Here is a 57,671-nt window from a genome sequence, read left to right as displayed (position 1 = left end):
CAGCGCGAGATCGATCCGACGCTGACCATGTTGCGGGATAGCCTGACCAGTCCGGAAATGGCGCAAGAGGGGCACGACACGGAACAACGCATTCGCGACACGTTGAAGTTTCTCGAAACGCTCACGACCTGGTCTGATGAGATGCTGCGTATGAAGCCCGAAACGCTGATGAAGACACTTGGCATAGGTGCGAAGATCAGTCGTACGGTACGGCGCACGAAGAGCTAGCTAACGGGATGGCATGGACGAGAGGATCGTCCATTTTTTTGACCTGTTGTTTCTGTCTATACAGAAACAACAGTAACTAAGAGAATTTAAATGAGTCTGTGTTCAATGAGCGTGCTCTGTACTGCGTCTATCGTGGAGTCCACGGTATGAACATCCTGGTCTGCGGTGCGGAAGGTTTTATCGGCCGGGCGCTGTGCGACGCACTCGCACGGGACGGGCATCGGGTATGCAGAGGCGTGAGACATGCCACGCGCGAAGATGAAGTCGGAATCGACTACACAAGCGATGTTGTACCGGCCGATTGGTTGTCGCGGTTGCGCGGTATCGACGTCGTGATCAACGCGGTCGGCATCCTGATCGAGCGAGGCGATCAGACGTTCGACCTCGTCCACCGCCGCGCGCCGATCGCGCTGTTCGAGGCGGCATCTTGCGCGGGCGTCCGGCGCATCGTCCAGATATCTGCGCTTGGCGCCCAGACCGGCGACACGGACTACTTCGCTAGCAAGCGTGCCGCCGACGAGTATCTTCAATCCTTGCCCGTCACGCACTACATCCTGCGGCCCGCACTGGTCTATGGGACGACAGGTTCTTCGTCGCGTTTCTTTCGCGCCATAGCGAGTCTGCCGGTTCATCCGTTGCCTGCCGGCGGTCATCAACTGGTACGGCCGATTCACATCGATGAACTCGCCGAAATCGTCGCGCGACTGGTGAACACCGACGCTGCGGATCAGGCGGTTCTCGATCTGGTGGGTGGCACGCAACTCGAGTATGGGCAAATGCTGGCGACCTATCGCGCGTCGATGGCGCTGCCTCCTGCATGGCGCATTAGCATTCCGGCTTTCCTGGTCGATGCAGGTGCAGCGCTTTTCGACCGCGTGCCCCATTCAATGCTGACACGAGACACTTGGCGAATGCTCCAGATGGGAAGCACCGGGCACGTTGCGCCGACAACGAAGGTGTTGGGGCGTCCGCCAGCAGGCCTCGAAACATTTATCGCCCCAGTCGACGCGATTCCGTTGCGCCATGCCGCGTTGGCAGCGTGGCGACCCGCCCTGCTGCGTGGCGCACTGGCGATCATGTGGATCTGGACGGCGGTCTGCAGCGCCTTCATCTATCCGCAGGCGGCGAGTTTGACACTGCTCGCGCACGTGCATTTGCAGGGCGATGCGGCGCTCGCCGCGCTCTATCTGGCAGCGGCCTTGGATTTTGCTTTTGGCATTGCCACGCTTGTTCGTCCGGGGTGGCGTCTTTGGGCGATGCAGATAGGGCTCATCAGCGCGTATTCGCTCGTAATAGCCGTGGCGTTGCCCGAATTTCTGTGGCATCCGTTCGGCCCGATCCTGAAGAACGTGCCGATCCTGGCGTTGCTAGTTGTTCTCTTTAGTGAAGAAACACGGTCATGAATCTCTATCTTGCGATCAAGACTCTGCACATCATCTCGTCGATGCTGCTGGTGGGAACCGGCTTTGGCACGGCGTTCTATCTCTACTTTGCAAACCGCACGCGTTGCGTGCCCGCGATTGCAACCGTTTCGCAACTGGTGGTGCGGGCTGACCTCTGGTTCACTACGCCGGCAGTCATTTTTCAACCGCTGTCCGGTTTGTGGCTCGCGCACGCTGCGGGCTGGTCGTGGAGCACGCCGTGGATTGTTGCGGCGATCGGACTCTATCTGGTCGCGGGCGCTTGCTGGTTGCCGGTCGTCTGGCTCCAGTTGGGCATGGCGAGAATGGCCGCGACGGCAGATGCAAGCGGTATGGCTGCACTACCACCGCAGTATTGGCGGTATGCCATGCACTGGGAATGGTTGGGGTATCCGGCGTTCGCGGCGATGCTGGCGGTGTATTACCTGATGGTGTTCAAGCCGGCTTTGTAGCGGACTGTAGATGCACTTGTGTTTGCGCCGTGTCCGTCTCTTCTCCTGCGGGAAGGCCGCAAGTTGCATTACTTCGCGACGCGACGCTGCTGTTTTTCCAGGTCCAACCTGACTATGCGCACCGCTGACGCCAGGTAAAGCGGTGATGGATTACGACGGTCCTCGCAAAGACACGTGTACGCCAACTTGATCGCATGATCGTCGTTTGACGCCACGGCCATCCGGCACACGTCGTCCCAGTCAACGACGGCGTCAGGCGACTCTGTTTCAACGTTCGCAGGCTTGCGGACCGTTGCATACGCCGCGCACAGCGCAATCCACAAACCGGGCATCAATTGTTTCGCTAACGCGTCAGGCAATTGCGCGAGGAGGATTCGTGCCGCGTGTGTCGCCGTAACCGTGTGAAGCACCGTGAAGTCCGGCGAGCGCCAGTAGGCGTTAATCGTCGCCCGCGCCAGATCATCGAGTAAGGACACAGTGACCGGAGGCGCAAGGACGGCTTGCCTGAACCGCACATCGCCCGCGACGGCGCGCAAGCGTGACGTGATCGAGTTGCCCTGTACGACACTGTCGTCTATTGCACGTACGACGTTGTCAAACCCGGCTTCGACGTTTTCCGCCGTGCGGGCCTCATCGAAACGGGCGTCAATCGGCAGATGCGACGAGATTAATGCGGCGAGGCCGGAGGCGATTTCGCCGGGATGTGCCGCCTCGATGCCGTATGCCAAGCGGATAAGCGCGTGAAATGCCTGCGTTGCAGGTGCGAACGGCACCTCTTCCAGCACTGCCGCGATGACCGGGACGGAGCCGGCTTCGGCGATCCAGTCCAGAAAACACAAGCGCAAGGCGCCGAATGCGGCGGCATTGCCGAGCTGCCGCGACCATTCGTGACGGCTGACGATTGTGTCGACAGGCGGCGCGCTTAATGCATATTCGCGTTCCCACATATCGAAGAATTCCTGCAGTCGAGCAGGCGACGCTCCCATCCCGGCCAACGCGACAAGCGCCATCGGACAATGGTTGGTCGTACCTCTGGCCATCAGGTCGAAGCGAGCGTTTGCATCCAGAAGCTCATTCAACTTTTCGTGAGCGGGGTCCTTGCGCATATTGCCGTCTCTCGATCAAAGGAACGAATCCATTCTGAAAGTTCAAGTAGACTTGAAGTCAAGAGAGAATTCGTGGAAACGTGATGAACGAGACGACGATTACAATTGGCGACCTGGCTAGACGCTCGGGCGTAGCGGCGAGTGCGATTCGTTTCTATGAGGAGCAGGGGCTGATCAGCAGTACCCGAACAGAAGGTGGCCATCGGCAGTATCGAAGGGAGGTCCTTCGCCGCGTAGGTTTCATTCGCGCCGCGCAGGCTGTCGGACTGAACCTTTCGGAGATTCGTTCTGCCCTTGAGACGTTGCCCGGGCAACGCACACCGACCAAGCAGGATTGGCAGCGTCTCTCTCGCGCCTGGCAGCCTCTGCTTCAGGAACGCATCGATGGTCTTATTGCATTGCGCGATCAGCTAGCGTCCTGTGTCGGCTGCGGCTGCCTTTCGCTGAAGTCCTGTTCTCTCTACAATCCCGGCGATATTGCCCGACGACGGGGAAGCGGTGCACGATATCTGTCGGGCGACACCGCGCACGCCGTGTTGGCGGACGATATCGCGGATAAGCAGAAAACGTGAGACGACGGAACTGATAACTCATTTGTGAAACGCTCGCACCGGCCTCCTTCGCTGGAGACGCCGCTGAACCCAAAAGGAAGCATGAGACGACTATTCCTCGCTGCGCTCGCAGCCACCTCTTTCGCGACTTGCGTTTACGCGCAAAGCAACGACCCCGGCCCGCTCGTCACGCCTGCGGGCAAACTGCAATTCGAGCGCGTCGACCGTGATTTCGTGGGGACGCTCGACAAGGAAATGTTCGACCGCTTCGGTGCGAACACGCTCTCGCACTTCGACGATGTCGGCAACTCAAATGACACCGTCACCCGCATGCTCGTGCAAACGGATTCCGGCCCGGTGCTGTACGACTTTCGCCACCGTCCGCCGCTTGTGCAGCGTCTGGGAGAGCGCATGACGGTCAAACGCGTGTTCTGGCAAAGCGATGAAGTCGTGATGCAAAGCTCGCAAGGCTGGTTCCGATTCAAACGCGGCGTGCTGACGAAGCTGCAGTCGTCTACGACGACGTACCATTGATTGCGCGCGCACTTCTATCACCCTGACGGGTTTGTCATCGCCTTGTCCAGTTTCTCCAAAAGAAATTCAGCGAAGACCGCCACCGCAGGCGGCACCGGTGGGCGGCTCGTGTAGACGAGCTGCAAGCCGAGGCCGGTACCGGCGCGCCGATAGGTCGGCAGCACGCGCACCAGTTTCCCCTGCGCGATGATTGGTTCAACTATTAACTGCGGCAGCAGCGCAATGCCCAGTCCCGCAATGCAAGCCTGCGCCAGCACGCGCATGTCGTTGACCGCGAACCGGCTGTTGATCGTCACTTCCTGACTACCGCGTGGCCCCTGCAGACGCCACGTGCTGCGACTCTGGCGATTGGAAATCGTCAGACAGTCGTGTTCGGCCAGTTCACGCAGCGTGCGTGGCGCAGCGCGCCGTTCCAGATAGGCCGGACTCGCCGCGAGGATCATTGCGCTCGGCGCCAGCCGACGTACTTTAAGGCCGCTACGGCTCTCAATACCCATGCGCAACGCCAGATCGACGCGCTCGGCGATCAGATCGGTAGGCGTATCGTCGAGCAGAAAGTCGACGCTGATGTTTGGATAGCGCGCGTAGAACTCGACCAGCCATTCCATGCGGAAGAATTCGAACAGGCCGGCCATCGCGGTGACGCGGACCGAGCCGGACGGTGTCTGCTCGTCTGCATGGAGCCGGCCGATCTCGAGGATCTGATCAAGCGCCGGCGCATAGCGCTCGAACAGCGCCTGACCTTCCGTGCTCGGTGCGAGCTTGCGAGTCGAGCGATGCAGCAGACGTGTGCCGAGTTGCCCTTCGAGTTGATCGATGCGCCGGCTCAGCGTATTTGCCGGCATCCGCAGACGGCGCGCCGCCTCGGAGAAGCTGCCGGCGCGGACGACCTGAACGAACATCGCCAGATCATTCAGATCGAGCATGACATCTCTCCATAAATGGATGAATCAAATCCGATTTTACCATCTAGTGTGAAGCGTCTTTAATCCCCATACTTGGTGTGTCACGCAGGAAGCGGCCGTAAAAAGCCGTTCTCCAGCTCCACTCTACGGTGGCATTGCATATCCCCGATACCGCGCACGGGCGCGGCAACTTAATGATTCAAGGACATTGATTTGAAGAAGCATCTGATGATTGCGACTGGTGCACTCGCCGCCTCACTGTCGGTTTCGGCCTTCGCGGACGTATCGACATACCAGCTTGATCCGGAACACACGTACCCGAGTTTCGAGGCCGACCACATCGGCGGCCTGTCGGTCTGGCGTGGCAAGTTCGACAAGTCGCAAGGCACGGTGACGCTCGACCGCGCTGCAGAGACCGGCACAGTTGAAGTGACGACCGGCATTGCGTCGATTCACACGGGTAGCACGAAGCTCGACCAGAACCTGCAGTCGGATCAGTTCTTCGACGCATCGAAGTTCCCGGAAGCGACCTACAAAGGCACGATCAAGTTCAAGGGCGACAAGCCGGCCTCTGTCGTCGGCAATCTGACGATGCACGGCGTGACCAAACCGCTGACGCTGAAAATCGACTCGTTCAAGTGCATGCCACATCCAATGCTCAAGCGCGAAGTGTGCGGCGTCGACGCAGTGGGCGAATTCGATCGCAGCGACTTCGGCGTCGACTTTGGCAAGGCATACGGTTTCAGTATGAAGACCAGGCTGCTCATCTCGGCCGAAGCACTGAAGCAGTAATTCCATCGGACCGCTGCGCTCGCCGCGTGAGCTAGCACCGTCCCAACAAAATACCCCATGGAGAACAACCATGTCGAACACCCAGAAGCTTATCGCTGTCGTTGGCGCAACCGGCCAGCAAGGCGGCGCCGTTGTGCGCGCGCTGCAGGCAAGCGGTCAATTCAAAGTGCGCGCGTTGACGCGCAATCCGGGCAAGCATCCGAACCTGGGCGACGAAGTCGTTCTGGCGGATTTCAATCGCCCGGAAACGCTTGAAGCTGCATTTGCCGGCGTACACGGCGTTTTCCTGGTGACCAATTCCTGGGAAGCACAAGATGACGAGCCCAAGCAGGCGCTCGCGGCAGTCAACGCGGCGAAAGACGCCGGCGTACAGCACTTCATCTGGTCGACGCTTCCCAATGTGGAGACGATCAGCGGTGGCACGATCAATGTCCCGCACTTTACGGCCAAGGCGAAAATCGAACCCATCGTGAGTGAAGCCGGATTTCCGTACCACACGTTCGTGATCGCGCCGTTCTATTACCAGAACCTGATAGGCCTGATGGCTCCGCAGAAACAACCGGACGGCGCCTTGGGTTGGGCGCTGCCGCTTGATCCGGAGCGGCGCGTCATCCATATGGGCGACATCACGGAACTCGGTCGCCTCGTAGCCGGCGCGTTCGCGCAGCCTGAACTCGTGGGACACGGCGAACATCTGGCAATGGTCGGCGACTTCCTGAGCTTCAACGAGATCGTCTCCGCCCTGAATCAACAGGGAAACACGCTCTCGTTCAAGCAGGTCCCGCGCGAGGTTTTCGCCAGCTGGTTTCCGCACGCCGACGGTATCGCGGCGATGCTCGCCTACTTCGAAGCGCACACCTATCTTGGCTCGGATTCGCGCGACGCGATCGCGCTTGCCAACAAAGTTGCCGGAAAGCCGCCGACCAGATTTGCCGAATGGGCCAAGGCGAACTTCGCCATGCCGGCAGCCACCTGAACGAAGTGCACTGATCAAACTACGAACGAGCAAGTACCTATGAGCCGAATTCCTACCCACACAATCGAAAGCGCGCCCGATGCGTCGCGTCCGCTTCTGCAGAAAATTGCCCAGTCTGCGCCGACGGGACGTCCCCTGAACCTGCATGCCCAGATGGCGCATTCTCCGGCGGTGCTGGCGGCGTACGCATCGCTGCGCGCCGCAACAGCCGAGCACGGCACTCTGGATCCGAAGGTGAGCTGGGCACTCAATCTCGCCACTGCGGCCACGATTGGAAACGACTACATGATTGGCATCGCCAGTCGATTCGCCGGCATGAACGGTTGGACCGAAGCACAGATCGCCGCGCTGCGGACAGGCACAACGACGGGCGACACCAAGGTCGACGCGCTGACCCGGGTGGTCAGGGAAGCAACTGCCAGTTCGGGCAACGTCACCGACGCGACGTGGAAGGCCGCTCAACACGCGGGATGGAGCGATGAAGACCTGACCGAGGCATTCGCGTTCCTGGGGCTGACGTTGTTCACAGGATACTTCCTCAACTACGCGCAAACTGATTCGGATATCTGATCAGGCACGTCATCGACGGCAAGCAAAATACCTGCAGAGCGCGCAATGAATGCCGTCATGCAAACTCCGCTCAGCAGCCGCACGACCTCCATCTCGGCTACTACTCGGTGCGTACCCGCCCCGAAGCACTGATCGAGGGCGAGCACGAAATCGCGTGCCTCGGTCGCTCGCGTCCGACCGTCGCCTCAGCCTTGCGCGGGTTGCTCCGCGCAAGGCTGAGGGACAAGCCATTGCACACTAGATCACTGCGTTGCGCACGTGAAACTCGACGCAGCGTTTACATCGCCGGAACCGTTATACCTTGGGAAGCCCGGATACTCGCAAAGCGGCCGGGTACGGCCCGGCACACCCGCAGTATCCGCGACGGTCTGCGCAGGCGGCGTCACGCCATTTTCAACCCAGTTTTCCAGTGTCGTGAGTGAGTCCCATGACGCGTTGTACACCGTGCTAACCGCATGCCCATATCCGGGAATCTCATAGAAGCGCACGAAATTGGCCACGGCTGAGGCGCCCATCGTCGCTTGCAAGCGCTGATAGTACTGCTCACTTGAGCGCGTGCTAACGAGCGCGTCCGCCATGCCGTGCGCCATCAGGATCTTGCCGCCTCTCGCGTTGAACGCAGACAGATCGGTCTTGTTGACATCCTGCAGGCCCGTCAGTTGACTGATACGCGCTTGCAGACTGCCGGGATTCTGTGGATCGACGGTAAGCGAGTTGTAGTTGGAGTCACGCGTTACGAAGTAGCGGATCCACTGGTCCCAGAACACGCTGAGATACGGGGCGGTAGTGGGCATCGGCGAGGCCGGTTGCGATGTGCCCAGCGCGAGCGTCGTGACTGTGGGTTGCAACGCAGATGCATTCGCGACACCAAGGTCCGCGCCGTAAACGTTGAAGCCGGGATACTGCGTCTCACCGCTGGCAAGTGAATAACCGAAGGTGATCGGGGTGTTGTACACGTTGAGCGCGGAAATCTGTGCGTCCGACAGACAGGTGTCGCCGGTGTCCGCGCCGCCGGCGCAACGTAACGCTGCACCGTTGACCGTCGCCGTGGCCGGATTGAACGTGGTGTTGCAGGCTGCGACGTTGCTGATCAGCCCGTCGGCGACACCATCAAGCGTATCGCAGGCAGCCAGCACGGCGTTGAGCAGGACTTTGCGCTTGGCTTGATCCAGATAGGCGCCAGGCGCCGCGAGCGCGCGCGTGATGCGGCCGAACTGGAGATCGAGACTGGCGGCAGCCCAAGCCGGATAGAGGACGATCGAGCCATCCCAGTCTTGCGGCCAGCGTTGCACGACAGCAAGCGCCTCGCGGCCGCCGGACGAGCCGCCCGCGAAGTAGGCGCGTTTCGGCGCCTTGACCGCATAGCGGGCGTCGATCAGATACACGGCTGCGTCGCGGGTCTTCTTCAGCGCGTCGCCGGAGAAGTTCTGGACTGCTTCGTCGTTGACGCCGAACGAGCCGTCCTCGCTGCCCAACGCGTTGGCCTGATGCCCGGAGTCGCTCGCGAATGTCGCGTAGCCGCGTCCGAGCGGGGTGGGTTGCGCCGTGGGGCCTGCCGGCACGTTACCGGTCGGCGCCGGAATCGTTCCGTCATAGCCGCCACCGCCGAACATCATGATTTTATTGTTCCAGACGGTAGGCATCGCAATCTGGAATTTGATTTGGGGCGCAGCCGGATCGACAGGATTGATCGCGCCGCTCACGAGGCAATACTCTCCGGTCGCCTGCGCGCCGGTGCCCGAAGCGGGCATCGTGGTGGCTGCGGTCACGGTCGCGCCGGTGGTGGGCAGGCCAATGGAAGACGCCGGCACGGTCTTGCCGGCAAGCTGTGCACAACTGAGCGGCGTCGCCGCGGGTGGGGCAATGCTGTTGTTACCGCAACCGTTTAGCGACAGCACGGTAAGCACCGATACCACCACTAACGAGGAACCGATGCCGCCGAGTTTTCGGACGGTATGCTTCATTTGCATGGCCTGTCTCCGTTATGAGGGGGCGCGCCCGTCTACGGTTCGTCTGCTTCGCGGATGCAGGTGAGGACGCCACGCAAACTTGAGGCTGCTCAGCCGTCCTGTCAATCCCCCCGCACGGCTCAGCCAGGATTGTCCGCAACCGAGATCAGCGCAAGCGCCGCCGGCACGAGCGGCTGCGCTGCTTCCTTGTTTGCCAACTGCCCATAGACGTAGGCACCGTCGATAAGAAGCGCGATCTGGTTGGCCAGATTATCCGGCCGGGCAACGCCGATTTGCTTCGCAAGCGCACCGAGACGGCGGCGCAGCTCCACCTTGTGCCTGAGGGCCACCACCCGCGCGGGATGATCCGGCGCCGGAAACTCCGTTGCCACATTGAGAAAAGGGCAGCCACGGTATTTCGGCGCGGCGATGTCGCGAGCGATCCACTTGAGGTGAGCCGTGAGCTCATCTTTCGGGGCGTTCCGGTGGCGCGTCGCGGTCTTGTCCCAGTCGGCCCAATAATTCGCGTCGTCCCGCTCGAGCACCGCAGCGACAAGATCGTCCTTGGTCGTGAAGTGCCGATAGAGACTGGTCTTCGCAACCCCTGAGCGTTCGACGACGAGGTCGACACCGACGGCCCTGACGCCCTCCTGATAGAACAACTCCGCGGCCGTATCGAGTATGCGTTCCCGGACGCTGCTGGAACTGGCGCTTGCGGCTTCTTTTGCTGCGGTAGATGTACCTCTGCTCATGGCAAGTCCTCTTGAGAGACGGAAACTTTCTGCTTGCCGGTTACTGTACCAACATATCCCTTGACACGCTACAGATCTGTACTCTACTCTTTAAAAAACGATACAGATCTGTAGCGTCGTTGTATTGCCAAACTGCTGTCTCCCCATGCGAAGCAACACAATAACAACTGGAGGTCTGCAATGCCGTCGAATCAAACCGTGGCCGTCTTCGGCGCCTATGGCCATACCGGCCGCTTCGTGGTGTCTGAACTGCTCAGGCGTGGCTGGAGACCTATCATTTCCGGACGCGATGCCAGCAAGCTGAACGCTCTCGGCGCCGCTTACCCTGGGCTGGACATTCGGCCCGCGTCGGTAGATGACCCGGATTCTCTCGACCGGGCGCTTGCAGGTGCGGCTGCTGTGATCAATTGCGCCGGCCCCTTCGCCAGTACGTCCGCGCCGGTGATCGAAGCCGCGTTGCGTGCACGGATTCCGTATCTGGATGTCGCGGCGGAGTTAGAGGCCAATCTGGATACGTTCAAGCACTACGCTGAACGGGCGCGCGAGGCGGGCGTCGTGATCGTGCCGGGGATGGCATTCTTCGGCGGCTTGGGCGATCTGCTCGCCACAGCGGCAATGGGCGATTGGACGGCAGCGGACGAAATCTGCATCGCCTATGGGCTCAGCAGCTGGAAGCCGACGCTCGGCACAAGAGCGGCAGGCCAGGTCTCGCGGCAGCGTAGAGAGGGGCGGCGCCTTGTCTTTACGAAAGGACAGATGGTGTTCCGCACGGACGCAGCGCCGGTTGGCGAATGGCAGTTCCCTGCACCGCTCGGCAAGCAGCCGGTCATTGGCGAATTCACGATGGCGGATACGGTGACGATCGCGCGCCATCTGAAGACACCCGAGATTCGCTCGTACATGACGGCTGTGGCGGTTAAAGACCTGCTGGAGCCGGATGCGTCGCCGCCTGTCGCGGTCGACGAAAACGGACGCTCCGCACAAACCTTCCTCGTCGACGTTGTGGTGCGGTCGGGAGGCAATGAACGTCGCATATCGGCAAGCGGTCAGGATATCTACGCAATTAGCGCGCCTCTGGTGGTTGAAGCGGTCAGGCGCGTCGTCAATGGGATGGTCCACGGAGCAGGCGTCTTCACCGCCGGCGAAGCCTTCGACGCGCGTGATTTTCTGGAGTCGCTGCGTCGTCAGGAGCACTTGGCATTGGCGATGCCATAAACGGTGTTCCTGCTCTCAGGCGCTCACTGCGACGCTGCCCGACTGTCCGGATGCCGCGGATCATGCAACTGGTCCGCCGACCAGCCGCCGCCCAGATCGCCGAATAGCGACGCGGCATCCAGCAAGCGCGTCTCCTGAACATTCAGCGCGGTCTGCTGAGTGGCCAACTGTGTGGCCTGTGCGGTCGCCACGGTCGTGTAGTCCACCGTACCGGCCTCGTATTCGTTGAGCGCGATCTCCGCGCCGCGGGCTGCATCTTGCACAGCCGTATCCAGAACGACCGACTGCTCGGCCAGGATTCGCAACCCGCTCAAATCGTCTTCAACGTTCTGGAACGCCGTCAACACCGTGCCCCGGTAATTGGCGACGGCCGAGTCGTAGGCTGCCTTCGCCGCGTCGACATCGGCGCTGCGCAAGCCGCCGTCGAAAAGCGTTTCGGTGGCGCTGCCGCCGAGCGACCAGACGTAGTTGGCCACTTTGAACAGACCGGACAACGGCGACTGCGTGAGCCCGGCCAGCCCGGAAAGGGAAATCTCCGGGTAGTACGCCGACACCGCTACACCGATTGCCGCGTTTTGCGCAGCCATCTTGCGCTCGGCGACGGCGATGTCGGGCCGGCGTTCGAGCAGCGTCGACGGCACGCCGACGGGCACACCCGGCAGCGTCGGCATCGTGGTGCTGTGCGTAATCGAGAGCTCTTCCGGATTCTTGCCCACCAATACGGCGATCGCGTGCGCGTCTTGAGCGCGCGCCACGCCGAGCGCGATCAGATTGGACTGCGCCGTCTCGAGCTGGGTGCGGGCAGAGATCAAGTCGGACGGCGGGATAGTGCCCGCCTGATCCTGGTCGGACACGACGCTCAGAAAGTGCTGGTAGGCCACGACCGTCTTCTGCAGAAGGTCGATATTGGCGTCACTGGTGCGCAGCTGGATGATCGCCGTGGCCAGCGCCACCTGCTCGGCGAGCGTCGCATTGGCGAGCGTCGCTTCGCTCGATTGCGCCGTCGCGGCGTTTTCTTCGATCGTGCGCCGCACCTGGCCCCACAGGTCAGGCGCCCAGCTGACGTTGCCTTCCAGCGAGGCTGAGTTGACCACTCGGGCGGCATTGCCGACCGAGCTGCGCGCCTTGGTGCCCGAACCGGTTACGCCGATGGTCGGGAACAGGCCGGCACGCGCCGCCCGCACTTCTGCCAGCGCTTCCTGATAGTTCGCGTAGTCCGCGCGCACGGTCTGGTTCGACACCGACACCAGCGGTTCGAGCTGGTCCATCAGCGGATCGTTGAAGGCCGTCCACCAGTCGCCTTTCGGTTTGTCCGCAGCGGGTTCGGCTTGCGTCCAGCCCGGCAACTCCGAGTAGGTGGCGGCCACGTTGACTTGCGGCCGGTGGTAGTCCGGGCCGACCATGCAGCCGCTGGCCAGCAGGGCCAGCGTCGCGACGGCCAGCGGCCGAAGGTGGCCAAAGCGACCAGGGCGGCCAAAGCGGTTACGGGAAATCTTCATCGTCATGCCCTCGTATCCGGTTGTCCGGGTTGCTGCGCGTCGCGATTCCATGGCAGGTTGGCGGACCATCTGACCAGCTTGAAACGCAAGCGGTCGAGGTAGAGGTAGATCACCGGCGTCGTGTACAAGGTAAAGACCTGACTCAGGATCAGGCCGCCCATCACCGTGATACCGAGCGGTTGCCGAAGCGACGCGCCCTGGCCAATGCCGATGGCGAGCGGCACCGCGCCGAGCACGGCCGCGAATGTGGTCATCATGATCGGCCGCAGACGGACCACGGCGGCGGAGTGAATCGCGTCCCGCGCCGGCATGCCTTCGGTGCGCTGCAAATGGATCGCGACGTCGACCATCATGATGCCGTTCTTCTTGACGATACCGATCAGCAGGATGATGCCGATCAACGCGATCACCGAGAACGGTGTGCCGAAAATCAGCAAGGCCAGCGTCGCGCCGATGCCCGCGGACGGCAGCGTCGACAGGATGGTCAGCGGGTGGATCGAGCTTTCGTACAACACGCCGAGCACGATATACACCACGCCGAGCGCGGCCAGGATCAGCAGCGGCACCGTCCCCATGGACTGCGAGTAGGCCGCCGCCGCGCCGGCAAACGAGCCGTGGATGCTGGCGGGCATGCCGATCTCGCGGATCGTGTTGTTGATCGCCACGCCTGCCTTGCTCAACGAACCGCCCGCGGGCAGGTTGAACGAAATCGTCGCGGCCACGAGGCCGCTCTGGTGGTTCACCTGGGTTGATGTATGGCTGTTCGAGAACGAAGCCAGCGCTGCCAGCGGCACCATGGTTTCGGCCGCGGTGCTGTCCGCACTGCCGGTCGAACTGCCGCCCTTGCTATTGGCAATGCTGTTGGTGGTCGCGTTGGCTTGCGCGTTCGAGTTGAGCGTGTTCGTGGTCGCACTGGCTTCGGTCGCGACGGTCACGCCCGACACCGTGCCACCCGGCATCTGCGTGCCCGCCGTGCCGGTGGCGTTGCCCGACGCCGTACTCAGGTAAATCTGGTTGAGCGCTTGCGGGTATTGCCAGTAATCCGGCGCCACCTCCATCACCACGAAATACTGGTTGAGCGGGTTGTAGATGGTCGACACCGTGCGCTGGCCGAACGCGTCATACAGCACGCTGTCGACCTGGTTCGGCGCAAAGCCGTAGCGCGCCGCCGTCGAGCGATTGATGGTGACGTAGGTCTGCAGACCGTTTTGCTGCAAGTCGGAGTTCACGTCGAGCAACTGCGCGTGCTCCTTGGCGAGCGCGGCGACGAGCAGCGGTGTCCACTTGAACAGTGCGGCGGAATCGTCGCTGGTGAGCGTGTACTGATACTCGGCGGCGGATTGCCGTCCGCCGATTCGCAGATCCTGCTGTGCCTGGATAAAGAGCCGGGCGCCCGAGACCGCATTGAGCTTGGGCCGCAGGCGGTTCACGACCTCAGTGGCCGAGGCGTGGCGTTGGGCTAGCGGCTTGAGTTCGATGAACACGTTCGCGGTATTGAGCGCGCGGCCGCCCGTAAAGCCGGCTACCGAGGCGACTGCCGGATCCTTCTGCACGATCTCCTGCAATTGCGTGAGCTTCTTTTGCATCGCCGGAAAGGAGATGCTCTGGTCGGCGATGATCTGTCCGATCAGGATGCCCGTGTCCTGCTCAGGAAAGAAGGTGGCCGGCACCAGCTTGAACAGAAACACGTTGCCCACCAGCAGACCGATCAATAGCAGGATGACCAGCAGTGCATGGTCCAGTACGGCCGTGAGCGAGCGCGCGTAGGCATTCTTGAAACGATCGAACTGCTTTTCGACCCATATCGCCCAACGCGCTTTCGAATGTCCGGCGTTGTCGCGGCTCAGCACGTAGGCGCACATGGCCGGTGTGACCGTCAGCGAAATCACCAGCGAGATCAGGATGGCGATGGAGAGCGTGACCGCGAACTCATGGAACAGCAGGCCGACCACACCCGGCATCAGCATGATCGGGAGGAACACCGCGATCAGTGAAAGGCTCATCGAGATCACCGTGAAGCCCACTTCGCCGCTGCCTTTCAAGGCGGCCTCTTTCGGACTGAGCCCCAACTCCATGTGACGCACGATGTTTTCCAGCACCACCACCGCATCATCCACCACGAAGCCGGTGCCGATGGTCAGCGCCATCAGTGAAAGGTTGTCGATGCTGTAGCCGAGCAGGTACATCGGCCCGAAGGTGCCCACGATCGACAGCGGCAGCGCGACGGCCGGCACCAGCGTGGCGCGCGGCGATTGCAGGAAAATGAACACGACGCCCACCACCAGCAGCACGGCGATGAATAGCGTGCGCTCCGTGTCGCCCACCGACGCTCTGACCGACTCCGAACGGTCGATCGCGATGCCGACGTGCACACTGCTCGGCAGTGTCGCCTCGATTGACGGCAGGACCTTGCGAATCTGCGCGACGGTGCTCACAACATTGCTGCCCGGCATCGGATACACGATCACGAGGATGGCGGATTTGCCGTTGAAGAGCCCGGCATTGCGGATATTTTCGTTCGAATCCCTGACCTGGGCCACGTCGCGCAACTGGACCGGCGAGCCGTTGCGGTAGGCGACCACCAGGTCGCGATACGGCGCGGCATGCGTAATCTGGTCGTTGGACGTGACCACGTAGCGCTGGTCGCCCTCGTCCAGATGGCCCTTCGCGCTGTCGGCGTTGGCGGCGCTGATTGCCGCGCGTACGTCTTCCAGACCGATGCCGTAGCTGTTCAGTTTGCCCGGCTGCAATTCCACGCGTACCGAGGGCAACGCGCCGCCGCCGAGTGTGATCTGACCCACCCCCTGGACTTGCGAGAGTTGCTGCTGGATCACCGAATCCGCGGAGTCATAGAGCTGTGCCTTGGTGAGCGTGTCCGACGTCAGCGAGAGCACCATGATCGGCGCATCCGCCGGGTTGTACTGGCGATAGCTCGGGTTGCTGCGCAGCGTGGTCGGCAGGTCGGCGCGCGCCGCCTGGATGGCCGCTTCGACGTCGCGCGCGGCGCCGTTGATGTCGCGCTTCAAACCGAACTCGACCACGATCAACGACGAGCCGACGGTGCTGATCGACGTCAGTTCTTCAACGTCGGCAATCGTGGCGAGCCGCCGCTCGAGCGGCTCGGCCACCGTGGTCCCCATGATGGCCGGACTCGCGCCCGCCATGTTCGCCTGCACGACGATGACCGGAAAGGCGATATTCGGCAACGGTGCAACCGGCAGCCGGAAGTAGGCGAGCGCCCCGGAGATCAGGATCGCGACGGCCAGAAGCGTGGTCGCGACAGGCCGCCGGATGAATAGCGCCGAGATGTTCACGGCGTTTCCTCCGCGCCGCCCGGAGGCGAACTCTCCGGTTTATTGCGGTTGCGCCAGCGTCTCGTGCGCTCGGCCATTCTGTCGAAGAACAGATAGATCACAGGCGTGGTGAAGAGCGTCAGCACCTGGCTCAGCGTCAGACCGCCGATGATCGCGAGACCCAGCGGCCGGCGCAATTCCGAACCCGTGCCGCTGCCGAGCAGCATCGGCAGTGCGCCGAGCATGGCGGCGAGGGTGGTCATCAGGATCGGGCGGAAACGCAGCAGTGAAGCCTCGAAGATCGCCTCGCGCGGCGGCTTGCCGTGATTGCGCTCGGCATCCAGCGCGAAGTCCACCATCATGATGGCGTTCTTCTTGACGATACCAATGAGCAGCACGATACCGATAATGCCGATCACATCCAGGTCGCTGCCGGCGATCATCAACGCGAGCAGCGCGCCGATACCCGCCGAGGGCAGCGTGGACAGAATCGTGACCGGATGGATGAAGCTCTCATACAGCACGCCGAGCACGATATACACCGCCACCAGCGCCGCGATCAGCAGATAGACTTCGCTCGACAGCGAATCTTCGAAGGCCTGCGCCGCGCCCTGCAGCGACGAGGTGATCGACGGCGGCAGGTTCACCGACTGCTCGGCTTGGTGGATCGCCTTGACCGCCGTACTCAGCGACGCATCCTTCGCGAGGTTGAACGAGATGGTGACCGATGGGAACTGCGCCAGATGGCTGATCACAAGCGGCGACTTCGTGATCTGGATCTTCGCGATGCCCGACAGCGGCACCTGGCCCGTGCTGCTGGTCTGACTCGGCAGATACAGGTTGCCGATCGACTGCACATTCGGCAACGATTCCGGTTTGGCGACGAGAATCACGCGGTACTGGTTCGACTGCTCGAAGATGGTCGAGACGATCCGCTGGCCGAGCGCGTCGTAGAGCGCGTTGTCAATTGTCGCGGGCGTAATGCCGAAGCGCGCCGCAAGTTGCCGGTTGACTTCGACGTTCACGCTGAGGCCGTCGGTATTCATGTCGCTTTGCACGTCGGCAAGCGACGGAATCTGCTTCAGCTTTGCTATCAGTTCCGGCACGTACTTCTGGAACGCCTGCTGGCTCGGTCCGCGCAGCACGAAGCTGTACTGGTTCGGCGAGACCGTTGTGTCGAGCGTCAGATCCTGCTCGGGCTGCATGTAGAGCCTGACGCCCGGCACACTGGCGACTTCCTGCTGCAGACGCCGGGCCACTTCTTGCGCGGTGTCGGAACGCTTGTCGCGGTCGCGAAGATTGATCAGGAAGCGGCCATTGTTCAGCGTCGAGTTCGTGCCGTCGATACCCACGTACGAGGTCAGCGAAACCACATCCGGGTCTTTCAGGATCGCATCGGCGAGCGCGCCCTGGCGTTTCACCATCGCGGTGTACGACACCGAGTTGTCGGCCACGCTAATCCCCTCGATCACGCCGACGTCCTGCACCGGAAAGAGGCCCTTCGGAATCACCACGTACAGGATGCCGGTCAGCACGACCGTACCGATGGCCACCACGAGCGTCAGCACCTGGTGATCCAGCACCCAGCGCAGCCCGCGCTCATAGGCGCCGAGCGTTTTGTCGAACAGGCCTTCGCTGATGCGCTCAAAGCGGCTCGGATGACGATCGGCCTGCGCGCGCAACATGCGCGCACAGAGCATCGGCACCACGGTCAGCGAGACGATCGCGGAGATCACGATGGTGACGGCGAGCGTCACCGCGAATTCGCTGAACAGACGCCCGATCACGCCGCCCATGAAGAGCAGCGGAATCAGCACGGCAATCAGCGAGATGGTCAGCGACAGAATCGTGAAGCCGATCTGGCCCGCGCCTTCCAGCGCGGCTTCGAGCGGTGTCTTGCCTTCCTCCAGATAACGCACGATGTTCTCGATCATCACGATCGAGTCGTCGACCACGAAGCCGGTGGCGATGATGAGCGCCATCAGCGAGAGGTTGTCGATCGAGTAGTTCAACTGGTACATCACGGCCAGCGTGCCGATCAGCGACACCGGCACCGATATGCTCGGAATGAGCGTGGCGGGCACGTTGCGCAGGAATACGAAGATCACCGCGACCACCAGCACGATGGCGAGAATCAGCTCGAACGCCGCGTCGGAAACCGACGAGCGGATCACGCCCGTGGTGTCCGACACCACAGTCACTTTCATACCGGCCGGCAGCGTGGACTCGAGCTGCGGCAGTTGTTTCATGATCTGGTTGACGGTCGCGATCACGTTCGCGCCCGGTTGCCGCTGCACGTTGAGCACGATCGCCGGTGAGCCGTTGTACCAGGCGCCGCGCTCGACGTCCTGAGCGGCCTGACTGACCCGCGCGACGTCGCGCATGAATACCGGGGCGCCGTTCTGGTAGGCGATCACCGTGTCCAGATAGTCCTTCGGATCGGTGATCTGATCGTTGCCGTTGATCGTGTAATCGAGCTCCGGGCCGTCGAAATTGCCCTTCGGCTGACTGACGTTGACATAGCTGAGCAGCGTGCGCAGATCGTCGATGTTCAGACCGTAGGCGGCCAGCTTGTGCGGGTCCGCTTCCACACGGATCGCCGGCACATTGCCGCCGCTCGTCGTGACCACGCCCACGCCCGACACTTCGGAAATCTTGGTGCCGAGGCGGTTGTTGGCAACGTCTTCAAGCTGGGTCAGCGACATCGATTTCGACGTGACCGCGAGCGTCAGGATCGGCTGGTCGGCCGGATTGACTTTGGCATACGTCGGCGGCGCCGGCAGACCGGAGGGCAGGTAGCTGTTGGAGGCGTTGATAGCCTGCTGGACGTTCTGCTCGGCGATGTCGAGGCTCAGCGACAGATCGAACTGTAGCGTGATGACCGACGCGCCGTCCGAGCTATACGACGTCATCTGCTGCAAGCCGGGGATCTCGCCCAACTGCACTTCGAGCGGCGCCGTGACCGTGGTGGCCATCACGTCGGGACTCGCGCCCGGATAGAACGTCTGCACCTGGATGGTCGGATAGTCGACGTTGGGCAGCGACGAAACCGGCAGCACGCGCATGGCGACGAGGCCCACCAGCACGAGGGCGATCATCAGCAGCAGCGTGGCTACCGGTCGAAGAATAAACAGACGGGAGATGTTCATCGGCGCGTGAGCCTGCTACGACGAAGCAGCATTAGCCGACGCCGCTGCTGGCGCGGACCCGGCAGCGGGTTCGGAGGCGGCAGGCTCCGCGGCGGCGCCGCTGGCCGACGCACCCGCCGCTGCGGGCTTCGGCTTGGCCGGCTGGATTTTGGCGCCGTCGTTCAGGCGGTCCGTGCCGTCCGTGACCACCTGGTTGCCTTGCGAGAGACCGGACAGGATGACCGTGTTCTTGCCGTCGCTCGGGCCAAGCTTGACCTTGTGTACGGAGACGGTGTTGTTCGCGTTGACCAGATAGACGAAGTCGCCCGGCGCGCCGGTTTGCACGGCGGGGGTCGGCACCAGCACGGCATTCTGCATCGTATCGACCAGCAGCTTGACGTTGACGAACTCGTTGGGGAACAGCGCTTCGTCGTCGTTGGGAAAAGTGGCGCGTAAGGTGACGGTGCCGGTCGATGTGGCCATCTGGTTGCTGACGGCGTAAAGCGTGCCTGTGGCAACCTCGCGCGCGTTGTCGCTGGAATACGCGGTGACCGGCAAGGTGGCGCCGCCGTTCAGGCGCTGCACGATGGAGGCCAGCGCGTCTTGCGGCACCGTGAACTGCACGGTAGTCGGCTTGATGGTGGTGATGACGACAATCCCCGTCGACGATGACGCCGTCACGTAGTTGCCCGGGTCCACGAGGCGCAGGCCGACCTTGCCGGCGACCGGCGCGGTGATGTAGCAATAGGCCAGGTCGAGGTCGAACTGGGCGATGTTGGCGAGATCGGCCTGGACTGCAGCCTCGTCCTGCTGCACGAGGAATTGCTGATCCGCAAAGGTCTGCTGGGCGATCGACTTGCGCTCGTTCAATTGCGTGAAGCGGACCAGATCGGCACGCGCCTGGGCCAGCGTCGCGCGGTCTTTGGCGAGTGTCGCCTGAGCCTGCTGCTTGCTGATCTGATACTGGCGCGGATCGATCTGGGCGAGGAACTGGCCTTTCTGTACTTCCTGGCCTTCGTGATAACCGACGGCCGTGAGGTAGCCGCTTAGCTGCGGCAGCACGGTCACGGTGGCGGTCGGCGTGACCGTGCCGAGCTCGCTCAACGTGACTGGCATCGAACCGAGTGTAGCGCTCGCTACAGTGACGACGATCGGTGCGACGTCGCGCGTGGGTTTCTTCTGGGTCAACAGGTGGACAACGACAAGCGCGACTAGCGCCAGCACGACAACCGCAAACAGAATGAGCCCGCGTCGGGAGCGCTTGGGTTGCTTGGACACGGCTTCGCTCATAGGTATCTCCGAAAACAGATGCTGCCGTTGATAGTTGGACGGGGAGTCATTCTCTGCCGGGATGTTGGGAACATGCCATGGTTCTCGCGCGTTGTCACAACCCAACGACTGTTTGGACTGCTGTTATCTAATTGCAAGCAAAGCGGACTGGGCAAAATGCTTAAGGCCGTGACCGGCACAGGGCGACGTTATGGCCTGGTGACTGGATCCGTAGCGATGAATGCGCTTCGTAATTGGCGGTAACGTTTTATCAAGGTGGCCGCGCGAAATAGCGCGTGCGGCGAATCGCCGACTACCGCGAGGGCCTTGCTGACAGACCGTGTGTTGCTCATGTTCGCCTTGGTGGAAGCTGGTGGACAACGATTGAGACGAGGCATGGCGTCAATGTACCAGGGGCGCGCAAGGCTTGAGTTACCGGAGTGATACATGTTGAGGTTTGAAAGACTCCGTCGGATGTCTTTCGGCTTGCAGCTCGCGCTGACGAACGGTTGATCGTTGAGGTTTTCTTTGGGCGACGGTCGTCGCGAGCGGGAGTGCGCGATGAAAGCTTGTTGAAATTATTCGGGTCGCGACGAGCGAACAGGGCCACGCGTTGAAGGAGAAAGCGCGCCCCCGGCCGGCGCAACGGCAAGACGAAGTTCCCGGTAGGCGATCACTAGCGCGTCGAGGCTGAATGTCCGGTTCAGTCCACTGGGATTGGGCAACACCCATGCGCGGGCGCCGCCGAACGTTGTCGGTTGCAGGCCCCAGTCGATGTCGCGTGTGCCCGACATCGCGGAGAGCGCCATCTTCCCGAGGAAGGCAACACATTGCGGCGCATAGCGTTCAATCTTCTGTTCGAATTCCGTCGCCGCCGCTTTGAACTCGCGGGGCGATAGTTCGTCGGCTCGTGCGGTTGGACGCGAGACCACGGTCGTCAGGCCACAACCGTACTGCAGGAGCGTGTGATCGTCGTCAGGAGAAATCTGTTCAGGGGTGAAGCCCGCCAGATGAACGACCCGCCAGAACCGATTGCCTCTGCCGGCAAAGTGGCGGCCGGTCGATGCCGCAAGAACGCCCGGATTGATTCCGCAAAACACCACCGACAAACCTGGTTCAAGAATGTCAGGAAGACTTTGCAGAGGATCGGAGTGAGTCACGGACGGTGTAATCCTTTATTGGGGAGAGGCTCCCAGGAGAGCAGCAGTTTGGGCTACACCGTCACGGCGGACAAGCTACAGCCTTGAGTTCCTCCGCAACCGTCTTTGCATGAGTCCAGACCGTATCGGCATTGGCCAGCCGGATTCCGCCCCGCTATGTTAGGGAGTTTCAATGCTGCGAGGCTTTCATGTTGATCGTTCCGGAGCAACAGGCGTCCCAACTCGTGTCCGTCGAGGACGCGATCGACGCCGTCGGCGGTGCCTTTGCCGCGAGCTACGCTGGCAATGCCCGATCGTATCCCGTCGTGCGGGAACAAACTGGCCATGCCGACGCCGTATTCGGCGTGAAAGCCGGCTTTGATGCATCGCTGCCGGTGCTCGGTCTCAAGGCCGGCGGTTACTGGCCGGGCAATGTAAAAAGGGGGCTGGGCAATCACCAGTCTTCAGTACTTCTGTTTGATGCCGACACCGGTCGCGCGGTCGCCCTTGTAGGCGCGAACTATCTCACCGGCATTCGCACCGGAGCGGCCAGCGCACTTGCGACGCGTGGTCTCGCGTCTCCGGACGCGTCGATTCTCGGTATCGTCGGCACCGGCGCACAGTCGATCCATCAATATCGCGCGACGTGCGCTGTACGTCCGATCACGCATGTGCTGGCGTGGGACCCGAATCCGGACAACCTGCGCACGTTGCGCGACCTGGTCGAGGCGGACGGTCTGCGATTCGATGCGTTGTCCCTCGAGGCGGTCGCGCGTCACGCCGATGTGCTGATTACGGTAACGCCGTCACATATGCCGCTGATCCGCCGCGAGTGGATTCGCCCAGGCGTCCACATCAACGCAATGGGAGCCGACACAATCGGCAAGCAGGAACTCGAGGTGGAACTGGTGGCGGCAGCCAGCATCGTCGTTGACGAGATCCAGCAGGCGATCTCGATTGGCGAATGCCAACATGCGTACGCCCGCGGATTGCTCACGGCGGAAAAACTGAGCCTCACGCTCGGCGGGCTGGTGAGTGGCGCCCAGCAGCGCGGCGCAGCCGACGACATCACGATCTTCGACGGGACCGGCACTGCGCTGCAGGATCTGGCTGTCGCAGCGCTCGCCTATCGACGCGCGCAAAAAGAAGGGCTGGGGTTTGCATGCGATTTTTGATCGACAGGCGGCCACGTTGATCCACGTGTTTGTGCTCATTTATGGTGCATCAAGTTCCTTTGACACCGGCAGCGTCGCGCGTGTGCACCACAATGGATCGTCGGCATTCCCTATGTGACGTGTTTCGCCCGGCACAGCAGTTGCTTCGTTTTGTATCTGCCTTCGCCGGGCACGACTTCATCGGCGTGGGTGTTTTTTCGACTGGAGCGGCTGATTTCTGTCCATGGAACTGAAGTGGCTTGAAGATCTTTTGACGCTGGCGGCCACGCGCAATTTCTCGCGCACCGCCGAGTTGCGTTTCATGACACAGCCGGCGTTCAGCAGGCGCGTCAAGATGCTGGAAGAGTGGGTCGGCGTCAGGTTGCTCGATCGCAACGCGCAGCCGATTGCGCTGACCGAAGCGGGTGAACGGTTCCGCGACATTGCCGAGGAGGTGGCCCGGCAACTCTATCAGGGGCGCGACGAATTGCGTGCGGCAGCGGAGGGACTCGCGAGTACGGTCAAGTTTGTCGCGACACACAGCCTTTCGCTGACGTTTTTCCCCCAGTGGATCAGCGCTTCTGAAAAAGCGGGGGAAGTGCTGAAGTTCCGGCTCGATACCGGGCATGCGAATGCGTGTGTGCAGATGATGCTCCAGGGCACGAGCCACTTCATGCTGTGCCACACACATCCTTCCGTCGATATTGGCCTCGACCCCAAGCAGTTTCTTGTCTATCGCGTTGGCTTCGACCGCTTGTTGCCGTTGTCGCGGCCCGGTGCCGACAATGAGCCGCTCGATTCTCTGGACGGTGCGCCTGCGCATCACTGCCGGTACCTTGCGTATGCCGAAACGTCTGCCATCGGTCGTGCGGTGGAGAACCTGTTGCGTACCTCGCCCGCAGCCAATCGGCTCGACCGCGTCTTCGTCTCGCCGCTCGCCGGTGTGCTGAACTCGATGGTGCGCGACGGGCGCGGACTTGCGTGGCTGCCGCAGAGCCAGGTTGGTCGCGAGCTCGAATCGGGGGAACTGGTCCGCGCGGGCTCTTCCGAATGGGATCTCGACGTCGACATCACGCTGTTCCGTCCACGTGCTCGCTTGCCCAGCAGCGCCGAAGCATTCTGGGAAACGCTAACAGCCACTTCCGCAACCAATACGGTTCAGCCGGCTGCTGCCTGAGTCGCTGAAAGCGCAAGCTGCCGTTCAAGTCGCCGCAATACGTCATCGCAATCGGCAGGTCCGGTCGCGAAGTCTCTATTCATCCCCATCCGAATAAGTCATACGTATACGCCATAGCGCCATGCTCGCTCAGCATCGCGTGATCGAATTTCGGCATTGGATTGCAATTTTGTGGCCACCTACGATGCGCTCAAGTTGACCTGACTGGAGCAATTCGATGACTACGAAAGAGGTGAGCGCGAGTGCAGAGGCCGATGGCCTCAAGCGCAACGCGTTGGGATTGATCAGTGCGATGGGCATGTCCCTCGCGTTCATCTCGCCGACCATCGGCGTGATGTTTATATCGGCGTTGATCGGCGGCAAGGCCGGCGTGTCTTCGCCATTTGTGTTCGTGCTAGGGACCGCTGGCATTGCGCTCATGGCATTGACGATCGCGGAATTCGCCAAGCGCGTCACGTCAGCGGGCGGCTTCTACAAGTTCATTACGCTGGGTCTTGGACCCGAAGCCGGTTTTGCAGCCGGGATGCTGATGCTGTTCGCGTACGCGCTGCAAAGCCCGATCAATACCAACCTGTTCGGCGGTTTTCTCAGCAACGCACTTCGGAATGACTTCGGCATCACGGTGCCGTGGTGGGCGTTGATGATCGGCGTCGTGGTCCTGGTCGGTATTCTCGCGTGGTATTCGGTCCATGCGTCGATGCAATTCGACGTCGCGCTGCTGATTGCCGAAGTCGTGGTGGTGGGTGGCCTGTTGATCGTCATCGTGTTCAAGGGCGGCGATGCGGGCCAGGTGCCGGAAAGTTTTTCGCCGATGCATGCGGATCAGGGATTCGGCGGCATCGGGCAGGCATTCGTCTTTATCGTCATGGCGTTTTTCGGCTTCGAATCGTGCCTGACCGTGGCGGAGGAATGCCGTAATCCACGTCGCAATCTGCCGATCGCGCTGATTGGGTCGGTGGTGCTCGCTGGCTTGTGGTTCACATTCGCGATGTATTCGATCGTGGTGGGCTACGGCTCCGCGCACATGGACAAGCTGGCCAACTCTCAGGAGCCGATTCACGACCTCGCCGTGCGCTACCTTGGGCACATGTACGGCAATCTTGTCGATCTCGCGGCCGTCTCTGCCATCGTCGCCGTCGTGCTTGCCATTCATACCGCCAATTTCCGCGTGTTGTATTCGCTGGGCCGCGATGGACTGCTTCACAAGGCGCTCGGCCGTACTCATCCGAAGCACAAGACGCCTCACGTCGCGATTATCGTGTACTCGATCCTGACCCTCGTGGTGGGTATTGGTGCGGGGTTCTGGTGGGACCCGATGTCCGCGTTCGGCAATCTCGGCTATCTGTCGTCACTCGGCATGCTGCCCATCCTGATTCTCACCAACGTCGCATTGCCTGTATTCATGTGGAAACGCTATCGCGCAGAGTTTTCGCTGGTGCTGCATGTCGCGTTCCCCGTTATCTCCAACGTCATTTTCCTGGCAGCGATCTGGCTGAATGTTCATCCGTGGCCTGCCGCGCCGTTGACCGCGTTCCCGTGGATTGTCGTGGCCGTGATCGTGCTCGCCGCGTTGTGGGGCCGGCGACTGAAGCGTCGCGGCTCGCCGGCGTTCTATCGCCTGGGCGCAGTGCTCTTCATTGAGGGCGATGCGATTCCGGAAATGGTGGACGTCGAAATCGAATCGCTCGATGAACTGCCGCATGGCTCGGCAACCATGCATGGCGCTGATAAGGCACTTGGCTACGGCAACGAAGCGGCCTGAAATTTTCTTCGCCACGTAGAGGTGTGTGCGTGGCGTGTAGCAACCAACCAGAGAACTATGATGGGCAGACTGAATGGTAAGAGCGCGCTGATTACCGGCGGCGCGTCAGGCATAGGTAGGGCGATTGCGCAATTGTTCGCCGAGGAGGGCGCCCGCGTCGTGATTACCGACATCAACACGGCGGCGCTTACTGCGGCGGTCGACGAGTTGGCGCAATACGGCACAGTGTCCGGTTGCACAGGCGACGTGCGTTCGATGGCGGATGCCGGCTACATGGTAGGGCACGCTGTCGATGAGCATGGCGGCCTCGACATCCTCGTATGCAATGCGGGCATTACCAGCGTGATGCCGATCGAGCAACTATCCGAGGACGAGTGGGACGCGGTTCTGACCACCAACGTCAAAGGCATGTTCACGATGGTCAAGCACGCCGTACCCAAGATGATCGAGCGCGGCGGCGGCAAGATCATTACGCTCGGCTCGGAGATGGGCATCGTCGCGGTCCCTGAGTCACCGGCATATAACGCCAGCAAGGGCGCGGTAATGATGTTCACAAAATCGATCGCGCTCGACCTGATCCGCCACAACATTCGCGTCAACGCGTTGTGTCCCGGCATTACGCGTACGCCGCTGCTGCAGGCGGAAGTCGACAACAGCCTCGACCCGGCGAAGACCGCCGCGGCTCAGGCATCGTGGGCGCCGATCATGCGTGTCGCCGACGCGCGCGAAATCGCCTATGGCGCACTTTTTCTGGCCAGCGACGAAAGCTCGTTCGCGGTCGGCACCAATCTCGTGCTCGACGGCGGCTTTACCGCGCGTTAGGCATCCCAGGCATTCCCGCAATGTTCGGCCGCTCATGCGGCGGCCGGATTACGCCCCTACAGGAGTCACACAATGAAACAGACGGCAGCCTTTATCGACTCTGAGTCGGTCGAAACACTCAACACGGCTGCGGTGCTGGACCCGTCCAGCGGCAAGGCGATCGCCCAAACAGCGGATTGTGGTCCCGACGAAATCGATCGCGCCGTGCGCGCGGCCCGGCGCGCGTCGCGGCAATGGCGCAGAGTCGCGGTTGCCGAGCGTGCGCGCATTCTGCGGCGCATCGCCGAACTGATCAAGCGTGACGAGGCGGATCTCGCGCGTCTCGAAGCGTTGCAAACCGGCAAGCCGTTGAAGCAGGCGCGACGCGACGCGGAACTCACCGCCCGGTATTTCGACTTCTACGCCAGTGCGGTGGAAACACACTACGGTTCATCGATTCCGCTGAATGCGGACACGATGATCTTCACGGAGTGGGAGCCGCATGGCGTGACGGCGCACGTGATCCCGTGGAATTACCCGATGCAGATTTTCGCGCGCACGATTGCGCCGGCGCTCGCGATGGGCAACTGTTGCGTATTGAAGCCCGCGGAAGAGGCGCCGTTGACCGCTGTGCGGCTCGCGTCGCTCGCATTCGAAGCAGGCCTGCCCGCCGGCGCTCTCAATGTCGTAACCGGGTACGGTGAGACCGCGGGCGCGGCATTGACGGGTCACGACGATATCGACCACATCTCATTCACCGGCTCGGTCGAAGTGGGGCGCATCATCGCCCACGCAGCGGCGAACCGCGTGATTCCCGCGACGATGGAACTGGGCGGCAAGTCGCCTAATATCGTGTTCGCTGATGCGGATCTCGAACGCACGGTGCCGGGTGTGATCAATGCGATCCTGCAAAACGCAGGTCAGACATGCTCAGCCGGCTCACGGCTGCTGGTCCACGAAAGCGTGCACGACGTGATGGTGGCGCGCATTGCGCAGGCCTTCGCCAACGTCGAGATCGGTCCCGCGTTGAACGACCCTGCGCTGGGTCCGCTGATTTCGAAGACTCAGCGTGGCCGCGTCATGTCGTTCGTCGAACGGGCACGCAGTCACGGCGCAAAAATCGTTGTCGGCGGCGATGCACTCAACGGCGGTGTGCTGGGCGACGGCTTTTTCTTCCAACCGACGCTGATCGACAACGTCGATCCGTACAGCGCGATCGGTCAGGAAGAAGTATTCGGTCCTGTGCTGGCCGTCACGCCGTTCCGCGATATCGATGAAGCCGTGCGTCTCGCGAATGGTACCGACTACGGTCTTGTCGCCGGCGTATGGACGCGCGACATCGGCACCGCGCACCGGATGATCCGGGAAGTGCTGGCCGGACAGGTCTTCGTCAATACGTATGGCGCATCCGGCGGCGTCGAGCTGCCGTTCGGCGGCTTCAAACGCTCGGGCTACGGCCGCGAAAAAGGCGCGGAGGGGCTGCGTAGCTTTGCGCAGATCAAGACCGGTGTTGTCGCGCTGTAAGTGCGTTCACTTCTTTCTACATTCCGACTCATGACCAGCATCATGCCCGCACCGCGCTTGCGCGGTGAGCCGACTACTGTCGGCGATTCGCAATACGTTCCTGTTGCTAGCCGATCAATCGAACATCTGGCTACGCCGGCGCTACTGCTCGACGAAAGCCGGATGGCACGCAACATCGCCCGTCTGCGAGGGCGGCTCGCGGGGCTCGGTGTCAACCTGCGTCCGCACCTGAAAACGGGGAAGTCGCTCGACGTTGCTCGCCGTGTCATGGATGGCCCGGCCGGCCCCGCAACGGTGTCGACGTTGCGCGAGGCCGAGCAATTCGCGGAGGGCGGCGTGCGCGACATTCTCTATGCCGTCGGTATCGCGCCGGGCAAGCTCGAGCGCGTGACAGCATTGCGCCGGCGCGGGGTCGATCTGTCGGTGGTGGTCGACAGCCTGGATGCCGCCCACGCGGTCGCGAAGCAGTCACGCATCAGTCGCGATCCTATTCCCACGTTGATCGAGATCGACTCCGACGGTCATCGTGCTGGCGTAAGCCGCAAAGCGTCTGAGCAACTGGTGGCTATCGGTCGCGTGCTGCATGAGGGTGGCGCGCTGTTGCGCGGCGTCATGACCCATGCGGGGGAATCGTACGCGTGCGACACCGTCGAAGCGATCAGCGAGATGGCCGAGCGCGAACGTGCGGAAGCGGTTGCGTGTGCAACCGTGTTGCGCGACGCGGGTCTCCCCGCGCCGGTAGTGAGCGTGGGGTCGACGCCGACGGCCCACTTCGCGCGTGATCTGAGCGGTGTTACGGAAGTGCGCGCCGGGGTGTTCGTGTTCTTCGATCTCGTGATGGCGGGCCTCAACGTGTGCACCGTCGATGACATCGCGCTCAGCGTGCTCGCGACCGTGATCGGCCATCAACCCGACAAGGGCTGGATTCTGGTCGATGCGGGCTGGATGGCGATGTCGCGCGATCGCGGCACAGCATCGCAGAAGCTCGATCAGGGCTACGGCGTGGTCTGCGATGTGAATGGTGTGCCGTACCCCGGCCTGATCATGGCCCAGGCGAATCAGGAGCAGGGCATTCTCGCGCTGCGCAGCGGGGCGGACGCGCAGTTACCGCAACTGCCCATCGGCTCGCTGGTGCGCATTCTTCCCAATCACGCGTGCCCGACCGCCGCCCAGCACGATCACTACAAGGTCATACAGACTGGATCGCGCGAGATTGTCGACCAATGGTCGAGATTCAGGGGATGGTGAAGATGCAGCCACATTGGACAGACGCAGTTTAAATTCAACGAAGAAGAGATCAGATGAAGATAAAACTTCTGGCGGCGCTTGCCTGTAGCGCGTTGGCCAGCGCCGCACAGGCGCAGAGCAGCGTGACGCTGTACGGCACGCTCGATACCGCCATCGGCTATGTGAGCAATCTGCCGAAAGCGAATGGCGGGACGGGCAGCGCGTTCCAGATGATAAACGGGACGCTGAGCGCCAACTCCTGGGGCTTGAAGGGCACGGAAGACCTGGGCGGCGGACTCTCCGCAGTCTTCAGGCTCGAAAACGGCTTTGTTCTTAGCAACGGTGCCCTGAACAACAACGGGCGGGAGTTCGGTCGCGTGGCGACTGTCGGCCTGGCGAGCGTTCCGCTTGGCACTGTCACGCTTGGCCGGCAATTCGATCCGCTGGTCGACCTCATCGAACCGCTGACGGAAGACGCGATATTCGGGTCGGCGTTTGCGACTCCGGGCGATCTCGACAACTACGATGAAAGCCTTGGCGTCAACAATGCCGTGAAGTATGTGAGCCCGAGTTACGCGGGCTTTCAGTGGGAAGGAATGTATGCGCTCGGCGGAGTTGCGGGCAGCGCGTCGAGCGGTCAGACCTATGCGCTTGCAGCGGCATATGCGAACGGTCCGCTGAATCTTGCCGCCGGGTACCTTCACGCGAACTTCGCGAACGATTTCGTGTTGACCAGCAGCGGTGTGTCGCTCGCACCGGGCGCCAGCGCGCCGACAACCGACAACCCCTATTTTTCGAGTATCAATCGCGGACTGTTCTCGGCGAAGTCGGTGAGCATGATTCGCGCGGCCGCGAGTTATCAACTCGGCTTGTTCCAGTTCGGCGCGGCATACAGCAATGTCGCATACGGAGAAGGATCGCTGTCGGCCGATACCCACTTTAACAACGCTACGGTCTATGTGAACTACAAACCGTTTCCCACGACGACATTGGGCGTCGGCTACAACTTCACCAAGGGCGACGGCGGTGCGCAAACCGACGCGACCTACAATCAGGTTAGCCTGGGCGCCGACTACACTTTCTCGAAGCGTACGGACGTCTACGCACTCGCTGCATATCAGAAGGCATCTGGTCGAACGGCTGACGGCACGGGCGGCAGTATGGCAGCTACCGCATCGATCGGCTCCTATGGCCTCGATTCGGGTAAGAACTCGGAGACGATGGTACTGCTCGGCGTGCGGCATCAGTTCTAAAGCGCAGCGCTCTCGCTTGCGTGGCTTTCGCGATCGTGAACCCACGCAAGCGCTTTGTCGCGTGAATGATTATTGATAACGCTTCAATTCACATTCGAGACGAGTGATGAAATCAGGAAAGACATCGCCAATTATTGGCATGCATGCCCACGCTCCTTATTTAATTAACGCTATTCCACACAAAGATAAGGTTAAGTTAAGGTTGTTTATAAAATAAAAAACATTTTTTGGATGTGCTGGATAAAAGCATATCATTCATAAGGGTATGCGAAAAAATAATAAATTCAGTTGAAATTATTCGAACTGGGTAAAGCGTACACAGCGCCACCACGCACGGAGCGTACGCAAGACGCTGCAAGCGTGCCACGGCGTCATTGTTGAGAAAAGGGCAATGCCGCAAGACCCACGGCAGATTTCCCCTACGAAATGCAGAACGATCTTTCAATTCACATTTCCGTCATTGGATCTGCGATTTCCTGTCGAATAAATTCGCGTCAATTGTCAACTTTATTTTTGTAATTTTTGTTGTCTAAGTGAATTCAGTGACTATTGAAATGATAGAAAAAAGAGATTGGATAATCGAATGTCTGAGTAATAGGATTCCTCCGGTTTCCCCCCATGAACCAGGAATACAACGTGAAAATACTGAAGACACAGATTGCGGCAAGCATTTTCTCGATCGTCTCCGCCATGGCGATCGCTCAACCGGCGTTTGCCGTGGATATGACCCAGGATAGCGGGTCCCCTGTCGGCGACAACCAGAACTCCCAGACGGCGGGCCCCGAAGGTCCGGTGCTTTTGCAGGACTCTCATCTCATCGAGAAGCTGCAGCGCTTCGACCGCGAGCGCATACCCGAGCGCGTCGTGCATGCGCGTGGCACAGGTATCTATGGCGAGTTCGTGCCGACTACAGACATCAGTTCCCTCACCTCTGCCCAGGTGTTCACGCCTGGATCGAAGACGCCGGTCTTCGTCCGATTCTCGACGGTGATGGGCTATCGCGGCTCGCCCGAGCAGGCACGAGACCCGCGCGGTTTCGCTATCAAGTTCTATACGCAGCAAGGCAACTGGGACATGGTCGGCATCAACTGGCCGATCTTCTTCATTCGGGACGCGATCAAGTTTCCTGACTTCGTGCATGCGAACAAGCCATCGGCGGTGACTGGCGTGCAGGATCCGAATCTGGCGTTTGACTTTTTTGCTCATTCACCCGAAGCGACGAACATGCTGACGCACCTCTACACGGACGAGGGCATGCCGGATTCGTATCGCCACATGGACGGCTACGGCGTGCACGCTTTCAAGTTCGTCAATGCGAAAGGGGAAGTTCACTACGTGAAGTTTCACTGGAAGAGCCGGCAGGGTGTCGAAGGCATTCGTCCCCAGGATATCCCGCATTCGATCGGCGCGGACTGGAATCTGATGACCAATGACCTGTACAACTCGGTCAAGGCGCATTCGTATCCACAGTGGGACCTTTACATCCAGGTGCTCTCGCCGAAGGATCTGGACAAATTCGATTTCGACGCGCTGGACGACACGAAGGTGTGGCCGTCTTCCATCCCGGAGCAGAAGGTGGGCACGATGACGCTCAACCGCATTCCGGACAACTATTTTGAGTCCACGGAAGAATCGGCATTCGCGCCGTCGCGGCTCGTGCCGGGGATCGAGCCTTCCGAGGACCGGATGTTGCAGGGTCGTCTGTTCTCCTACGCCGATACGCAGATGTATCGCCTGGGCCCGAACTACAACCAGTTGCCGATCAATCGCCCCGTCGTCCCGGTCTATAACAACAACCAGGACGGCTTCATGAACGAGGGCGATCGAAAGGGCGAAGTGAACTACGAGCCATCCGGAGTCGCCGAAATCTCGCAGCAGGACAAGTACAAGTCCGTGCAGACGCCGCTGAACGGGACAACCCAGCAAAGAGCGATCCACAAGACGCTCGACTTCCGTCAGGCCGGCGAGTATTACCGGACGCTGTCCGAGACCGGCAAGACCGATCTGATCACGGCGCTGTCGGGCGACCTTGGCCGCGTGACCAACGACGCGAACAAGTACGCAATGCTCTCGTACTTCTATAAGGCTGATGCCGACTACGGTACCCGTCTCGCGCGTGCGACCAACGCGGATGTCACCCGTGTGAAGGATGCGGCCGCACACCTGAGCGATAACTGAAGCATGCACGGAAGCCTGCGCAAGCAGGCTTCCCGACTGATCAGACAGGCTTTTTACGGAGAACGTAATGCGATGCTCTTTCACTGCCGGGCGCCTTGTTCGGACTGTGGCGGTCGCGGCCCTGGCCGCACTGTTGACGGCGAGTTGCGCACAGCATGTGTATCAACCGGGAACGTATTCGGCCGCGACGGACACCCCGCGTTTCACAGAAGACTGGTTTGTCGCGGCGCGTGCGGGACGCACGGATATCGTTCAGGCATTGATCGACGCGCATTTCCCGCTTGAGACAACGACGCCCGAAGGCTATACCGCGCTGATCCTTAGCGCGTATGACAACCACCCGGAGACGTTGAAGGCTCTTCTTTCTGCAGGCGCCAACGCTTGCGCCGCCGATCGGCATGGCAACACGGCACTGATAGGGGCGCTCTTCAAAGGCGAGACGAATATTGCAACGATGTTGCTCGACACGCATTGCGACATCGATCAAACCAACAACGCGGGGGAAACGGCATTGTCGTTTGCCGCGCTATTCGGCCGGCTCGATATGATTCCGGTGCTTGTCGCGCACGGCGCCAACGCGAATCATGTCGATGCGCGTGGCGGGACCGCGTTGCAAATGGCGATCGCACAACACAACCCGGCTGCGGAGGATGCATTGCGACACGCCGGCGCGACACAATGAGACGTGGTCGATAAACCGCCGTTCACGCCCGCTTCAACAACGCGCTATCCACCGGCAACGCCCGAACCCGCGTGCCTGTCGCATGGAAGATTGCGTTGCTGATCGCAGCCATTGTCGGCGGCACGCCCGGTTCGCCAACACCACCGGGCGGTGCAGCGCTCGGCACGATATATACGTGCGTTTCCGGCACGGAGTCGATACGGGCGACACGGTAGTCGGTGAAGTTCGACTGGTCGGCTGCACCCTGACTGAACGTCAGTTCGCTGTATAGCGTGTTGCCGAGCGCCATCACGACAGCGCCTTCGAACTGCGCGATCACGCGATCGGGATTGACGATACGTCCGCAGTCGACCGCCAGATCGATACGTGTCACGCGCACCGAGGCATCGTCGGCAACTTGCACCTGCGCGACCGCGGCGACGTACGACAGAAAGCTGCGATGAACAGCGATGCCGCGTCCATGGCGAGCGGGCAACGCGGCGGACCAGTTCGACCGCACCGCCGCCGCGCGGACCACCGCGGCATAGCGTGCGGTATCGATCGGATACTCGTCGATCGACGCGCCGTAGTTCGGATAGTCGACCCCCAGCGCATGCAGATCGACATGGCGCGGACTGCCCAGCAGCGCGAGCAGATGCTGCACCGGGTCCTGTCGCGCAGCGGCGGCGAGCTCGTCGGCGAACGAGCCCAGCGCGAAGCCGTGTGGGATGTTGTACACGGAGCGATACCAGCCGATACGTGTATGCGCGGGCGCCGCTCCGTTTTCGCACTGCACGTTGGCGACTTCATAAGGCATGTCGGTCACACCCTGACCGAGCTCGCCCGCCGAACCATAAACCACGTTCGGCGTGAACGTCGAACCGATCGACGGAAACACGCTGCGGTGCAACCACGCTATCGTCTTGCCCTGCGCATCGAGTCCGCCCTCCATGTGCTGCGCACACACGGCATGGAAGTAGTCGTTTCGTATGTCGTCTTCGCGTGTCCACGTCAGCTTGACGGGTACGCCGACTTCGCGCGCCAGGAACGCGGCCTCGGCCACATAGTCCGGTTTCGACTTGCGGCCGAAGCCGCCGCCGAGCAACGTAACATTGATCGTCACGGCTTGCTCCTGCAGGCCGAGCACCTGTGCGACGGTTGTCCGCGCCTGCTGCGGGTTTTGCGTCGCGGTCCAGACCTCGATCGCGCCGTTCGCAAACGATGCAGTCGCAGCCAGCGGCTCCATCGCCGCGTGCGCCAGATGCGGCACGTAATAGTCCGCCGACACGTGTCGTGCAGCGTTTTTCAGCGCGCCCGCGGTATCGCCGTTATTGCGCACAACCTTCCCAGGCTGCCGCGCGGTGTCCTCGAGCGCCTTGCGATACGCGTGGCTATCGTAAGTGCCGTTCGGCCCGAGGTCCCATGCGAGCTTCAGTTTCTGTCGCCCTTGCTGCGCGGCCCACGTGTTGGTCGCTATCACCGCGACGCCGCCCAGCGGCCGGAACCCGGCGGGCAGCGGCGTGGAAGAAATGCGCACCACGTGCAACACGCCGGGCACCTTCATCGTTTCGGTCGAGTCGACGCTTTTGAGCGTTGCACCGTACACGGGCGAACGTTCGACCGACGCATACGTCATACCGGGTAACACGACATCGATGCCATACGTCGCACGGCCGTGAACAATGTCGTCGAGATCGACGATCGGCATCGACTTGCCGATATAGCGCCACGTGTCCTCGTTTTTCAGGTGCAGCGTGTCGCGGCCGGGTACTGGCTGACGCGCCGCGGCCGCGGCCACCGCGCCGTATGAAAGGCGCCGCCCACTCGCCGCATGCACGACATGACCCAGTTCGGTCCGGCAACTCGCCGTGCTCACGCGCCACTGCGCAGCGGCGGCCGCCATCAACATCTGCCGCGCGGAGCCGCCTGCCTCGCGCAGTGGCTGGAAGAACTGGCGGATGCTGCGCGAGCCGTCGGTATTCTGGTCGCCGTACTTCGCATCGCCTTGTGCCTGCACAACCTTGACGGTGTTCCAGTCGGCATCGAGTTCGTCGGCGAGGATCATTGCGAGGCTGGTGCGGATGCCGGTGCCCATCTCGGAGCGATGCACGACCAGCACGATCTCGCCCGACGGCGCGACCGATACATAGACGTTCGGTGCAAATACCGTTTTGGTGCCGCTTGCCGAAGCGAGCGGGCTCGCTGCAAACGCCATGCGCGCCCCACCGACTTGCAGGCCCAATACCACCCCGCCCGCCAAAGTGCCCTTCAGCACCCGGCGCCGGCTCAGATTGACAATCTCGCTCATTACGCCTGCTCCGCCGCTGCCTTGATGGCAACCTTGATGCGTTGATAGGTGCCGCAGCGGCAGACATTGCCGGACATCGCTTCGACGATCTGCTCGTCGCTCGGCTTCGGCGTCTGTTTTAGCAGCGACGCAGCCTGCATCATCTGGCCAGGCTGACAGTAGCCGCACTGCGGCACGTTCGCGGCTTTCCACGCTCGCTGCACGGGATGCTCACCGCCTTTGCCCAGGCCTTCGATCGTCGTCACGGGCTTGCCCTGCACATCGCTCAGTGAGGTGACGCACGAACGCACGGCCACGCCATCCAGATGTACGGTGCAGGCGCCGCATGCGCCCACGCCGCAGCCGAACTTGGTGCCATGCAGCCCTAACAGGTCCCGCACCGCCCACAGCAGCGGCATGTTCGCGTCGGCGTCGACGTTGTGATGCACGCCATTCACAATCAGTTCCATCGGTTCACTCCTTGTTGTCGACGCACGCCACACCCGTCGGCGCTGCCTGGCATCGCCTACCTGCGCACGCCGTTCATGCCCTTGCCTGATAAGCGTTGCACCATCCGGTACCGCTCACTTGCTTCGCGCCGAACAGCGCACAAAGCGCGCTGGCGTCGGTCGGCTTGCCCTGGAAGAACTGGCAGTTCGTGCAGCGCTGGTTGTCGCTGAAATGGGGATATTTCGTGCGGTCGACATGGGCCGCATCGGTCTTGTACCCGAGTGCCTGCGCAGCGGGATCGCTCTCCTGAAGCTGCGGGGGCGCCGCCCAGACGTTGCGTCCGCTGATCGCGAGCGCTGCCGCGCCGATTGAATGGAGCATGAAGGTGCGTCGATGGGTTCGCATGGTCGATGGCTCCCTGTCATGCTACGAGCACGCGTTCCGGGGGCGCCATGAATTCCGGCCCAACGGGATCCTTGACGAACTGCGCAACAATCGCGTCAATCTGCTCGAACGCCTTCTCGTCGAGGCGCCAGCCGAACACATCTTCGATCCCGTCGAGCTGCGCCGGGCGACGTGCGCCCCACAGCGCGATCGTCGGGCCGCGGTCGAGCACCCAGCGCACCGCCAGCGCGAGCACCGATTTATCGAAGTTATCGCGCGCGAACACGTTGAGCGCTTTCACGGCCGCGACATACTGCTCGCGACGCGGCTCGCGAAACTTCGGGTCGCGCTGGCGCAGATCGTCGCCCTCGAAATGCGTCTCGACACCGATGCGCCCTGCCAGCAGCCCGCGGCATAGTGCCCCATAGGCAAGCGCGACGAGCCCATGCTGTTTTGCATACGGCAGCACGTCATGATCGATATCGCGCTCGAACAGGTTGTACGGCGGTTGCGTGGTTGACAGCGGCGCCACGCGCCGGAATGCATCCATTTGCGCAGGCGAGAAGTTGCTGACGCCCAGCGCCCGCACCTTGCCTTCCTTGCGCAGATCGTCGAGTACCGCAGCGGTCTCTTCGATCGGCACCAGCGGATCGGGCCAATGGACCTGATACAGATCGATGTAATCTGTCCGCAAGCGCCGAAGCGTATCCTCTACTTCTTGACGAATGCGCGCTGACGACGAATTGCGGAACACCGCACCGTCGTGCCATTCCAATGCGACCTTGGTCGCGATGACCGCCTTGTGCCGATACCCATCGGCCAGCGCCTTGCCGACAATCTCCTCCGAAGCGCCGAAGCCGTACACCGGCGCTGTGTCGATCAGATTGACCCCGCTGTCGAGCGCCCGGCGGATCACCGCGATCGAGTCTTTCTCATCGGTGCCGCCCCACATCCATCCGCCGATCGCCCAGGTGCCAAGGCCGATGCGTGAGACGGGAGTCGTTAAACCTTCAATTGCGATTGTTTCAATAGTCATGTGAAGCTCTCTAATCAAAGCACTACGTAAAGCACCGCATACGGGTCGAATGCGATCTGACTAACGGCGACGTGCCCATCGGACGGGCAGGCGAGCCGATTATTTCAGCGGCATCCGGCGATCACAAGAAGGCACCTGACGGTTTCATACTTTCCCCATGGAAACTAATTGCTACGACGGCGCTTACGCGCACGACAATCCGCAAAAAAAAACCGATGACCTGGCGCGGAACATCATCGAGCAGATCGCGGACAAGTGGACGATCCTCGTCATTGACGCGCTCGGTACGCACGGCGAGATGCGTTTTTCGCGGCTGCGCGAGGTGGTGGAGGGCGTGAGCCAGAAAATGCTCACCAAGACATTGCGACAGCTCGAGCGTGACGGCCTCGTTACGCGCTACGTGCATCCGGTGATCCCGCCGCGGGTCGACTATCAGCTGACGCCATTGGGGCGGAGCCTGCTCGACAAGATCTGCGGGATATGGGATTGGGTCGAAGTCCACATGAGCGAAATGGAATTGGCGCGGCGCGAATTCGACCACGGCGAAAAGCGGGTCGATCACCTGCGTCCGCGTGATGTGCCGATCGCTTAGCGCCGCCGTCGTAATGCGAGGCCGAAGCTGAGCGCCACTGTCGAGCCGCCAGCAAGGCCGTGAGAAATTGCCCATAATTGCGCGCAGTCTTCGAGCAACCGTTGGGACGTTTCATGAAAGCAGCTTCTGTCACACCGCAATCCCCGATCGCATTTCTGGCTGTCGCGTTGGCGTTCGCGATCAACATGATGGGTACAACGCTACCGACGGCAATTTATCGGTACTACCAACTGCAGTATGGTTTTACACCGACCATCATCACGGTGATCTATGCCTCGTATGCAATCGGGGTACTGAGTGCACTGCTACTGGTCGGCAACTGGTCCGATCAGCTCGGCCGTCGTCGCATGCTACTGGCCGGACTGTTTGCATCGGCTGCGTCAGCGCTGATGTTCCTGCTCAGCGACAGGTTGGCGCTTCTGATGCTCGGCCGCCTGCTGTCGGGAATCTCCGCCGGCATCTTCACAGGAACCGCCACCGTAGCTGTGATCGAACTCGCGCCGCCTGCGTGGCGCGGCAAAGCCATGCTCGCGGCTACGGCGTCCAATATGCTCGGGCTGGGTTGTGGTCCGTTGCTAAGCGGCATCCTCGTCGAACTATTCCCCTGGCCAACGCGCTTGCCCTATGCGGCGCATCTCGCGTTGGTGGGCGTCGCCGCGCTAGTCGTTCTTGGCGTGCCGGAGACCGCTACGATTCCTGCGCGCGTGAAGCTCGGCATCCAGAAAATTTCGCTTCCTGCCGAAGTACGCCGTGCGTTTATTCCTGCCGCGCTTGCGGGCTTTGCAGGTTTCGTCGTGGTGGGCTTCTTTGCGGCTGTCGCCCCGCAACTGATTCGGGTCGTACTCGGCTTTCACAGCGGCATCGTGACCGGCGCGATCGTGTTCCTGCTGTTCGCGTGCTCCGCACTCGGGCAAATCGTGCAGACGGTCATTGCTGCCCGATGGAGGCAAGCGGCTGGCTGCGTTGGACTCGTCGTGGGACTGATATGTGTTGGTTTGTGCGTGCCGGAGCGCTCGCTCGGCGCGCTTTTGCTCGGCACCGCCCTGGCAGGAATCGGGCAGGGCATCAGCTTCCGCGCCGGGTTGGGCGAGATCGCGTCCGCCGCGCCGGCGCACAGACGAGCGGAAGTCACGTCCAGTTTTTTCGTCGTGCTTTATGTGGCGATCTCACTACCTGTGATCGGCCTTGGCATCGCCGTGCAACTCGCCGACATACAACGCGCGACGTTGCTCTTCGTTGGCTTGACGATAGTGCTTGTGCTTATCGCGCTGCTCCTGCTGATGCGTGAGCAGGCGGACACGGGGCAAGATGCGCAAGCGATCGGTGACTGAACACGAAGCCGCTGGGAACAAAACGTCGTTCGGTTCGTGACTTCCTTCTCGACTACGATTGAGGATGTCGACGATCTGTTGGCACTCGGCGTTTGACAGGAACAGATCGCGCGTGCCACTCTGAATTTTTCTCCACCGCCTGTCCGTTTGCATGCCGCCCGAGCGTCATTGTCATGGCGGCCCGATATGTTCACCCGCCTCAACCCCATGACGGAGGCTCATATGCAATACCTATTGATGATCTATTCGGAAGAAAACGGCTGGAACAAGATGACCGACAGCGAGCGGCAGCAGGGCGTCGCCGCGTATCACGCGTACACCGAGTCGTTGAAGAAAGCGGAGGTGCTGGTGGGCGCCAACCGGCTGCAGAACACGAATTCGGCCACCACGGTGCGGCTCGTCGACGGCAAGCCGCAGGTGCTCGACGGACCGTATTCCGATTCGAAGGAGCAGCTCGCCGGCTACTACCTGATCGACGTGCCCAACCTGGACGCGGCGATCGCGTGGGCGTCGCGTTGTCCAGGCGCGGCGCACGGCCTCATGGAAGTGCGGCCGGTCTGGACTGCCCCCTACGACGCGCCATCTGCTGTATGAGTCCGTCCCGCGGCGGCCGTGAAGTTGACGGCGCCGCGCGTTCGATTGCCGAGGCGGTCGCTCGCCGCAGTTACGGCAAGCTCGTCGCGCTGCTGGCGATGCGCACGCGCGACGTCGCCGCCGCCGAGGACGCGCTGGCGGACGCGTTTGCAGCCGCGCTCGCGGACTGGCCCGAGCGCGGCTGCCCCGCGAATCCCGAAGCGTGGCTGATGACGGTTGCGCGCCGCCGGGCGATCGATGGCGCGCGCCATCGGCATGTCGGCGACGAAGTCGTGAACCAGCTCGCGATCCTCGCCGACGAGATCGACGAGCATGAAGCAGGCGTGTTGCCCGACCGGCGGCTTGCGCTGCTGTTCGCGTGCACGCACCCCGCGCTCGAGGCCGCGATTCGCACGCCGCTGATGTTGCAGGTGGTGCTGGGGCTCGAAGCGAAGACGATCGCGTCCGCGTTCCTGATGTCGCCCGCCGCAATGAGCAAGCGCCTCGCGCGAGCGAAGAACAAGATTCGCGAAGCGGGCATTCCGTTCAGCGTACCCGAGCGCGAGGAGTTGCCCGGCCGGCTCGTTGCCGTGCTGGAAGCGGTCTATGCGGCGTACGCGGAAGGGTGGACCGATCCGGTTGGCGGTGATACTGAGCGGCGCGATCTCGTCGGCGAGGCAATGTTTCTTGCGCAACTGCTCATCGAGCTGCTGCCCGAGGAGCCGGAGGCACTGGGTCTGCTCGCGCTCATGCTGTATGCCCAGGCGCGGCGCGATGCACGACGCGATGCGGCCGGCGACTACGTGCCGCTGTCGGCTCAGGATCCGGCGACATGGAACACGCCGATGATCGACGCAGCCAACACGTTGCTTCGACGCGCGAGCACATTCAACGCAATCGGACGCTTTCAGCTCGAAGCCGCGCTGCAGTCAGCGCATATTTACCGCTGCCAGACGCATCGGCCGAACTGGGGCGAGATCGTGCAGCTCTACGATGCGCTACTCGCGATTGCGGCATCGCCGGTGGTAGCGGTCAACCGTGCGCTCGCCCTGGCGGAACGGGACGGCCCGCAGGCGGCGCTCGACGCGCTCGAGCCGTATGCGGACGATCCGCGGCTGGCTGACTATCAACCGTACTGGGCCGCGCGCGCCGATCTGCTGGCGCGCGCCGGCGCAACGGCCGAAGCGCTCAGCGCGTACGATCTCGCAATCGGGCTCGAGCGCAATCCGGCCGTGCGCCGCTTCCTGCAGCGCAAGCGCACCGAGCTGTCATCGGCGAGAAGTTAGATCGGCGCGTTGCGTTTGCCACACGAGCGTGCACGCCTTGCGCTGATGCGGAATGCTCAACACCCACACTTCCACTGCGGCTGCTGCAACGTCATCCCGTGCTGTCCCTTGTACGCGGCGACCGCGGGCGAGGTCCATCCCTCCAGCATCTGCGGTGCGAGCCGGTAGATCTCGATGCCAAGCGGACGGCATACCTCCAGCGGATCGCGCGCGTCCGGCCCCCACATCGGCAACGAGAGATCGCCGCCAGGGCAGGTCGACAACGCGCAAAGCAGGTCGATTTCCGCGAAGAACTCGAGGTAATCCCCCTTCTTCGCGGGACAGGCTTTCATAAAGTACTTGTCTTCGAGATTCAGCCCGGTGCACTGGAACACGTTCAGCACGTCGTGCACGTCGTATTCGGTCAAGCCATACGGAGCAATTGCGCGCGTCAGGTTCGAGTGGCAGTGGAAATGGAAATCCTCACCCGTCAACATGCGGTTCACGTACGGATCGCAACGCGTGCCGAGCAGGTCGTGAACCCGGCCGCCATGCTCGTCGACGCCGTAATCGGCGAGGCTGTCGTCGGTGATCGTCACCATGGGGCGCAGGAAGGGTAGCGTCGACCACAAACGGTCGAATGTGCTCACGTGCGCCTGCTGTAACTGGCGCGTGCGCGAGGCCCACATGCGCTCGCGCGGGTTGTGCAGATTCCACATGTTCAGGTCGGCTACTTGCGGACCTTCAATCGTGACGATGCGAAACACGTGGCCAGCCGGTACGGTCCATGCCTGACCCGAGCGAATGGGCACGACGATCGATTCGACCAGCGTGCGCGTATCGTGTTCGGAGGCGATGCGACCATAAAACGCCTTGTCGGGGTCGAGCGCGGAGCCCTTGGTGGATTGATAGGCGGCGGGGTAATTCAACATGATGGAGACTCCTTGATAAAGCACACGGACAGGCTGCGCTTGTCACGCGCGGTCGCCTGTGTGAGCAGTAGCCGTGAATCGGTGGACGAAGCAGGAATGAGAGGCAACGAATCAAAGGTAATCGAGCAGAGCGTGCTCCGATTGCTTCAGGTAACCGGCAAGCGCGGCGCTCGCCTCGGCGGTGCGCCCACTCGCGATCAGTTCGAGAATCTCCTGATCCTTCGCAATCCAGGGACGCTGGAAGCGCCGCTCGTCGGGGGCCGAGGCAAACACAAGGCGCAGTTGCGCCAGTATCGTCGTGAAGAATGTGTCGAACAGCGGGCTGCCGAGCAACTGCACGATGCGCCGGTGAAACAGCAGACTGTAGGTGCCGACGCTGCGCCAGTCGCCTTCGTCCGCCGCCGCTTGCGCGTGCACGACGGCGTCGCGCATCGCCGCGATTTCATCTTCTTCAATCGGATCTTCGCGCATCAGGGCTTGCAGTTCGAGCGTGCGCCGCACCCGATAGATGTCGCGCACATCGTGGCGCGTCAGGGTGCGCACGATCACGCCGCGATGCCGGTAATGCACCGCGAGCCCTTCACGGCACAAGAGACGTAGCGCTTCACGCAGCGTGTTGCGCGAGACCTCGTGCGCCTGGGTGAGATCGTTCTCGACGAGTGCGGTGCCCGGCGGCAATTTGCCTTCAATGATCTCGTTGCGGATCGTCGACAGAATCCGGTCCGTGACCGATTGCTCGGGCTCCTGCGCAGCGAGGGGAGTAACAGTTGATTGCGAGGTGGGCATACGGTGTTTTATGCAAGGTGGACGTCTTTGAGGAAGCTGGCGATACGCGAAGTCTTGTCGAGCGTCGCCAGTTCGCGCGGCGGCGCATCGCTCACTATCATGCCTGCTTCCATGAACACGATACGGTCTGAAATACGGAACGCAAAGTTGATTTCGTGTGTGACGATAATCATGGTCATGCCTTCCTGGGCAAGTCCCTCGATGACCTTCAGTACTTCGTTGACCAGTTCCGGATCGAGCGCCGACGTCGGTTCATCGAACAGAACAATCGACGGCTGCATCGCGAGTGCCCGCGCAATCGCGACGCGCTGCTGCTGACCGCCGGACAACTGATGCGGATACTTGTGCGCATGCGCGGCCATGCCTACCTTTGCCAGCAAGCGCATGCCGGATTCGTCGAGCGCGGTTCCGGTCAGACGCCCGTGATAGCGGGGCGCGAGCGTCACATTCTGCAGCACCGTCTTATGTGGAAACAGGTTGAAGCTCTGAAACACCATGCCGATATCGAGGATGCCGCGCATGTACTGCGCATGCGGCACCTTGCCATGTCTCGCACGGGGCGGCCACAGGAACGCTTTGTCGTGCAGGCGCACTTCGCCGCCGTCGAGCGTCTCGAGGCCGTTCAGCGTGCGGATCAGCGAAGTCTTGCCCGAACCCGACGGGCCGATGATCGACACCACTTCTCCTGCGCGCACGGTCAAGTCGATCCCCTTGAGCACTTCATGATCGCCGTAGCGCTTGCGGATGCCGATGGCTTCCAGCGAACGCGTCGCGCTGCCTGCTCGCGCGGTACGAACGTCCTTTGCTGCCTGCACGGGCCGCGGTGTTTCTACGGGAATGACGGCATTCGCAGCCCGCGAGCGGAGCGTGACATCAAGGTGCTTTTCGAGCATTTTCAACGCGTGGCCGAACACCGTGACGATCAGCACATAGTAGAACGAGACGGCCAGCATCGTCTCGAGCACCTTGAAGTTCTGCGTGTACAGGCGTTCGCCGACCAGCAGGATTTCCGCGAGCGAAATGACGGACACGAGCGACGTCAGTTTGACGATCGTAACGTACTCGTTAATGAGCGAGGGCAGCGCGACGCGAAACGCCTGCGGCAACACGATCAACCGTTGCAGGCCGACAAAGCGGATCCCGAGCGCCTTGCCTGCTTCGAGCTGGCCCTTGTGGAGCGACAGCAGGCCGCCGCGATGGATCTCGGCGATGTAGGCCGCTTCGCTGATCGAAAGCGCCAGCAGGCCGGCCCAGAACGGGTCGGACAACAGGCCGCCCGTCCAGGGCAGCACCTGCGGCAGGTTATAGACAAAGATCAGCAGCACCAGCAGCGGCAGGCTGCGAAAGAGCCAGATGTAGGTGCTGCATGCCACGCGTAGCGGCATGAACACAGACTGTTTGCCGAGCGCGAGTGCGAAGCCCGCGACAATGCCGACAAGCCAGGTCGCGGCGCTCAATTCGACGACGAGCCAGGTGGCTTTCCAGAAGGCGGCATCGAACAACAGCGAAGCCGTGTAGTGCCAGTCGAATACCATGTGCTTCCCCTTACGACGCGTAGCCGCGAGGGCGCGGGCGAGTGCCCGGCCTCTGGCTGCGCGCGCAACGTGCAGTTAGTTCGATGCCGTGCCGAGCGCCTGGGCAATGTCATTGCCGGTCGGCTCCGCGACGTTGTACTGCTTGAGTAGCGCCTGGTATTCGCCCAGCTGCTTCATCGACGCAAACGCGCTCTTCAATTGGGCCAGCAGCGCGTCATTGCCTTTCTTGACGCCGAGCCCGATGACGACCGGATAGAGCGGGGTTGTCGACGTAATCGCCACGCGTCCGCCGAGCTTGTTGACGGTCATTTGCGCGACGGCCGAGTCTTCGAATTGCGCGTCGACGGCGTGCGAGAGGACGGCCTGAGCCGCTTCCGGCGAAGTCTCGAACTCGCGCACGTCGATTGCGCCGCGGCCGGCAGGCGTACAGGCCTGCTTCGACACGTCGTTGAGTTTCGGAATCCACGACGCACCCTTGATCGAGCTCACGCGCTTGCCACACAGATCTTCGGGCTTCTTCGGCTCAAAGCCGGTGTGGCTCAAGGCGAGCAGCGAGCCGCCGGTTTTCAGGTAGGGCACGAAGTCGATCTGTTTCGCGCGCTCCGGCGTTACATAGAGCGCCGACGCGATTACGTCGAAGCGATTGGCGTTCACGCCGAGGATCAGATTCGCGAAACGTGTGTCGACGAAGCCGGGCTGGAGCTTCAGATGCCCGGCGAGCTTCGTCATGAACGCGGGATCGAAGCCGGCCGGATCCGCGCCCTGCACGTAGTCGTACGGCGGATACGTCAGATCCGCGCCGATCGTCAGCTTGCCGGGCGCCACGGTCGGCGCGCCGCTCGAGGCGAACGCGTGAGACGCGGCGAATAGCGCGAGCGCGGCGGCGCACTTCGCGACCCGCGGCAGGGAGGGCATGACAGTTTTCAGATCAGGTTGGGCTTTCATGGAGTTCTCGCTCGTCGGGGTGGAGGTAATATACATTGTTGAACAATAGAAAAAATATTGTTCAACAATAATTCCTGCACAAGCAGAATCCGAGCCAAGGAAGCGAGGAGGTGGGTAAGTGCGCTGTGATGCGGGTCTGGCGGGTCTGGCGCGGCTGTGCGGGAGATACAGGCTGGTCTTTAACGGAGGCGTGGCCGCCGCAGGCGCACCGGTTCCGTGCGCCTGCGCGTGTTACTGGCGAACGCGTTCAGGAACGGTGCATTTCGTGGGGAAGGAGGGAGCGTGCCTGCGCGGCGCGACTCACCCGATGCTGCCTGCAAACCTCTCAGCCAACCGCTCCCGCTCGAACGCCTCGACAACGAAATCGACAAACACTCGGGTTTTCGCCGGCAGAAGCGCTCGCGTCGCGTAGTAGATCGAGATCGCCCCGGCGTCCGCGTACCAGTGCGGTAGCAATCGCACGAGTTCCCCTCGTTCAATCGAAGACAGCACGTCCGACACGGCCAGCAACGTCACACCCAGTCCGAGAATCGCTGCCTCGCGCATTGCTGCCGGGTCATTGACCATGATGGTCTCGCCGAGCTGTGCGGGCATCTCATCGCCTACCGCGTTACGCATCGTCCGATGACGCACGCGGCCCGTGCGGCTCGAGCGCATCACGATGCCGTCGAGGTCCGCAAGATCGCCGGGATCTGTCGGCGATAGGCGGCCGGCCATGTAAGCCGGAGACGCAACCGCCACGAGATGCGCGGGCGTCAATGCGCGCGACACGACGCCCGGTGCGAGATCGAAGCCACCACCCAGCGCTGCGTCGTAGCCCTCTTCAATCAGGTCAACCGGCCGGTTCTCGAAGTGCCAATCCGGACGAATCATTGGATAGCGTGCGAGGAACGCCGGCAGCAGCGGCATGACGTACGTGATGCCGAACGTCGGCGCCATGCTGACCTTCAGCACGCCGGCCGGCTCGCTCCGATCGTTCGAGACGGACGCGATTGCTGCCTGCAGCGCATCCAGATTGCCGCCGATTTCCACGAGAAAGCGCTCGCCCGCCTCGGTCAGCGTGAGCTTGCGCGTCGAGCGTTGGAATAGCCGCACACCGAGATTGCGTTCGAGCAGCGCAACGTTGCGGCTGACCGCGGCTGGCGTCAGCGCAAGGCGCCGCGCGGCCGCCGAGAAGCTGCCCGTTTCGGCGCTGCGGACAAACGACTCGAGGTTGGCGAGGGTTTCCATCCGGAAATCTTAAAGCATTACTTGAAAATAATTCAAGCGATTCCCGGCTAATCATCAAGCAATAAAGGCGGCAACATTCAGTCACCTAGCCGTGGGAGTGAACCTCAGATGTCCCTCTCCTTGCCGGCTTACCACTTGATTGATCACTCTTCACCAGGAGCATCGTTATGAGCACCATCGGTATCATCGGAGCAGGCGCCATCGGATCCGCGTTCGCGAGAGCGCTGGCGGGCAAAGGCCTCAAGGCCGTTATTGCGAACAGCCGGGGCCCGGCCTCACTCGCTGACCTCGTGCGCGAGCTCGGTCCATCGATCACGCCGGGAACGCGCGAACAGGCGGCCGCGCAGGACATCGTCCTTGTCGCAGTCAACTGGGCGAAGCTGCCGACCGCCTTGGCCGGGCTGCCGGACTTCGGCGGCCGCATCGTGATCGACGCGAACAACGCGATCGAGCCGCCGCTGTTCAAGCCGGCCGAATTGCATGGCCGGACGTCGAGCGGAATCTTCTCGGAACTCGTGCCGGGCGCACGCGTCGTGAAGGCGTTCAATCATCTGCCGGCACATCTCCTCTTGAAGGATCCACAGGCCGAAGGCGGACGCCGCGTGCTGTTCTTCGCGGGAGACGACGCACAGGCGAAAGCGGCAGTGAGCGGATTGATCGAGAAGCTCGATTTCTTCGGCATCGACCTGGGTTCGCTCGAAGCCGGGGGCCAGCTAGTTCAAATCCCGGGCGGCCCGCTGCCCGTGCACAACTTCGTTAAGTTTGGATAACCAAACAAAGGCGCGGAACGCCGCGCCTTTCATCAGACTTTAGGCGAATCGCTTTCGCCAGAACCGTGCTGCCGGCTCGGCACAAAGGAGATGGCACCGGCCTTTCCGAAGGCCTCCAAAAGGGTTGAGGCGAATATCTTGCCGCGCTCGCCAAGGTGTATCGTGACAACGATGTTGTCAGTTGTAAGCATTGCCGATCGCACAAATGTCGCCTTGTCCCGTGCATTTCGTGCGTACCGGTGCAGTGAGCCAAAGGAACGGGGCGCGCGCCCTCTTGAGCCATGACGGGCGAAGCTCGAACACCAGCCACGACAGATGGACGCCACACACGGATTCGACCCAGGTAGCGGCCTCCAGATTCTTTGGGAGGATGGCGAGCGCGTGTTCTGTCGGTGGCAGCCACGAGACGGCGGCGACAGCGTGCTTGTTGCGCGCATCGCCGCCGAACATCCCTCACCCGCCAGCCTCGCGCGCCTCGCTTATGAGTTCGCGCTGAGGGATCAACTCGGCAGCGCGTGGGCGGTGCGCCCAAAGGAACTGCTGCGGGCAGACGGCCGCACGATGCTGGTGCTCGAGGATCCGGGCGGCGAACCGCTCGAGCGATTGGTTGGTGCGCCGATGGAGGCGGGCAGTGTTCTGCGCGTTGCCGGGGGAATCGCGGCAGCGCTGGGCAAGCTCCATCAGCACGGCCTCGTCCACAAGGACCTCAAGCCGGCTCATATCCTGGTGAACTGCGCGGACGCTCAAGTGCGGCTGACCGGCTTCGGCATTGCCTCGCGGCTCCCACGCGAACGGCAACCGCCCGAGCCGCCCGAAACCATCGCCGGGACGCTCGCCTACATGGCACCCGAGCAGACCGGACGGATGAATCGTTCGATCGATTCGCGCAGCGACCTCTACGCGTTCGGCGTCACGCTCTACCAGATGCTCACCGGCACACTGCCGTTCAGCGCTGCCGACCCGATGGAGTGGGTGCACTGCCATGTTGCCCGCACGCCGATGTCACCCAACGTGCGGGTCACGATGGTCCCGCGCGGCGTCTCCGCCGTGGTCATGAAGCTGCTCGCGAAGACACCCGAGGAGCGCTACCAGACCGCGGCCGGCGTCGAGTGGGATCTGCGGCATTGCCTTGCCGAATGGGAGCTCCGGCATCGCGTCGACGCCTTCCGGCTGGGCGCGCACGACACGCCCGACCGGCTGCTCATCCCCGAGAAGCTCTATGGACGGGAGCGCGAGGTTGGAGCGCTGGTGGCCGCTTTCCACCGCGTCGTCAGTAGCGGCGCGCCGGAACTGGTGCTGGTTTCCGGCTATTCCGGCATCGGCAAATCCGCGGTCGTCAATGAGCTACACAAGGTGTTGGTCCCGCCGAGGGGACTCTTTGCCTCCGGCAAGTTCGACCAGTACAAGCGCGACATACCCTATTCGACGCTGGTGCAAGCTTTCAGGGGACTCGTGCGGCCCCTGCTCGGCAAACGCGAAGTGGAACTGGCGATCTGGCGCGGCGACCTGACGGAGGCCCTCGGATCTAACGCACGGCTCATGACCGATCTGATCCCCGAACTTAAGTTGATCATCGGTGATCCGCCGCCTGTCCCGGAACTCGAGCCGCATCATGCGCAACGTCGTTTTCAGCTTGTCTTCCGGCGCTTCATAGGAGTCTTTGCCAGACCGGAGCATCCGCTGGCGCTGTTTCTCGACGATCTGCAGTGGCTCGACGCTGCGACGCTCGATCTGTTGGAGGACCTGCTCACGCGTCAGGACCTGCGTCATTTGATGTTGATCGGGGCCTATCGCAGCAACGAGGTCGACGCCACGCATCCGCTGATGCGCACGCTTCAGGCCGTCAGAAACGCGGGCGCGAAGTTCGATGAAGTCGCCCTGGCGCCGCTGGCGAGCGAGCACGTCGAGCAATTGATCGCAGAGGCGCTGCACGACACGCCGGAACGCGCCCGGCCGCTCGCGCAGCTTGTACACGAGAGGACCGCCGGTAACCCGTTTTTCGTCATTCAGTTTCTACATGCGCTCGTTGATGAAGGCTTGCTCGGCTTCGATCACGACGCGGCCCGCTGGCTCTGGGATCTGCCGAACATTCATGGCAAGGGCTATACGGACAACGTAGCGGACCTGATGGTTGCGAAGCTGGCTCGCTTGCCGGTCGAAACGCAGCGGGCGCTGCAACAGTTTGCCTGCCTTGGCAACACCGCCACGATGGCGATGCTGTCGAACGTTCTTGAAAATTCGAGGCAGGAGATCCGGGCGTTGTTGCGACCGGCAGTGGAACAGGAGCTTATCGAGCAGCTTGAGGAATCTTTCCGATTCGCGCATGACCGGGTGCAGGAGGGTGCCTACTCGATGATCCCGGAGGCCGCGCGCGAGGAGGCCCATCTGCGCATAGGGCGGCTGCTTGCGGCGCAAACGCTGCCCGAGAATCGGAAAGAAGCCATCTTCGAGATTGTCAACCAGCTCAACCGTGGCGTAGCCCTTGTTGCGCTACAGGAAGAGCGGGAGCAACTGGCTGAGTTCAATCTGACGGCCGGCCAGCGGGCGAAGGCCTCGTCGGCCTATGAATCGGCGCTCACTTATCTGACCACCGGCGCCGAACTTCTCACGGACGACTGCTGGGCGCGCAGGCATGAACTGATCTTCGCGCTGGAGTTGAACCGGGCCGAATGCGAATTTTTGACCGGTTGGTTACCGGTCGCAGAAAAGCGCTTGAACGTGCTCTCACGCCGTGCCGCGGCTGTGCCTGAGCGCGCCAATGTGGCGTGTTTGCGCGTCGACCTGTACATGACGCTCGATCAGGCCAGCCGCGCCGTCGCGGTCGCTCTCGACTATCTGAAACATCTCGGGATCGACTGGTCGCCGCATACAAGAGAAGAGAAAGCGCGAAAGGAATACGAGCGAATCTGGTCCCAGCTTGGGAACCTCCCGATCGAAAGGCTCATCGATCTGCCGCTGATGACCGACCCGGAATCGCTGGCGACAATGGACGTCCTGGTCAAAGTCATGCCAGCGGCGTTGTTTACCGATGCCAATCTATGGTCGCTGGTCGTCTCCACGGCAGTGAATCTGAGCCTCGAACGCGGCAATTGCGATGGATCTTCCTCTGCCTATGTCCGGCTCGGCATGATTGCCGGAGCGCGTTTTGGCCACTACAAGGTCGGATTTCAATTCGGGCAGCTTGGTTACGACCTGGTCGAACGGCGCGGGTTGATGCGCTTTCGCGCAAGAACCTATATGCACTTTGGAAATGTCATTTTGCCGATGGCCAGACATCTGCGGGGTGGCCGGGAGCTGGTGCGCCGCGGGGTCGAGGCGGCAAAGAATACAGGCGATCTGGTTTGTGAGGCCTACTGCTACACCCACATGACGACCAATTTGCTCTTCGCGGGAGACGCGCTCGCGGACGTGCAGCGCGAAGCCGAAGCCAGTCTGACGTTCGCGCAAAAATCGCATTTCGGATTCGCCATCGACGTCAGCTCTACCCAGCTTGGTCTGATACGCACGCTGCGAGGCCTGACGCCCGCCTTCGGCTGTTTTGACGACGGACAGTTTGACGAGACGCAGATCGAGCGCCACTTCGCGGAAAATCCGGACCTGGTGATTGCGCATTGCTGGTATTGGACCCGCAAATTGCAGGCGCGCTTCTTTGCAGGCGATTACGCGGCGGCCGCGGAAGCCTCCTTGAGGGCACAAGGTCTTTTGTGGACATCGGCCTCTTATCTGGAAGAGGCCGAATATCATTTTTACAGCGCGCTATCTCTCGCCGCCTGGCGCGGTCCTATATCCGACCGCAAGCGACGGGAGTCCCTCGAAGCAATAACGGCTCACAACAGACAGCTGCAATTGCGAGCAGAGACTTGCCCAGAAAACTTCGAGAACCGCGCAGTGTTGGTCAGTGCCGAGTTAGCCCGCCTGGAGGGCCGCGACGTCGACGCGATGCGCCTCTATGAAGAGGCTATCCGGTTGGCGCGCGCAAACGGTTTCGTGCACCACGAAGCGCTTGCTGGCGAACTCGCGTCCCGCTTTTACGCGGCGCGCGGGTTCGAAAAGATCGCGCGCGTGTATCTGCAGGACGCCCGGCAGGGTTATCAACGCTGGGGCGCAGACGGCAAGGTACGGCAACTCGACGAGATGCACCGGTATCTCAGGGAGGTCGAACCGGCGCCTCGACCAACCAGCACAATTGGGACCCCGGTCGAACACCTCGATCTCGCGACCGTGATCAAGGTGTCGCAAGCAGTCTCGGGAGAGATTGTTCTCGACAAGCTGATCGACACGGTGATGCGCACGGCGATCGAACAGGCTGGCGCCGAGCGGGGCCTCTTGATTCTGCCTGAGGGCGATGAGCAACGGATCGCGGCGGAGGTCACGACGGACGGCGACACGCCGCGCGTGCAACTACGCGATGTCCCGGTGAGCGCGGCGATGCTGCCCGAGTCCGTTCTCTACCATGTCCTGCGCACGCAGGAGAGCGTAATTCTCGACGATGCCGCGGGCGATCCCACGTTTGCCACGGATCCGTACATCCGTCAACACCAGACCCGTTCGATGCTTTGCCTGCCCTTGATGAATCGGGCCAAACTCATCGGCGCGCTATACCTCGAAAACAATCTGATCACCCGCGTCTTCGCGCCGGCCCGGATTGCCGGACTCAGGCTCCTCGCCTCTCAGGCCGCGACATCGCTCGAAAATACCCGCCTTTACCGCGATCTTGCAGAACGCGAATCCCGAATCCGGCGGCTTGTCGACGCCAACATCATCGGCATCATCATGTGGCGAGTTGATGGCGACATTCTCGAGGCCAATGACGCATTCTTGCGCATGGTGGGATACGAGCGGGAGGATCTCCTCTCAGGTCGAGTGCGCTGGACGGATCTGACGCCCCCGGAATGGCGGGAAAGTACCGAACACGCTTTGGCAGAGCTCAGCAGGGTTGGGCGCTTGCAGCCCGAGGAAAAGGAGTACCTAAGAAAAGACGGCAGCCGCGTGCCCGTCATGATCGGCAGGGTCGCTTTTGAAGCAGGCGGGAAGGAGGGCGTCGCCTTCGTGATCGATCTGACCGACCGCAAGGAGGCAGAGCAGCGCCTGAGGGAGTCATACGATATGTTGCGGGAACTCACGTCGCGTCGCGAGACGGCACGCGAGGAAGAACGCAAACACATCGCACGGGAAATGCACGATGAGCTCGGGCAGTATCTCACCGCGCTTCGCATGCGTGCGTCGGCATTGCGCATGCAATTTGGCAACGATCGCCCGGAGCTGTTCGACGGGACCCGGGCGCTGATTGCCCTGGTGGACGAAACCATGCAGGTTGTGCGCGGCGTCATCGCGTCGCTGCGTCCGCCGGCACTGGACGCTGGCATCGTGGCAGCGCTCGAGTGGCTCGCTGCCGAGTTCGACCGCAACGGTCGTACGGTGTGCCGCCTTCACGTGCAGGACGAGACCATCGTGATGAGCGAGGACCGCGCTATCGTGCTGTTTCGCCTCGTTCAGGAGGCACTGACGAACGTCGCTCGTCATGCGTCGGCCAACGAAGTGATCATCACGCTCGAACGAACGCCCGACGCCTGCGTGCTGGAGATCCGCGACGACGGTCAGGGGTTCGACGCGCAGGCAATCAGAAAAACATCGTTCGGCCTTGCGGGGATGGAAGAACGGGTCTTGATGCTGGGCGGTCGGATCGAGGTGGTCAGTTCGCTGGGAACCGGCACCGCGATCAAGGTCAGTCTTCCCGATCGTCAGGCGACGTCGGCCTAGTTTGGGGCGAGTTCTCCGAGACCGAGTCCCTCCATCAACTGGGCCTGGACCGATACTGCATCGCGTGATTTACTCGCACATCTACACGATCAATCTCGCGATCTGCGCGCAAACGGATGCGATTGCCGTATTGCCGGGATTCGCGGTCGACGAAGTCGGCGCCATGTATGGATTGCGTAAGATCGGCTACGCTCCGCTGTTCGGAGCGCTTCCGCTGTCAGCGATCTGGCGGGAGGACAGCCCAGGGCGCGAGGTAGCCGAAAAGTTCGTCGCCCAGCTCAAGGCGATTTGTGATGAAGGCGCAAGCTAGACGCTGACGGCAGCGAAGCCTGAAAGCAGCACCACCGCAGCAACCTACGCCTTAAACTCCACCGAAACAAAAATCTTCTTACACGGCTCAAGCACTTCCCACGTCCCCTTAAACCCCGCCGGAATCAAAAACCGATCGCCGGCTCGGACAGTCTTGCTGGTCCCATCCGCATCCCGAATCACGGACACGCCCTCGAGAATCTCGCAATACTCGCTCTCGGTGAAATTCACCGTCCATTGCCCGCAAGCTCCTTCCCAAACGCCCGCCGCGAGCTGCCCACACGGGCTAGCAAAATGCGTGTGAACAAGTTGCGAAGGATTGCCGGCAAGCACCGCTTCCGCCTTCGGCATGTACTCAACGCTTTCCTTGGCCGGCTGCGCAAAATCTACGATATTCAAAATGCTCATAATGGCTCGCTGCAAACAGAGTTAAAAATCAAAGCTTCAAAAAGGGCGTAGCGCACACACCCACTGCATGCGCCACGCTCAAAAGGTGACACCTACGTCAGCAGACTACATCAGCTAAACCGAACTCAACTCCCCGACTTCAACTGTGCCCACAGACGGTTTTCAAGCCGCATGATCGGCGCAGGCTGCGGCCGCATCAACGTCATCTTGTTCAGCACAGCTTCAGGCGGATACACATTCGCATCCTGCTCGATCGCCGGCGTCACAAACTGTCTCGCAGCGCGATTCGCAGTCGGATAGAACACTTCATTCGTAATCGCCGCGCTGACCTTCGGATCTTCGATGTAGTTCATCCACGCCATCGCCGCTTCCGGGTGCGGCGCATCTTTCGGAATCACCATCACGTCCATCCAGAGCAAGCCAGCGTCCTTGATATTCGAGAACCGCACGTCATACGAACGCTTCGCTTCCGACGCACGTCGCCGCGCAATTCCCACATCGCCCGAATAGCCCAACGCCACGCAGATATCGTTGTTCGCCAGATCGTTGATGTAGCCGGACGAATTGAACTGCGTGATATACGGCCGCACTTTCTTCAGCACTTCATACGCGGCCTGATAGTCACCGGGGTTGGTGCTGTTCGGGTCCTTATGCATGTACTGAAGCACGGCCGGGAAAACATCCGCCGCCGCGTCGAGGAAAGACACGCCGCAGCTCTTCAGCTTCGAAAGATTCTGAGGGTCGAACAACAGCGACCAGCTATCAACCGGCGCATCTGCACCGAGCGCTTTTTTCACGGCCTGAACGTTATAACCGACGCCGTCCGTGCCCCACGCCCAGGGAACACCGTATTGATTGCCGGGGTCCGCATCGGCAATCAGTTTCATCAATCCCGGATCGAGGTTCGCGAGGTTCGGCATCTTCGATTTGTCGATCTTCTGATACACGCCGGCTTCGATCTGGCGCGCCATATAACTCGATGTGGGCACAACGATGTCATACCCGGAACTGCCTGCCAGCAGTTTCGCCTGCAGCGTGTCGTCGCTATCGTAGCTGTCGTATTTCACCGTGATGCCCGATTGCTTTTCGAAGCCGGTAATCGTGTCTTTGGCGATGTAGTCCGACCAGTTGTAGACGTTGATCGTTGTATCTGCCGCGTGTGCAGCGTTCATCGGAGTTAATGCGGTCAACGAGCACAGCATCGTGCCGGTGAGCGAGAGAAGCTTGGCATGACGGATCTTCATTCGACTATCTCCTTGGTTTCGATCTTCAGTTTTCGCCGCAGCGCAGGCACCGATGCACGAGCGTGACGACCCACACGTCCAGGCGTTCCGCACGAATGCGGACGAATAAAGGACGTGACGCCGCCTGCCGCAGCGCAAGCGCACAGCAGAGCTAAAAGGGACGCAGAGAGGCGAGCGCTATAAGCCGGCCAACGCTAGCAAGACAGATGCAAAGCGCGGACGGTCAAACGCATTGCAGACGTTCAGCCGCTAGATAAAGCGGCCTGATCGCATGCAACACTTGCTCGCGAAAAGAGAAGGGGGACTAAGGCAGAAGCGACGCGATTTCGTCGGTACGCACCCCGATAGCTGCGGGTGCTGCAATGACGTTGTGTCGACGGACGGAGCGACGCGACAACACGGTATCGATGGACAGGGGGCGGGATGGCGAAGCGCAGTTGCTCCCCTGATGAGCGATCGAACAGCCGGACAGGAACGTTCTTTCCCGACCAGGCTGATATCTCACCAATGGACCACGGACTTTCACGATGGAACCCGAAGCGACGTTGAGTAGAAGTTCTCGCTGATGCGGATTGACCGCGCTGCGAGAACCACCAGACTGCCGGCTTAGGATATATGAGACATTATTTTCGTCAAAGGATTTTCTGACACTGCGCTGTCATTGTAATTGTCATGCGCAGTGGGACGCATGCATGCGAGCGCATGCTCCAACAAGCATGGCTCGCATCGAACTACGCAAAGACAGACAACGTTGGCGTTTTACTGGCCGGCAGGTGCAGCGGGCATCGGTGTGCCGGTTTGCGATGAGCCGTTTGCCGACGAACCGTAACCGGTGGCGTCATGCTGTGCGGCTACGCGTGCTTCGGCTGCCTGAATGTCAGCGGGGTAGGTTGAGTCGGTTGCAGTGGCAGGGTTGTAGCCGGCCTGTTCAATCTGAACCAGTTGCGCCCTGACCTCGGCGCGGGTTAGCGGTTGCTCGGACTGTGCGAACGAAGCGACCGGAGCTGCGAGAACAACGACCAGTGCGACTGCTTTGATCAGCGATTTCATGATGAATCCCTCCGAGGATGTTTTATTCGGCGCCGCAACAAGTGTTCGGCGGCCTATAGAGGGATTCTAGGAAGCGGGTGATCTAGGGCAAACCCCTAAACCCGTAATTCAGTCTTGCAGCAAATGATAAGTCGGCGTTATGTAATGCTCTTCCTAACATATGAAGAATTGTTTCAGACTCCAGAACGTACGCCTACGCGGTACGCCGTCACCTGCCGGTATGCGTTGCCGGGCCGCACGATGACCTGCTCCTGCTCAGCCATATTGACTTCGTTCGGAAAGCCGCCGGCTTCGAGACACAGTCCGGAGTACGCCTGGTAGGCGATGCCGCCGCGGCCCGTGTCGCCCTTCAGGAAATTGCCGGTGTAGAACTGTAAGCCGCGCTGATCGGTCGAGACGGTCAGTTCGCGTCCGCTGCCGGGATCATAGGCGCGTGCAACCTCGCGTACCTGCGGCTCGCGTCCGGCTACCGTGGCATCGGGCGCGTCATGCAGCACATAGCAGTGATCGAAGCCACCGGCCTTCGCCAGCTGCGCATGCGGCCAATCGAGCCGTGCGCCGATCGGCGCGCTCTGCCGGAAGTCGAACGCGTTGCCTGCCACTTCGGCAAGCTCGCAAGGAATCATCGACGCATCGACTTCGAAGAACCGGTCGGCATCGATCGACAACACATGGCCGCGAATGTCGGCATCCCGCCGACCTGTCAGGTTGAAATACGGATGGCTGGTCAGATTGAGTGGCGTCGGGGCGTCCGTGACCGCTTCATACGCGATCGTCAAGGTGCCGTCGTCGTCGAGCGTGTAACGCACTTGCACCGTGACATTGCCCGGAAAGCCGGCGTCGCCTTCGGGCGATTCCAGACGCATAAGCAGCGCACCGTTGTCTTCGCTCACGTCCCACAATGCGCGATGAAAACCGTGCGTGCCACCATGCAGCAGATTCGCGCCTTCGTTGCGGTCGAGCGTGTACTCGATGCCGTCGAGCGTGAAACGCGCATCGGCAATGCGATTCGCCCACCGGCCGACCAATCCGCCCATGTAGGTCGTGGCCGCAACGTATTCGGCGGGCGTGTCGTGTCCGAGCAGAATGTCGCCGAGACGACCCGCGCGGTCCGGTGCATGCCACGACACCAGCGTCGCGCCCAGGTCGCTGATGGCGACTTTCATGCCGTGCGCATTGCGCAGCGTGAAGAGCCGCACAGGATCGCCGCCGGGCAGAGCGCCCCATGGCTCAGAAGAAAGTGGTGCGATGCTGATCATGTCGTCGGT

At 61.6% G+C, this 57,671-nt stretch carries 47 protein-coding genes (1 of these 47 only partly in view); 25 read left to right on the top strand and 22 right to left on the bottom strand.

Features of this window, described 5'->3' with window-relative positions; genetic code table 11:
• The 3 genes from M0D66_RS20680 to M0D66_RS20670 all read left to right on the top strand — a co-directional run.
• On the top strand, nt 1–228 hold the final stretch of the coding sequence (locus tag M0D66_RS20680) for a GbsR/MarR family transcriptional regulator (protein WP_266211465.1). It extends 303 nt beyond the left edge of the window; 228 of the gene's 531 nt are visible here — the last part of the coding sequence; its start codon lies off the left edge, out of view; it ends in the stop codon at nt 226–228.
• A 146-nt stretch (nt 229–374) separates the two neighbouring features.
• Nucleotides 375–1,631, top strand: a complete 1,257-nt coding sequence (locus M0D66_RS20675) for an SDR family oxidoreductase (protein ID WP_266211464.1) — start codon at nt 375–377, stop codon at nt 1,629–1,631.
• Nucleotides 1,628–2,101, top strand: a complete 474-nt coding sequence (locus tag M0D66_RS20670; protein ID WP_266211463.1) for a DUF2269 domain-containing protein — start codon at nt 1,628–1,630, stop codon at nt 2,099–2,101. The genes M0D66_RS20675 and M0D66_RS20670 overlap by 4 nt, the downstream gene beginning before the upstream one ends.
• Before the next feature lie 68 nt (nt 2,102–2,169).
• Here M0D66_RS20670 and M0D66_RS20665 read toward each other — a convergent pair whose 3' ends face one another.
• Nucleotides 2,170–3,207 (bottom strand): questin oxidase family protein, encoded by a 1,038-nt coding sequence (locus M0D66_RS20665; RefSeq protein ID WP_266211462.1) that lies wholly within the window; start codon nt 3,205–3,207, stop codon nt 2,170–2,172.
• An 83-nt stretch (nt 3,208–3,290) separates the two neighbouring features.
• Between M0D66_RS20665 and soxR the strand changes: the two genes are divergently transcribed.
• Together soxR and M0D66_RS20655 are read left to right on the top strand one after the other, a co-directional pair.
• Nucleotides 3,291–3,779 carry a redox-sensitive transcriptional activator SoxR gene (gene soxR / locus M0D66_RS20660; protein WP_266211461.1) on the top strand — a complete coding sequence of 163 codons (489 nt, stop codon included), beginning with the start codon at nt 3,291–3,293 and terminating at the stop codon, nt 3,777–3,779.
• Between the two features lie 81 nt (nt 3,780–3,860).
• Nucleotides 3,861–4,292, top strand: coding sequence for a hypothetical protein (locus M0D66_RS20655; RefSeq protein WP_200617274.1), 432 nt, complete (start codon nt 3,861–3,863; stop codon nt 4,290–4,292).
• Between the two features lie 17 nt (nt 4,293–4,309).
• Here M0D66_RS20655 and M0D66_RS20650 read toward each other — a convergent pair whose 3' ends face one another.
• Entirely contained in the window at nt 4,310–5,218 is a 909-nt protein-coding gene (locus tag M0D66_RS20650) for a LysR family transcriptional regulator (RefSeq protein WP_266211460.1), read from the bottom strand.
• 192 nt (nt 5,219–5,410) lie between these two features.
• Here M0D66_RS20650 and M0D66_RS20645 point away from each other — a divergent pair, with 192 nt between their 5' ends.
• The 3 genes from M0D66_RS20645 to M0D66_RS20635 all read left to right on the top strand — a co-directional run bounded on the left by M0D66_RS20645 (nt 5,411) and on the right by M0D66_RS20635 (nt 7,535).
• A complete protein-coding gene (locus M0D66_RS20645) occupies nt 5,411–5,989 on the top strand; it encodes a YceI family protein (protein WP_266211459.1) in 579 nt (192 codons plus the stop codon).
• 70 nt (nt 5,990–6,059) lie between these two features.
• On the top strand, nt 6,060–6,965 hold the full coding sequence (locus M0D66_RS20640; RefSeq protein WP_211706622.1) for an NmrA/HSCARG family protein: 906 nt from the start codon (nt 6,060–6,062) through the stop codon (nt 6,963–6,965).
• 39 nt (nt 6,966–7,004) lie between these two features.
• Nucleotides 7,005–7,535 carry a carboxymuconolactone decarboxylase family protein gene (locus M0D66_RS20635; RefSeq protein WP_266211458.1) on the top strand — a complete coding sequence of 177 codons (531 nt, stop codon included), beginning with the start codon at nt 7,005–7,007 and terminating at the stop codon, nt 7,533–7,535.
• A 242-nt stretch (nt 7,536–7,777) separates the two neighbouring features.
• Here M0D66_RS20635 and M0D66_RS20630 read toward each other — a convergent pair whose 3' ends face one another.
• Nucleotides 7,778–9,505 (bottom strand): tannase/feruloyl esterase family alpha/beta hydrolase, encoded by a 1,728-nt coding sequence (locus M0D66_RS20630; RefSeq protein ID WP_266211457.1) that lies wholly within the window; start codon nt 9,503–9,505, stop codon nt 7,778–7,780.
• Between the two features lie 119 nt (nt 9,506–9,624).
• Nucleotides 9,625–10,236, bottom strand: a complete 612-nt coding sequence (locus M0D66_RS20625) for a TetR/AcrR family transcriptional regulator (RefSeq protein WP_211706625.1) — start codon at nt 10,234–10,236, stop codon at nt 9,625–9,627.
• A 180-nt stretch (nt 10,237–10,416) separates the two neighbouring features.
• Here M0D66_RS20625 and M0D66_RS20620 point away from each other — a divergent pair, with 180 nt between their 5' ends.
• Nucleotides 10,417–11,451 (top strand): trans-acting enoyl reductase family protein, encoded by a 1,035-nt coding sequence (locus M0D66_RS20620; RefSeq protein WP_266211456.1) that lies wholly within the window; start codon nt 10,417–10,419, stop codon nt 11,449–11,451.
• A 23-nt stretch (nt 11,452–11,474) separates the two neighbouring features.
• On the opposite strand, the gene M0D66_RS20615 is transcribed toward M0D66_RS20620, so the two are convergent.
• From M0D66_RS20615 to mug, 5 genes are all read right to left on the bottom strand, one after another.
• A complete protein-coding gene (locus M0D66_RS20615) occupies nt 11,475–12,950 on the bottom strand; it encodes an efflux transporter outer membrane subunit (protein ID WP_266211500.1) in 1,476 nt (491 codons plus the stop codon).
• A 2-nt stretch (nt 12,951–12,952) separates the two neighbouring features.
• Nucleotides 12,953–16,264 carry an efflux RND transporter permease subunit gene (locus tag M0D66_RS20610; RefSeq protein WP_266211455.1) on the bottom strand — a complete coding sequence of 1,104 codons (3,312 nt, stop codon included), beginning with the start codon at nt 16,262–16,264 and terminating at the stop codon, nt 12,953–12,955.
• Nucleotides 16,261–19,392: an efflux RND transporter permease subunit gene (locus tag M0D66_RS20605; protein WP_266211454.1), complete on the bottom strand. Its 3,132-nt coding sequence runs from the start codon at nt 19,390–19,392 to the stop codon at nt 16,261–16,263. Before M0D66_RS20605 ends, M0D66_RS20610 begins: the two co-directional genes overlap by 4 nt.
• Nucleotides 19,393–19,407: 15 nt before the next feature.
• Nucleotides 19,408–20,661: an efflux RND transporter periplasmic adaptor subunit gene (locus tag M0D66_RS20600; protein ID WP_266211453.1), complete on the bottom strand. Its 1,254-nt coding sequence runs from the start codon at nt 20,659–20,661 to the stop codon at nt 19,408–19,410.
• 557 nt (nt 20,662–21,218) lie between these two features.
• A complete protein-coding gene (gene mug, locus M0D66_RS20595) occupies nt 21,219–21,800 on the bottom strand; it encodes a G/U mismatch-specific DNA glycosylase (protein ID WP_266211452.1) in 582 nt (193 codons plus the stop codon).
• A 188-nt stretch (nt 21,801–21,988) separates the two neighbouring features.
• Here mug and M0D66_RS20590 point away from each other — a divergent pair, with 188 nt between their 5' ends.
• The 9 genes from M0D66_RS20590 (at nt 21,989) to M0D66_RS20550 (ending at nt 33,537) form a co-directional block, all read left to right on the top strand.
• The gene (locus M0D66_RS20590) at nt 21,989–22,954 is read left to right on the top strand and encodes an ornithine cyclodeaminase family protein (protein WP_266211451.1); all 966 of its coding nucleotides are present in this window, start codon (nt 21,989–21,991) and stop codon (nt 22,952–22,954) included.
• Between the two features lie 223 nt (nt 22,955–23,177).
• Complete coding sequence (locus M0D66_RS20585) at nt 23,178–24,110, top strand: LysR substrate-binding domain-containing protein (RefSeq protein WP_093635072.1); 933 nt, start codon at nt 23,178–23,180, stop codon at nt 24,108–24,110.
• 217 nt (nt 24,111–24,327) lie between these two features.
• Nucleotides 24,328–25,872 (top strand): APC family permease, encoded by a 1,545-nt coding sequence (locus M0D66_RS20580; RefSeq protein ID WP_093635073.1) that lies wholly within the window; start codon nt 24,328–24,330, stop codon nt 25,870–25,872.
• 60 nt (nt 25,873–25,932) lie between these two features.
• Nucleotides 25,933–26,694 carry an SDR family NAD(P)-dependent oxidoreductase gene (locus M0D66_RS20575; RefSeq protein WP_266211450.1) on the top strand — a complete coding sequence of 254 codons (762 nt, stop codon included), beginning with the start codon at nt 25,933–25,935 and terminating at the stop codon, nt 26,692–26,694.
• Nucleotides 26,695–26,766: 72 nt separating this feature from the next.
• Nucleotides 26,767–28,197 carry an aldehyde dehydrogenase family protein gene (locus M0D66_RS20570; protein WP_266211449.1) on the top strand — a complete coding sequence of 477 codons (1,431 nt, stop codon included), beginning with the start codon at nt 26,767–26,769 and terminating at the stop codon, nt 28,195–28,197.
• Nucleotides 28,198–28,239: 42 nt separating this feature from the next.
• Complete coding sequence (locus M0D66_RS20565; RefSeq protein ID WP_234487815.1) at nt 28,240–29,445, top strand: DSD1 family PLP-dependent enzyme; 1,206 nt, start codon at nt 28,240–28,242, stop codon at nt 29,443–29,445.
• Nucleotides 29,446–29,498: 53 nt separating this feature from the next.
• On the top strand, nt 29,499–30,677 hold the full coding sequence (locus M0D66_RS20560) for a porin (protein WP_266211448.1): 1,179 nt from the start codon (nt 29,499–29,501) through the stop codon (nt 30,675–30,677).
• A 690-nt stretch (nt 30,678–31,367) separates the two neighbouring features.
• Nucleotides 31,368–32,855, top strand: coding sequence for a catalase (locus tag M0D66_RS20555; RefSeq protein ID WP_256458289.1), 1,488 nt, complete (start codon nt 31,368–31,370; stop codon nt 32,853–32,855).
• A 67-nt stretch (nt 32,856–32,922) separates the two neighbouring features.
• Nucleotides 32,923–33,537, top strand: coding sequence for an ankyrin repeat domain-containing protein (locus M0D66_RS20550; RefSeq protein ID WP_266211447.1), 615 nt, complete (start codon nt 32,923–32,925; stop codon nt 33,535–33,537).
• 22 nt (nt 33,538–33,559) lie between these two features.
• On the opposite strand, the gene M0D66_RS20545 is transcribed toward M0D66_RS20550, so the two are convergent.
• The 4 genes from M0D66_RS20545 to M0D66_RS20530 all read right to left on the bottom strand — a co-directional run bounded on the left by M0D66_RS20545 (nt 33,560) and on the right by M0D66_RS20530 (nt 37,673).
• Nucleotides 33,560–35,824, bottom strand: coding sequence for a molybdopterin cofactor-binding domain-containing protein (locus tag M0D66_RS20545; protein WP_266211446.1), 2,265 nt, complete (start codon nt 35,822–35,824; stop codon nt 33,560–33,562).
• Entirely contained in the window at nt 35,824–36,273 is a 450-nt protein-coding gene (locus M0D66_RS20540; RefSeq protein WP_093635079.1) for a (2Fe-2S)-binding protein, read from the bottom strand. Before M0D66_RS20540 ends, M0D66_RS20545 begins: the two co-directional genes overlap by 1 nt.
• A gap of 73 nt (nt 36,274–36,346) precedes the next feature.
• A complete protein-coding gene (locus M0D66_RS20535; protein WP_266211445.1) occupies nt 36,347–36,658 on the bottom strand; it encodes a high-potential iron-sulfur protein in 312 nt (103 codons plus the stop codon).
• A 16-nt stretch (nt 36,659–36,674) separates the two neighbouring features.
• Nucleotides 36,675–37,673 carry an aldo/keto reductase gene (locus M0D66_RS20530; protein WP_266211444.1) on the bottom strand — a complete coding sequence of 333 codons (999 nt, stop codon included), beginning with the start codon at nt 37,671–37,673 and terminating at the stop codon, nt 36,675–36,677.
• A gap of 157 nt (nt 37,674–37,830) precedes the next feature.
• On the opposite strand from M0D66_RS20530, the gene M0D66_RS20525 reads away from it, so the two are divergent.
• The 4 genes from M0D66_RS20525 (at nt 37,831) to M0D66_RS20510 (ending at nt 41,455) form a co-directional block, all read left to right on the top strand.
• On the top strand, nt 37,831–38,265 hold the full coding sequence (locus M0D66_RS20525; protein WP_093635082.1) for a helix-turn-helix domain-containing protein: 435 nt from the start codon (nt 37,831–37,833) through the stop codon (nt 38,263–38,265).
• Nucleotides 38,266–38,378: 113 nt separating this feature from the next.
• The gene (locus M0D66_RS20520) at nt 38,379–39,596 is read left to right on the top strand and encodes an MFS transporter (RefSeq protein WP_266211443.1); all 1,218 of its coding nucleotides are present in this window, start codon (nt 38,379–38,381) and stop codon (nt 39,594–39,596) included.
• Between the two features lie 222 nt (nt 39,597–39,818).
• Nucleotides 39,819–40,190 (top strand): YciI family protein, encoded by a 372-nt coding sequence (locus M0D66_RS20515; RefSeq protein WP_054040106.1) that lies wholly within the window; start codon nt 39,819–39,821, stop codon nt 40,188–40,190.
• Nucleotides 40,187–41,455, top strand: coding sequence for an RNA polymerase sigma factor (locus M0D66_RS20510; protein ID WP_266211442.1), 1,269 nt, complete (start codon nt 40,187–40,189; stop codon nt 41,453–41,455). Before M0D66_RS20515 ends, M0D66_RS20510 begins: the two co-directional genes overlap by 4 nt.
• A 56-nt stretch (nt 41,456–41,511) precedes the next feature.
• On the opposite strand, the gene M0D66_RS20505 is transcribed toward M0D66_RS20510, so the two are convergent.
• The 5 genes from M0D66_RS20505 to M0D66_RS20485 all read right to left on the bottom strand — a co-directional run bounded on the left by M0D66_RS20505 (nt 41,512) and on the right by M0D66_RS20485 (nt 46,862).
• Nucleotides 41,512–42,366 carry a DUF1989 domain-containing protein gene (locus tag M0D66_RS20505; protein ID WP_054040108.1) on the bottom strand — a complete coding sequence of 285 codons (855 nt, stop codon included), beginning with the start codon at nt 42,364–42,366 and terminating at the stop codon, nt 41,512–41,514.
• A gap of 111 nt (nt 42,367–42,477) precedes the next feature.
• A complete protein-coding gene (locus tag M0D66_RS20500; RefSeq protein ID WP_093635085.1) occupies nt 42,478–43,152 on the bottom strand; it encodes a GntR family transcriptional regulator in 675 nt (224 codons plus the stop codon).
• 8 nt (nt 43,153–43,160) lie between these two features.
• The gene (locus M0D66_RS20495) at nt 43,161–44,687 is read right to left on the bottom strand and encodes an amino acid ABC transporter permease/ATP-binding protein (RefSeq protein ID WP_266211441.1); all 1,527 of its coding nucleotides are present in this window, start codon (nt 44,685–44,687) and stop codon (nt 43,161–43,163) included.
• Between the two features lie 75 nt (nt 44,688–44,762).
• The gene (locus M0D66_RS20490) at nt 44,763–45,602 is read right to left on the bottom strand and encodes a transporter substrate-binding domain-containing protein (protein WP_266211499.1); all 840 of its coding nucleotides are present in this window, start codon (nt 45,600–45,602) and stop codon (nt 44,763–44,765) included.
• A 330-nt stretch (nt 45,603–45,932) separates the two neighbouring features.
• The gene (locus M0D66_RS20485) at nt 45,933–46,862 is read right to left on the bottom strand and encodes a LysR family transcriptional regulator (RefSeq protein ID WP_266211440.1); all 930 of its coding nucleotides are present in this window, start codon (nt 46,860–46,862) and stop codon (nt 45,933–45,935) included.
• A 167-nt stretch (nt 46,863–47,029) separates the two neighbouring features.
• Here M0D66_RS20485 and M0D66_RS20480 point away from each other — a divergent pair, with 167 nt between their 5' ends.
• From M0D66_RS20480 to M0D66_RS20470, 3 genes are all read left to right on the top strand, one after another.
• Nucleotides 47,030–47,632: an NADPH-dependent F420 reductase gene (locus tag M0D66_RS20480; RefSeq protein WP_266211439.1), complete on the top strand. Its 603-nt coding sequence runs from the start codon at nt 47,030–47,032 to the stop codon at nt 47,630–47,632.
• 315 nt (nt 47,633–47,947) lie between these two features.
• Entirely contained in the window at nt 47,948–53,392 is a 5,445-nt protein-coding gene (locus M0D66_RS20475; protein ID WP_266211438.1) for an AAA family ATPase, read from the top strand.
• A 64-nt stretch (nt 53,393–53,456) separates the two neighbouring features.
• Nucleotides 53,457–53,702: a LysR family transcriptional regulator gene (locus tag M0D66_RS20470; RefSeq protein WP_093635091.1), complete on the top strand. Its 246-nt coding sequence runs from the start codon at nt 53,457–53,459 to the stop codon at nt 53,700–53,702.
• 44 nt (nt 53,703–53,746) lie between these two features.
• On the opposite strand, the gene M0D66_RS20465 is transcribed toward M0D66_RS20470, so the two are convergent.
• The 4 genes from M0D66_RS20465 to M0D66_RS20450 all read right to left on the bottom strand — a co-directional run bounded on the left by M0D66_RS20465 (nt 53,747) and on the right by M0D66_RS20450 (nt 57,662).
• Nucleotides 53,747–54,109 (bottom strand): cupin domain-containing protein, encoded by a 363-nt coding sequence (locus M0D66_RS20465; RefSeq protein WP_200653073.1) that lies wholly within the window; start codon nt 54,107–54,109, stop codon nt 53,747–53,749.
• A 125-nt stretch (nt 54,110–54,234) separates the two neighbouring features.
• Nucleotides 54,235–55,311 carry a polyamine ABC transporter substrate-binding protein gene (locus M0D66_RS20460; protein ID WP_234486705.1) on the bottom strand — a complete coding sequence of 359 codons (1,077 nt, stop codon included), beginning with the start codon at nt 55,309–55,311 and terminating at the stop codon, nt 54,235–54,237.
• Between the two features lie 801 nt (nt 55,312–56,112).
• The gene (locus M0D66_RS20455; protein WP_093635095.1) at nt 56,113–56,403 is read right to left on the bottom strand and encodes a DUF4148 domain-containing protein; all 291 of its coding nucleotides are present in this window, start codon (nt 56,401–56,403) and stop codon (nt 56,113–56,115) included.
• A gap of 173 nt (nt 56,404–56,576) precedes the next feature.
• A complete protein-coding gene (locus M0D66_RS20450) occupies nt 56,577–57,662 on the bottom strand; it encodes an aldose epimerase family protein (RefSeq protein WP_266211437.1) in 1,086 nt (361 codons plus the stop codon).
• Between the last annotated feature and the right edge of the window lie 9 nt (nt 57,663–57,671).

Source organism: Paraburkholderia sp. SECH2 (assembly GCF_030464795.1).
Classification (GTDB): domain Bacteria; phylum Pseudomonadota; class Gammaproteobacteria; order Burkholderiales; family Burkholderiaceae; genus Paraburkholderia; species Paraburkholderia aspalathi.
This window is presented reverse-complemented; position numbering and strand designations above follow the sequence as displayed.

Bases quoted from the DNA above. Each gene is read 5' to 3' on its own strand.
- M0D66_RS20665 (WP_266211462.1), bottom strand. From the start codon at position 3,207: ATGCGCAAGGACCCCGCTCACGAAAAGTTGAATGAGCTTCTGGATGCA.
- M0D66_RS20505 (WP_054040108.1), bottom strand. From the start codon at position 42,366: ATGTTGAATTACCCCGCCGCCTATCAATCCACCAAGGGCTCCGCGCTC.
- M0D66_RS20590 (WP_266211451.1), top strand. From the start codon at position 21,989: ATGTTGATCGTTCCGGAGCAACAGGCGTCCCAACTCGTGTCCGTCGAG.
- M0D66_RS20670 (WP_266211463.1), top strand. From the start codon at position 1,628: ATGAATCTCTATCTTGCGATCAAGACTCTGCACATCATCTCGTCGATG.
- M0D66_RS20675 (WP_266211464.1), top strand. From the start codon at position 375: ATGAACATCCTGGTCTGCGGTGCGGAAGGTTTTATCGGCCGGGCGCTG.
- M0D66_RS20520 (WP_266211443.1), top strand. From the start codon at position 38,379: ATGAAAGCAGCTTCTGTCACACCGCAATCCCCGATCGCATTTCTGGCT.
- M0D66_RS20605 (WP_266211454.1), bottom strand. From the start codon at position 19,392: ATGAACATCTCCCGTCTGTTTATTCTTCGACCGGTAGCCACGCTGCTG.
- M0D66_RS20600 (WP_266211453.1), bottom strand. From the start codon at position 20,661: ATGAGCGAAGCCGTGTCCAAGCAACCCAAGCGCTCCCGACGCGGGCTC.
- M0D66_RS20535 (WP_266211445.1), bottom strand. From the start codon at position 36,658: ATGCGAACCCATCGACGCACCTTCATGCTCCATTCAATCGGCGCGGCA.
- M0D66_RS20545 (WP_266211446.1), bottom strand. From the start codon at position 35,824: ATGAGCGAGATTGTCAATCTGAGCCGGCGCCGGGTGCTGAAGGGCACT.
- M0D66_RS20560 (WP_266211448.1), top strand. From the start codon at position 29,499: ATGAAGATAAAACTTCTGGCGGCGCTTGCCTGTAGCGCGTTGGCCAGC.
- M0D66_RS20475 (WP_266211438.1), top strand. From the start codon at position 47,948: ATGGACGCCACACACGGATTCGACCCAGGTAGCGGCCTCCAGATTCTT.
- M0D66_RS20555 (WP_256458289.1), top strand. From the start codon at position 31,368: ATGGCGATCGCTCAACCGGCGTTTGCCGTGGATATGACCCAGGATAGC.
- M0D66_RS20450 (WP_266211437.1), bottom strand. From the start codon at position 57,662: ATGATCAGCATCGCACCACTTTCTTCTGAGCCATGGGGCGCTCTGCCC.
- M0D66_RS20570 (WP_266211449.1), top strand. From the start codon at position 26,767: ATGAAACAGACGGCAGCCTTTATCGACTCTGAGTCGGTCGAAACACTC.
- M0D66_RS20550 (WP_266211447.1), top strand. From the start codon at position 32,923: ATGCGATGCTCTTTCACTGCCGGGCGCCTTGTTCGGACTGTGGCGGTC.
- M0D66_RS20490 (WP_266211499.1), bottom strand. From the start codon at position 45,602: ATGCCCTCCCTGCCGCGGGTCGCGAAGTGCGCCGCCGCGCTCGCGCTA.
- M0D66_RS20525 (WP_093635082.1), top strand. From the start codon at position 37,831: ATGGAAACTAATTGCTACGACGGCGCTTACGCGCACGACAATCCGCAA.
- M0D66_RS20460 (WP_234486705.1), bottom strand. From the start codon at position 55,311: ATGCTGTGCTCGTTGACCGCATTAACTCCGATGAACGCTGCACACGCG.
- M0D66_RS20655 (WP_200617274.1), top strand. From the start codon at position 3,861: ATGAGACGACTATTCCTCGCTGCGCTCGCAGCCACCTCTTTCGCGACT.
- M0D66_RS20615 (WP_266211500.1), bottom strand. From the start codon at position 12,950: ATGAAGATTTCCCGTAACCGCTTTGGCCGCCCTGGTCGCTTTGGCCAC.
- M0D66_RS20500 (WP_093635085.1), bottom strand. From the start codon at position 43,152: ATGCCCACCTCGCAATCAACTGTTACTCCCCTCGCTGCGCAGGAGCCC.
- M0D66_RS20585 (WP_093635072.1), top strand. From the start codon at position 23,178: ATGGAACTGAAGTGGCTTGAAGATCTTTTGACGCTGGCGGCCACGCGC.
- M0D66_RS20530 (WP_266211444.1), bottom strand. From the start codon at position 37,673: ATGACTATTGAAACAATCGCAATTGAAGGTTTAACGACTCCCGTCTCA.
- M0D66_RS20635 (WP_266211458.1), top strand. From the start codon at position 7,005: ATGAGCCGAATTCCTACCCACACAATCGAAAGCGCGCCCGATGCGTCG.
- M0D66_RS20515 (WP_054040106.1), top strand. From the start codon at position 39,819: ATGCAATACCTATTGATGATCTATTCGGAAGAAAACGGCTGGAACAAG.
- M0D66_RS20630 (WP_266211457.1), bottom strand. From the start codon at position 9,505: ATGCAAATGAAGCATACCGTCCGAAAACTCGGCGGCATCGGTTCCTCG.
- M0D66_RS20480 (WP_266211439.1), top strand. From the start codon at position 47,030: ATGAGCACCATCGGTATCATCGGAGCAGGCGCCATCGGATCCGCGTTC.
- M0D66_RS20625 (WP_211706625.1), bottom strand. From the start codon at position 10,236: ATGAGCAGAGGTACATCTACCGCAGCAAAAGAAGCCGCAAGCGCCAGT.
- M0D66_RS20640 (WP_211706622.1), top strand. From the start codon at position 6,060: ATGTCGAACACCCAGAAGCTTATCGCTGTCGTTGGCGCAACCGGCCAG.
- M0D66_RS20565 (WP_234487815.1), top strand. From the start codon at position 28,240: ATGCCCGCACCGCGCTTGCGCGGTGAGCCGACTACTGTCGGCGATTCG.
- M0D66_RS20580 (WP_093635073.1), top strand. From the start codon at position 24,328: ATGACTACGAAAGAGGTGAGCGCGAGTGCAGAGGCCGATGGCCTCAAG.
- M0D66_RS20495 (WP_266211441.1), bottom strand. From the start codon at position 44,687: ATGGTATTCGACTGGCACTACACGGCTTCGCTGTTGTTCGATGCCGCC.
- M0D66_RS20510 (WP_266211442.1), top strand. From the start codon at position 40,187: ATGAGTCCGTCCCGCGGCGGCCGTGAAGTTGACGGCGCCGCGCGTTCG.
- M0D66_RS20465 (WP_200653073.1), bottom strand. From the start codon at position 54,109: ATGAGCATTTTGAATATCGTAGATTTTGCGCAGCCGGCCAAGGAAAGC.
- M0D66_RS20455 (WP_093635095.1), bottom strand. From the start codon at position 56,403: ATGAAATCGCTGATCAAAGCAGTCGCACTGGTCGTTGTTCTCGCAGCT.
- M0D66_RS20620 (WP_266211456.1), top strand. From the start codon at position 10,417: ATGCCGTCGAATCAAACCGTGGCCGTCTTCGGCGCCTATGGCCATACC.
- M0D66_RS20540 (WP_093635079.1), bottom strand. From the start codon at position 36,273: ATGGAACTGATTGTGAATGGCGTGCATCACAACGTCGACGCCGACGCG.
- M0D66_RS20575 (WP_266211450.1), top strand. From the start codon at position 25,933: ATGGGCAGACTGAATGGTAAGAGCGCGCTGATTACCGGCGGCGCGTCA.
- M0D66_RS20485 (WP_266211440.1), bottom strand. From the start codon at position 46,862: ATGGAAACCCTCGCCAACCTCGAGTCGTTTGTCCGCAGCGCCGAAACG.
- M0D66_RS20650 (WP_266211460.1), bottom strand. From the start codon at position 5,218: ATGCTCGATCTGAATGATCTGGCGATGTTCGTTCAGGTCGTCCGCGCC.
- soxR (WP_266211461.1), top strand. From the start codon at position 3,291: ATGAACGAGACGACGATTACAATTGGCGACCTGGCTAGACGCTCGGGC.